This is a genomic window from Variovorax sp. OK212 (assembly GCF_900112425.1).
Lineage (GTDB): Bacteria > Pseudomonadota > Gammaproteobacteria > Burkholderiales > Burkholderiaceae_C > Variovorax.
The window spans coordinates 279,937-336,658 of record NZ_FOLP01000006.1; the positions used below are offsets into that span (position 1 = coordinate 279,937).

The window sequence follows — 56,722 nt, forward strand, 5'->3', positions numbered from 1 at the left end:
AGCGTTTTTTAATGGCGAAACCGTTCAATTTGGCAATGCGTTCGCAGCCGCCAGCCCGCTGAGCACGGCGCCTTCGAGCGTGGCGGGGTAGGGGCCTTCGGTGTAGTCGCCGCAGGCTTGCAGGCCGGGGGCGATGGTCGAGGACGGTCTGGCCAGCCCGGGCGTGCACGCGAAGGTGGCGCGCTTCTCGACCACGGTCTGCACGAGCTGCAAATTCTTCTGGCCTAGCTGGGCAGCGGCTTGCGCGATCACCTGTTCTTCCAGCACTTCGCGCGATGCCTCGTTGGCGCTGATGACCATCGCCAGCACGCCCTGCATGCCGCCGAGCTGGCCGCGGTCGAACGCGAACTGCGCGGGCGCCGTGGCCGGATGGCTGCGCAGCGCGAGCATCGGTTCGGCGAGCGGCGAGGCGCCGCGCACGTAGACGGTGGCAATGGCTTCGAAGCGCAAGGCTTCGGTGGTCTTGCACCAATCGTCTGCGGGCAGGCCCGACGCGCCGACCAGGCGCGCCGCGTCCCACGGGGCGCAGGCCAGCACCACCTGGTCGAAGACGTCCTCGTCGACCCGCCATTGCCCGGCCTCGGGCGAAATCGCACGCACGCGCGCGCCGATGCGCACGGCGGCGCGATGCGCCGTCAGCCATCGGATCGCCGCGTCGGGCAGCAGCGCGCCGAGGTCGGCGCGCGGCAGCAGCAGGTCGGCACCGCCGCTGCCGCTGAACAGCGCGTCGTTCAGCACGCGCAGGAAGACCCGGCCGCTCGATAGCCCGACGGGTGTGTTGAGCGCGGAGACGCACAGCGGCTCGATCAGCTCCTGCATCACGCGCGGCGAAAGGCCGGCGCACAGCTCGGCAACCGTGGTGGTGCCGGCGCAGCGAAAGCCCGCGAGCCGCCACCGGATGGCGGTGCGCAGCAGCGACGACTTGTCGCGCCAGGTCCAGCCGCGCGCCGTGAAGATGCCCGCGAGCAGGTCGAACGGCGCCGGCAGCCGCGGCAGCTTGAGCCCGCCGCCGTCGGCAAAGCGCAGCGAGAGCGGCAGCCGCAGCAGCGCGCTGTCGACATCCACGCCGACGTCGCGCATGAGCTTCAACGTGGCGGTGTACGCGCCGATCAGGATGTGCTGGCCGTTGTCCAGTGCCATGCCGTGCATGTTGTCGACGCGGCGCGCCCGGCCGCCCGGCATGGGAGCGGCTTCGAACAGGGTGACGGCATGGCCCAGGCGCGTGGCCTCGACCGCGCAGGCCAGGCCGGCCCAGCCGGCGCCGATGACGGCAATTCTTTTCATCGAAAGTCGCGCGGGACCCGGATCCGATCGCCGTACGGGTGCAGGTCGTCGTCCGGCTTCTCGCAGCGAACGAAACACCTGTGCGTGAGCAGCTCGATGCGCTCGGCGAGCGTCAGGTCATATTCGGAGGCGGGCAGTCCCGGCGCGGACAGGTCATGCTTGCCATCGGCATTGAAGATCAGCTCGTCGCCGAGGACGTGGTCGCACCGGAAGGTGGTTCTCCATTGCGAATTGGACCCCCAGCCGTCCGACAGGTCCGAAGTGCGGCGGTACCTGCGCTGGCATGCCCAATGGAGCGTCGAGGACGTCGCGATCTCGGGCTGCAGCGCGCCGAAGGCACAGCTGACCGCAACCCCCGCGCGCGAGAACATCATCGTTCCGAGCATCAGCGTGGGCCAGTCGACCCTTGTCAATTCGATGCGCTTGCGCCGGGAAGAGCGCACTCGTTCTTCGGTGACTTCGACGATTTCGTGGAAGAACGGTGAGTACTCGGTCTCGTCTGCGATGCGGCAACCCAGCCCGGTCATGAATGCCTGGTAATCCGGCAGCGTCAGGGCGGGACCTTCCCAGCCTTCGCCGCTCTGGAATGCCAGCAGCAGGAGCTGGTTGACGCGCGACAGCGCATAGAGTCGCCACGAGTCTTCGATGACGATGGGTTCCGCAAACGAACGGCTCCCAAATGCCTGGAGCCATTCACGCTCCTGCGCGTGGGTCTGGAGCCACGGCTGAAGCAGCGTCTGGAATACGTCTTCCGCGGGGCTGCTTTGGTTGAGCGCATCGAACAATTGCCGATACGGTAGTTGGCACGGATCCATGAGCGCGGAAGCTAGATCCGCCCGAGCGCCTGAACCTTCCAAGCCAGCCACAGCTTGCGAACGGGCGTGAGGCTCACGCGCTGGTTCAGCACCTGGAAGTCGTCGCGTTCGATCTCGCGCAGCAGCGTGCGGTAGATGCTGGCCATCATCAGGCCGGGCTTCTGCGTGCGGCGGTCGGCCAGCGGGAGCAGGGACAGGGCTTCGTCGTAGGCCGTATGGGCACGCGCGGCCTGGAACTTCATGAGCGCCACGAAGCGCTCGGAGTGCACGCGGTTCAGGATCTCGTGCGCCTTCACGTCGAACTTCTGCAGCTCGTTCACCGGCAGGTAGATGCGCCCGCGCAGCGCGTCTTCGCCCACGTCGCGCAGGATGTTGGTGAGCTGCAGCGCCAGGCCCAGCTTGTGGGCGTAGGCGGTGGTCTGCGGGTCGGTCTGGCCGAAGATGCGCGCCGCGACTTCGCCCACCACGCCGGCCACCAGGTGGCAGTAGCGCGCGAGGCCGGGAAAGTCGAGATAGCGGGTCTGGTCCAGGTCCATCTGGCAGCCGTCGATCACCTCGTGAAGCTGGCGCGCCTCGATGCCGTAGGCGGCGGCGTGCGGCATCAGCGCCTGCATCACGGGGTGGCGCGGGGTGCCGGCAAAGGCCTGGGCCACCTCGGTGCGCCACCAGGCGAGCTTGGTGGCGGCCACGCCGGGGTCGGTGACCTCGTCGACCACGTCGTCGACTTCACGGCAGAACGCGTAGAAGGCCGTGATCGCGGCGCGGCGCGGCTTGGGAAGAAACAGGAAGGCGTAATAGAAACTGCTGCCCGAGGCGGCGGCCTTGTCTTGCACGTATTGCTCGGGGGTCATCGGGGAGGCGCTGCTTTCATGGGCCGCCATTGTCTCCGCATCCGCATGGCCTTCCAGAGCAGCACGGGCGCGTCGAACTTGCCGACGGTGGGGCGTTGAGAGAAGGTGTCGAAGCCCAGGTCGTCGATCTTGTCGAGGATGCGCAGGCCGCCCTGCACGACCAGGCGCAGCTCCCAGCCCATGCGGCCCGGCAGCCGGTGCACCAGGGGCGCGCCCTCTGTCATGAGCTCGCGCGCCCAGTGCGACACGATTGCTATCAAATTGATAGCTTCCTGCGGAGGCGGGGCGTGCGAGAGCGGCTCGAATACCTTGAAATTCTCGGGACCGAGCCTGCGCCGGGCGCAGTCGGTCAGCGGAAAGTAGAAGCGCCCGCGCGGCAGGTCGACGCTCGGGTCCTGCCAGAAGTTGATGAGCTGCAGCGCGCTGCAGATGGCGTCGCTCTGCGCCAGCGCTTCGGCGTCGTGCACGTCGTAGAGATGCAGCAGCAGCCGGCCGATGGGGTTGGCGGAGCGGCGGCAGTAGTCGAGCAGCTCGGCCCGGTCGGCGTAGGTGCCGCGGTCGCGCGTTTTCTCGATGTCCTGCATGAAGGCGCTCAGCAGGTCGGCCAGAAGGTCTTCGGGCAGGCCGTGGCGGGCGATGCTGTATGCGAGCGGGCCGAACACGTGCGGCCAGCGCGAGCCGGGGAGGGCTTGGCCCTGCGCGGCGGCGGCGAGCTCCTCGCGGTAGGCGCGCAGCTCGGCCAGGCGCTCGCCGGGCGAGGCGCTGCCTTCGTCGGCGATGTCGTCGGCGGTGCGTGCGAAATGGTAGATCGCGGCGATGGGCGGGCGCAGGTGCGGCGGGCACAGCCACGAGGCGACCGGAAAGTTCTCGTAATGCGCCGGCGGGGCGGCAAGGTGGGGGGGAGTGGCGGACACGCGACGATTGTCAGCGACGAGGCGGTGCCCCGGCACTATGCTCGCAGCCTTGCCACTAAGAACTTCCGCTTCATGAAAGCATCCGCTGCGGCCTCCGGATCCCAGGTTTCATCGGCGTACGGCGAGGCGGCGCACCCGGCGGGGCCCACGCTCATGATCGCGGCGCTCGGCGTGGTGTTCGGCGACATCGGCACGTCGCCGCTCTATGCCTTCAAGGAGACGATGAATCCCGAGCACGGCATCGCGTTCTCGCCCGATTCGGTGCTGGGGCTGCTCTCGCTGATCTTCTGGGGGCTGATGTTCGTGGTGACGTTGAAGTACGTGGTGTTCGTGCTGCGCGCCGACCACGACGGCGAAGGCGGCATCCTGGCGCTGCAGGCGCTGGCCCGCAGCGCGGTGGCCGGGCCCAGGACGAAGCCGTGGGTCTGGAACGCGATCGGCCTGCTGGGCCTGGTGGGCGCGGCCATGTTCTACGGCGACAGCCTGATCACGCCGGCCATCTCGGTGCTGTCGGCGGTCGAGGGGCTGGAGGTGCAGGCGCCGGTGTTGCAGCGCGCGGTGCTGCCGATCACCGTGGTGATCTTGATCGCGCTGTTCGCGGTGCAGAAGAAGGGCACGGGCGTGGTCGGCAAGGTGTTCGGGCCCGTCATGCTGCTGTGGTTCCTGGTGCTGGCGGTGGCCGGGCTGTGGCAGGTGCTGCAGCAGCCGCAGGTGCTGGTGGCGCTCGACCCGCGCCGGGCGGTGGGCTTCCTGTTCGAGCACCGGGCGCAGTCGCTGGCGGTGCTGGGCGCGGTGTTCCTGGCGTTCACGGGCGGCGAGGCGCTGTATGCCGACATGGGGCACTTCGGCGCCAAGCCGATCCGCCTGGCGTGGCTCTTCATCGCGCTGCCGGGGCTGGTGCTGAATTACTTCGGGCAGGGCGCACTGGTGCTGGGCAACCCGGCGGCCATCGACAACCCGTTCTTCCGGCTCTTTCCGTCCTGGGGCGTGCTGCCGATGGTGGTGCTGGCCGCCATGGCGACGGTGATCGCCTCGCAGGCGGTGATTTCGGGTGCGTTCTCGCTCACGGCGCACGCCATGCGCATGGGCTACCTGCCGCGCATGCGGGTGATCCAGACCTCGGGCACGGCCATCGGGCAGATCTACGTGCCGACCGTGAACTGGCTGCTGATGGTGGGCGTGCTGCTGCTGGTGCTGGGCTTTCGCAGCTCGGGCGCGCTGTCGGCCGCGTACGGCATTGCGGTGTCGATCACGATGGTGACGACCACGCTGCTGGCCGGCATCGTGGCCTGGGGGCTGTGGCGCTGGAACAAGGTGGCGGTGGCGGTCGGCGTGGCCGCCTTCGCGGTGGTCGACCTGACCTTCGTGCTCGCCAACAGCCTGAAGATCGCCGAGGGCGGCTGGCTCACACTGGCCGTGGCGGCGGGGGTGATGGTGCTCTTCACCACCTGGGCCAAGGGGCGCCGGCTCGGGCTGGAGGCCGCCGCGGCCGAGAGCCTGCCGCTGCGGCCCTTCATCGAGTCGCTGGCGCAGCACATGCCGCACCGGGTGAGCGGCACGGCGGTGTTCCTGAACCCCGACGCCACCGCGGTGCCGCATGCGCTGCTGCACAACCTCAAGCACAACCAGGTGCTGCACGAGCAGGTGATCGTGCTGCGCGTGCTGGCCTGCGACACGCCGCGCGTGGACGCGCGCATCCGCATCGAGGCCGAGCAGCTGATGGAAGGCATCTGGGTGGTCACGGCGCGCCACGGCTTCATGGAGCGGCCCGACGTGCCGGAGTTCATCCGCATCCTGGCGTACCAGAAGACGCTGGCCATCGACTCGATGAAGACCTCGTACTTCGTCTCGCGCGCCTCGGTGGGCGAGGAAAACCTGCCGGGGCTGAACCCGATCCGGCGGGCGCTGTTCGGCTCGCTGCAGCGCAACGCGGGGCGGGCGTCGGACTACTTCGAACTGCCAGACAACCGGCTGGTGGAGATGGGCCAGCGCACCTGATCCAGGGGTGTTTCGGCGGGCCGGACCGGCCCTAGTGACCGGCGGGTCATTGACAGTGTTTAACGTTTACCCTAGATTACTAACCAGTGGGTCAGTAATGATCCGGTTCGTCCTTTTCAGGGTGTCTCATGACCGCCTCCGCCGTTCTCCGTTCCCGTGCCCGCAGCGCCGCATGGCTGCTTCTTCCAGCCGTATCCGCCATTTTCCTGGCCGGCTGCTCGCCTAAACCCGCGGCCGAGGACCCCGTTCGCGCGGTCAAGTTCGTGACCGTGGGCACCAGCGAATTCGACGCCCAGCCCGAGTTCTCGGCCGAGGTGCGCGCGCGTGTCGAGTCGCGCCTGGGCTTCCGCGTGGCGGGCAAGATCACGCGCCGCCAGGCCGAGCTCGGCCAGCGCGTGCAGGCCGGCCAGGTGCTGGCCCAGCTCGATCCGCAGGACTACAAGCTCGCCACCGAAGCCGCGCGCGCCCAGCAGGCCGCCGCGCTCACCAACCGTGACCTGGCTGCCGCCGACCTGAAGCGCTACGCCGAACTGCGCCAGCAGAACTTCATCAGCGGCGCCGAACTCGAGCGCCGCGAAACCACCTGGAAGGCCGCGCAGGCCCAGCTCGAACAGGCGCAGGCGCAGTTCGCCTCGCAGGGCAACCAGGCCAACTACACGACGCTGGTGGCCGACGTGGCCGGCGTCATCACCGCCATCGAGGCCGAGCCGGGCCAGGTGGTGCAGGCCGGCACGCCGGTCGTGCGCATCGCCCAGGACGGCGCGCGCGACGTGGTGTTCGCGGTGCCCGAAGACCGCGCCACGCTCATCAAGACCGGCACGCCCGTCACGGTGCGCGGCTGGTCGGGCGGCGACGAGCTGCAGGGCCAGGTGCGCGAAGTGGCGGCCAGTGCCGACGCGGTCACGCGCACGTACTCGGTCAAGGTCGCGATCGACGCGGCCACCTCGCCGCCGCTGGGCGCCACCGTCTATGCGCGTCCGCAGGCGCTGGCCCATGCCAGCACCGCGGTGATGAAGCTGCCGACCAGCGCACTGCGCCAGGAAGGCAAGGGCTCGGCCGTGTGGGTGCTCGACAAGGCGACCATGACGGTGCGCTCGCAGCCCGTGCAGGTGGCCACCGCCGACGGCAACGAGGCCGTGATCGCCTCGGGCATCGCGCCCGGCATGATGGTCGTGGCCGCGGGCGTGCATGTGCTGCAGCCGGGGCAGAAGGTCACCATCTACCAGTCGAAGGAGGCGGCCGCGGCCGCCGCCAATGCGAGCGCGAAGGACTCGGTCCAGCCGGTCACCGCCGTCGCCGCGACGAACAAGGAGATTGCAGCGGGTGCCGGCAAATGAGCGGCGGCGCGGCAGATCCCTCCGACAAGCCTTCGGGCTTCAACCTCTCCAAATGGGCGCTGGACCACGCGCCCCTCACGCGCTACCTGATGGTGGTGCTGATGGTGCTGGGTGCCTTCGCGTACTTCCAGCTCGGCCAGGACGAAGACCCGCCCTTCACCTTCCGTGCGATGGTGGTGCGCACCTACTGGCCCGGCGCCACCGCGCAGCAGGTGGCCGAGCAGGTCACCGACAAGCTCGAGCGCACGCTGCAGGAAGCACCGTACGCCGACAAGATCCGCAGCTACTCCAAGCCGGGCGAGTCGCAGATCATCTTCAACATCAAGGACTCGTCGAAGTCCACCGAGGTGGCCAACGTCTGGTACACGGTGCGCAAGAAGATCGGCGACATGCGCGCCACCTTGCCCGCCGGCGTGCAGGGCCCGTACTTCAATGACGACTTCGGCGACGTCTATGGCGTGATCTACGCGCTGGAAAGCGAAGGCTTCAGCTACGCCGAGCTGAAGACGCTGGCCGACGACGTGCGTCAGCAGCTGCTGCGCGTGAAGGACGTGGCCAAGGTCGACCAGTTCGGCGTGCAGGACGAGAAGGTCTACATCGAGATCTCGCAGAAGCGCCTGGCGCAGCTGGGGCTCGACTTCAACGCGGTGCTGTCGCAGCTCGGTTCGCAGAACGCGATCGAGAGCGCCGGCACCATCCAGTCGCCGCAGGACGTGGTGCAGGTGCGCGTGGCCGGCCAGTTCACCAGCGTCGACCAGCTGCGCGACATGCCCATCCGCGGCAGCTCCGGCAACCAGCTGAAGCTGGGCGACATCGCGGACATTCGCCGCGGCTATGTCGACCCGCCGGCGGTGAAGGTGCACCACCAGGGCAAGGAAGTGATCGCGCTGGGCGTGTCCATGGCCAAGGGCGGCGACATCATCGCGCTGGGCAAGGCGCTGAAGGCCACCACGACCACCATCGACCAGCGCCTGCCGGCCGGCGTGAAGCTGGCGCAGGTGCAGGACCAGCCGGTGTCGGTGGCCAGCTCGGTCAACGAGTTCGTGGGCGTGCTGATCGAGGCCGTGGCCATCGTGCTGGCGGTGAGCATCATCTCGCTGGGCCTGCACAAGGGCGGGCGCTTCGGCTGGTACATCGACATGCGCCCGGGGCTGGTGGTGGCCATCACCATTCCGCTGGTGCTGGCCGTGACCTTCCTGGCGATGAACTACTTCGGCATCGGGCTGCACAAGATATCGCTGGGGTCGCTCATCATCGCGCTGGGCCTGCTGGTGGACGACGCGATCATTGCGGTCGAGATGATGGTGCGCAAGATGGAAGAGGGCTACGACAAGGCCCGCGCCGCCACCTATGCCTACGACGTGACGGCCAAGCCGATGCTCACGGGCACGCTCATCACGGCGGCGGGCTTCCTGCCGATCGGGCTGGCCAAGTCGGTGACGGGCGAATACACCTTCGCGATCTTCGCGGTGACGGTGATTGCGCTGGTGCTGTCGTGGATCGTCTCGGTGTACTTCGTGCCTTACCTCGGCACGCTGCTGCTGAAGGTGAAGGCGCACGACCCCGATGCGCCCCCGCACGAGCTGTTCGACACGCCGTTCTACAACGCCTTTCGCCGCACCGTGAACTGGTGCGTGCAGCACCGCTGGATGACCATCGGCGCCACTGTGCTGATCTTCGCGCTGGGCATCGTGGGCATGGGCAAGGTGCAGCAGCAGTTCTTCCCGGACTCGAGCCGGCCCGAGATCCTGGTGGACATCTGGTTCCCCGAAGGCACCTCGTTCGCGGCCAATGAAGAAGTGGCCAAGCGCGTGGAGAAGCGCTTCATGGAAGAGACCGGCGTGAACACGGTCAGCACCTGGATCGGCTCGGGCGTGCCGCGCTTCTACCTGCCGCTGGACCAGGTGTTCCCGCAGACCAACGTGTCGCAGCTCATCGTGCTGGCCAAGGACCTGAAGGTGCGCGAGACGCTGCGCCTGAAGCTGCCGCAGGTGCTGGCGCAGGAATTCCCCGAGGTGCGCGGGCGCGTCAAGCTGCTGCCCAACGGGCCGCCGGTGCCGTACCCGGTGCAGTTCCGCGTGATCGGCACCGACCCGGCGCAGCTGCGCGGCCATGCCGACGAGGTGAAGGCCGTGCTGCGCGAGAACGCCAACATGCGCGGCGTGAACGACAACTGGAACGAGTCGGTGAAGGTGATCCGCCTGGAGATCGACCAGGCCAAGGCACGCGCGCTGGGCGTGACCAGCCAGGCGATCGCGCAGGCGTCCAAGACCATGTTCAGCGGCACCACCGTGGGCCAGTACCGCGAGAACGACCAGCTGATCGACATCGTGCTGCGCCAGGCGCCCGACGAGCGCCAGGCCATCTCGGACATCGGCAACGCCTACATCCCGACCAGTTCGGGCCGCTCGATTCCGCTCACGCAGATCGCCAAGCCGGTGTTCACCTGGGAGCCGGGCGTGATGTGGCGAGAGAACCGCGACTACGCCATCACCGTGCAGGGCGACGTCATCGAGGGCCTGCAGGGCGCGACCGTGACGGCGCAGCTGCTGCCCAGGCTGCGCGAGCTGGAGGCCGGCTGGGCCGCGGCCGGGCAGGGCGGCTACCGCATCGAGGTGGCCGGCGCGGTGGAGGAAAGCAGCAAGGGCTCGGCCTCGATCGTGGCGGGCGTGCCGATCATGCTGTTCCTGGTGTTCACGCTGCTGATGCTGCAGCTGCACAGCTTCAGCCGCTCGCTGCTGGTGTTCATCACTGGGCCGATGGGCATTGCCGGCGTGGCCGGTGCGCTGCTGCTGTTGAACCGGCCGTTCGGCTTCGTGGCGCTGCTGGGCGTGATCGCGCTGATGGGCATGATCCAGCGCAACGCGGTGATCCTGATCGACCAGATCGAGCTCGACCGCGCGGCGGGTGTGCCGGCGTGGGACGCGATCGTGGAGTCGGCGGTGCGCCGGCTGCGCCCGATCGTGCTGACGGCCGCGGCGGCGGTGCTGGCCATGATCCCGCTGTCGCGCAGCGTGTTCTGGGGGCCAATGGCCGTGGCCATCATGGGCGGGCTGATCGTGGCGACCGTGCTGACGCTGCTGGCCTTGCCGGCGATGTATGCGGCGGCGTTCCGCGTCAAACGTGAAACGGGCGAGCCAAGTCGACCGAAGGCGTTGCCCGGTCCGGAAGCGGCCCCGATTAGTGTTTAAAATTGAAAGCTGACCGATTTCAAGCGGATGGTCTTTGGCCCATGCAACTTCATGGCGCAAAGAGGCCGTCCGCTTTTGCATTCACCTGAAAGATTGGCATCGCGCGGGTGGCGAAATTGGTAGACGCACCAGGTTTAGGTCCTGACGTTCGCAAGAACGTGCCGGTTCGAGTCCGGCCCCGCGCACCAGCCCTGCTAAGTAGCCCGTTCTATCGAGCAGTGACGAAGCCCCCGTTTCGAAAGAGACGGGGGCTTTTTCTTTTTTTTTCCTTGGGCGGGGCTTTACCAGTCGCTGTTGTCGCCACCACCACCGCTGCTGCTGCCGTCGTCCCACGAACTCGTGTCGGTGATGCCGAAGTCGTTGTCGACGATGCGCTCGGGCGCTTGATCTGAGGCGGACGACGAGGAAGGCCAGAGGCTGCGGCCCATCTCGTTGTTGCCGCTGTTGCCGCTGTCGGCGACGTGGGAGGTGTCGTTGCGCTCCGTGGTGTCCGACCTGTTGTTCATCCAGTGACGCACGGCCTCCTGGGCCACGACCGCGCCGACACCCACGGCCGCGCCGGTGGCCAGCGCCGAGCCCAGGCCCATGCCGGGCGCCGCTGCGGGAGGGGCCGCGGGTGTCCAGTTGCCGCCCGGCGCGTAGCTGCCGTAGCCGCTGCCTGGTCCGCTGGGCCCACCTTGCGCGCCTGGTGCAGGGCCGTATGACGGAGCTTGCGCTGCGGGCGCAGCCACCTTGCGGCGGAAGGCCAGGTACCCCACGGCCAGCAGCCCCACCAACGCGATGGGCAGCCACGGTGTCGACCCGGTCCTGGTCTTGGACTCGGTCTGCAGCGGTGCGGGTGCGGGCGTGCTCGCGCGTGAAGGCTCGGTGCGGCTCGCAGCGGCCGCGGGCTTGTCGAGCTTGCGGGTCAGCCGCTCGACGGCTTCGGGTTTGGCGAAAGACAGGTCGGGTGCGAGTTTTCTGGCTTCTGCCAATGCGTTCCGAGCGCCGTCGAGCTTGCCTTGCGCCGCGAGCAGCTCAGCTTGCACGAAATGCGCTTTCGCGCTGTTGGGGTGGTCCTTCAGCACCTTCGCGATCATGGTGTCGGCGTCGGCCATCCGGCCGCCGTTCGCGGCCTCGTAGATCTGCTGGATGGTGGGCTCTTTCGAGGCCGGCGCGTCGGTGGCGGCTTGCGCCAACGAGGGCATGCCGAATGCGATGACAAGGGTGAAGGCGAGGGCGGTGAAGAGTCGCTGAAGCATGGTTTTTCCTGCGCGTTCCTGCGAAGAAGGAACGAATCGGAACCGACTTTACGGCTGGAATATTGGCCAAACCTGACCGTCGTTCGCCGCGAGACAGGGCCCCGTGAAAACCCGCTTTTCCGCCAGATTAGAATCGCGGGTTGCCCAGTTTTGCAGGCGGCACGTGTGTGCCTCCGCATAAATCCCGCTAGCGCGTGTAAGTCCTTGATCTGTATTGATAAAAACGATGCAGGCCCCGCGCACCCAGCCCCCTTACCAGGAAGACATCATGACCGTGACCGTTGAAACTCTCGAGAAGCTCGAACGCAAGATCACGCTGACCCTGCCGGTCGGCACCATCCAGTCCGAAGTCGATTCGCGCCTCAAGAAGCTCGCGCGCACCGTCAAGATGGACGGCTTCCGTCCCGGCAAGGTGCCGATGAACGTCGTGGCCCAGCGCTACGGCTACTCGGTGCACTACGAAGTCATGAACGACAAGGTCGGCGAAGCCTTCTCGCAAGCCGCCAACGAAGCCAAGCTGCGCGTGGCCGGCCAGCCCCGCATCACCGAGAAGGAAGAATCGCCCGAAGGCGAACTGGCCTTCGACGCGGTGTTCGAAGTGTTCCCAGAAGTCAAGATCAACGACCTGTCGACCGCCGAAGTCGAGAAGCTGTCGGCCGAAGTGGGCGACGACGCCATCGACAAGACGCTGGACATCCTGCGCAAGCAGCGCCGTACCTTCGCCCAACGCGCACAAGATGCCGTGGCACAGGACGACGACCGCGTGACCGTCGACTTCGAAGGCAAGATCGACGGCGAGCCCTTCCAGGGCGGCAAGGCCGAAGACTTCCAGTTCGTCGTCGGCGAAGGCCAGATGCTCAAGGAATTCGAAGACGCCGTGCGCGGCATGAAGTCCGGCGACAGCCGCACCTTCCCGCTGTCGTTCCCGGCCGACTACCACGGCAAGGACGTGGCTGGCAAGCAAGCCGACTTCCTCGTGACCGTGAAGAAGATCGAAGCCTCGCACCTGCCCGAAGTCAACGAACAGCTCGCCAAGTCGCTCGGCATCGCCGAAGCCACGGTGGAAGGCCTGCGCGCCGACATCAAGCGCAACCTCGAGCGCGAAGTGAAGTTCCGCCTGCTGGCGCGCAACAAGAACGCCGTGATGGACGCGCTGGTGGCCAACGCCGAGCTCGACCTGCCGAACGCCAGCGTGCAGAGCGAAGTGAGCCGCATGGTCGAAGGCGCCCGTGCCGAGCTGAAGCAGCGCGGCATCAAGGACGCCGACAAGGCGCCGATCCCCGACGAAGTGTTCCGTCCGCAAGCCGAGCGCCGCGTGCGCCTGGGCCTGGTGGTGGCCGAGCTGGTGCGTGCCAACAACCTGCAGGCCAAGCCCGAGCAGATCAAGGCCCACATCGACGAGCTGGCCGCCAGCTACGAAAAGCCGGCCGACGTGGTTCGCTGGTACTTCAGCGACAACAACCGCCTGGCGGAAGTCGAAGCCGTGGTCATCGAGAACAACGTGACCGACTTCGTCCTGGGCAAGGCCAAGGTCAACGAAAAGTCGGTGTCGTTCGACGAGCTGATGGCGCAACAGCAAGGCTGATTTCCGTCGCTGCCCGCAACGCCAATGGGGCTTGTGCTTTGCGGCACGAGCCCCATTTCACTCAGGCGTACAGTGCAAACAAGCAGCGAACGACCTCATCTTCCGGAAAGAAAATTCATGATCGCAAACGAAATTCAAGGCCTCGGCATGGTTCCGATGGTCATCGAGCAATCGGGCCGCGGCGAGCGGTCTTACGACATCTACTCGCGCCTCCTCAAGGAGCGCATCATTTTCCTGGTGGGCGAGGTCAACGACCAGACGGCCAATCTCGTGGTGGCACAGCTGCTGTTCCTCGAGAGCGAGAACCCGGACAAGGACATTTCGTTCTACATCAACTCGCCCGGCGGCAGCGTGAGCGCCGGCATGGCGATCTACGACACCATGCAGTTCATCAAGCCGGACGTGTCGACCATGTGCCTGGGCTTCGCGGCCAGCATGGGCGCCTTCCTGCTGGCGGCCGGTGAGAAGGGCAAGCGTTTCTCGCTGCCCAACTCCAAGATCATGATCCACCAGGTGCTTGGCGGCGCACGCGGCCAGGCCACCGACATCGAGATCCATGCGCGCGACATCCTGCGCACCAAGGACCAGATGAACCGCATCCTGGCCGAGCGCACGGGCCAGCCGCTGGAAAAGGTCAAGTCGGACACCGAACGCGACTACTTCCTGACCGCCGACGAAGCCAAGGACTACGGGCTGGTCGACCAGGTCGTGGCCAAGCGCGGTTAAAGCCATCCAGGCAGCCGGCACGGCCCAGGCCGCCTGGCGCTGAGGGCGCCAAATGGCAAAAAACGGCGTTTTCCACACGGGAAACGCCGTTTTTCTTTCGTTATCATTGTCCACACCCTGTCACGAGGCAAAAGTCCATGGCCGAAAAAAAAGGCTCTTCCAGCGAAAAAACGCTTTATTGCTCGTTCTGCGGCAAGAGCCAGCATGAGGTCAAGAAGCTGATCGCGGGCCCTTCGGTCTTCATCTGCGACGAGTGCATCGACCTCTGCAACGAGATCATCCGCGACGAGCTGCCCGCGGGCGAGGAAGCGCGCGATGCGCGCAGCGACCTGCCGACACCGCTGGAGATCAAGACCAACCTCGACAACTACGTGATCGGCCAGGAGCCGGCCAAGCGCATGTTGTCGGTGGCCGTCTACAACCACTACAAGCGCCTTCGCCACAAGGAAAAGGCCAAGGGCGAGGATGTGGAGCTCAGCAAGAGCAACATCCTGCTGATCGGCCCCACGGGCTCGGGCAAGACGCTGCTGGCGCAGACGCTGGCGCGCATGCTCGACGTGCCGTTCGTGATGGCCGACGCCACCACGCTGACCGAAGCCGGCTATGTGGGCGAAGACGTCGAGAACATCATCCAGAAGCTGCTGCAGAGCTGCAACTACGAGGTGGAACGGGCCCAGCGCGGCATCGTCTACATCGACGAAATCGACAAGATCTCGCGCAAGTCCGACAACCCCTCGATCACGCGCGACGTGTCGGGCGAGGGCGTGCAGCAGGCCCTGCTGAAGCTCATCGAAGGCACCATGGCCAGCGTGCCGCCCCAGGGCGGGCGCAAGCACCCGAACCAGGACTTCCTGCAGATCGACACGACCAACATCCTGTTCATCTGCGGCGGCGCGTTCGCCGGCCTGGAAAAGGTCATCGAAAACCGCACCGAGGCCTCGGGCATCGGCTTCGGCGCCGCGGTGAAGAGCAAGGCGCAACGCAGCATCACCGAGGTGTTCCGCGAGGTCGAACCCGAAGACCTGATCAAATTCGGCCTGATCCCCGAACTCGTGGGCCGCATGCCCGTGGTCGCTTCGCTCGCCGAACTCAGCGAGGACGCGCTGGTGCAGATCCTGACCGAGCCGAAGAACGCCGTGGTCAAGCAGTTCACCAAGCTGCTGCAGATGGAGGGCGTGGACCTCGAGATCCGCCCGGCGGCGCTCAAGGCGATCGCGCGCAAGGCGCTGGCCCGCAAGACCGGCGCACGCGGCCTGCGCTCCATCCTTGAACAGTCGCTGATCGACACCATGTTCGAATTGCCGAACGCGACCAATGTCGACAAGGTGGTGGTCGAGGAATCGACCATCGACGAAAACAAGCCCCCGCTGCTCGTGTACCGCGAAGCGGCGAAAAAGGCCTAAAGCCAAAGACGCGAAGGATCTGCATGTCTGGCCACACCCCATTGCCTCCCGAAGCACTCGACCTGCCGCTGCTGCCGCTGCGCGACGTCGTGGTGTTTCCCCACATGGTGATCCCGCTGTTCGTGGGTCGTCCCAAGAGCATCAAGGCGCTCGAACTGGCCATGGAAGCGGAACGCCGCATCATGCTGGTGGCCCAGAAGGCCGCCGCCAAGGACGAGCCCTCGGTCGAGGACATGTTCGAAGTCGGCTGCGTCTCGACCATCCTGCAGATGCTCAAGCTGCCCGACGGCACCGTGAAGGTGCTGGTCGAAGGCCAGCAGCGCGCGCGCGTCAACCGCATCGATGACGGCGAGACCCATTTCTCGGCCAACGTGACGCCCGTGGCGGTGTCCGAAGGCAGCGAGAAGGGCACCGAGGTCGAAGCACTGCGCCGCGCCGTGATGCAGCAGTTCGACCAGTACGTCAAGCTGAACAAGAAGATTCCGCCCGAGATCCTGACCTCGATCTCGAGCATCGACGACCCGGGCCGCCTGGCGGACACCATCGCCGCGCACCTGCCGCTCAAGCTCGACAACAAGCAGGCCGTGCTCGACCTCGACGACGTCAAGGCGCGTCTAGAAAACCTCTTCGGCCAGCTCGAGCGCGAAGTCGACATCCTGAACGTCGACAAGAAGATCCGCGGGCGCGTGAAGCGCCAGATGGAAAAGAACCAGCGCGACTTCTATCTCAACGAGCAGGTCAAGGCCATCCAGAAGGAGCTCGGCGAAGGCGAAGAGGGCGCGGACATCGAGGAGATCGAGAAGAAGATCAAGCTCGCCAAGATGTCCAAGGAAGGCCTGAAGAAGGCCGAGGGCGAGCTCAAGAAGCTCAAGCTCATGTCGCCCATGTCGGCCGAAGCCACCGTGGTGCGCAACTACATCGACGTGCTCATCGGCCTGCCGTGGAGCAAGAAGACCAAGATCAAGCACGACCTGGCGAATGCCGAAGCCGTGCTCAATGCCGACCACTACGGCCTCGAGAAGGTCAAGGACCGCATCCTTGAATATCTCGCGGTGCAGCAACGCGTCGACAAGGTGAAGGCACCCATCCTGTGCCTCGTGGGCCCACCGGGCGTCGGCAAGACCTCGCTGGGGCAGTCGATCGCCAAGGCGACCGGCCGCAAGTACACCCGCATGGCGCTGGGCGGCATGCGCGACGAAGCCGAGATCCGCGGCCATCGCCGCACCTACATCGGCGCGCTGCCGGGCAAGGTGCTGCAGGGGCTGAGCAAGATCGGCACGCGCAACCCGCTGTTCCTGCTCGACGAAATCGACAAGCTGGGCACCGACTTCCGTGGCGATCCGTCGAGCGCGCTGCTCGAAGTGCTCGACCCGGAACAGAACCACACCTTCGGCGACCACTACGTGGAAGTCGACTTCGACCTGAGCGACGTGATGTTCGTCGCCACTTCGAATTCGATGAACATTCCGCCGGCGCTGCTGGACCGCATGGAGGTCATCCGCCTCTCGGGTTACACCGAGGACGAGAAGACCAACATCGCGATCAAGTACCTGCTGCCCAAGCAGATGAAGAACAACGGCGTGAAGGACGAGGAACTCGCCGTCACCGAAGAAGCCGTGCGCGACATCGTGCGCTACTACACGCGTGAAGCGGGTGTGCGTTCGCTGGAACGCGAGCTGTCCAAGATCTGCCGCAAGGTGGTGAAGGGCCTGCTGCTGAAGCAACTCACGCCGAAGGTCACGGTCGACGGCAAGAACCTCAACGACTTCCTGGGCGTGCGCAAGTACAGCTTCGGCCTCGCCGAGAAGCAGAACCAGGTCGGCCAGGTGGTCGGTCTCGCGTGGACGGAAGTCGGCGGCGACCTGCTGACGATCGAGGCGGTGACCATGCCCGGCAAGGGGGTGATCAGCCGCACCGGTTCGCTGGGCGACGTGATGAAGGAATCGGTCGAGGCCGCGCGCACCGTGGTGCGCAGCCGCTCGCGCCGCCTGGGCATCAAGGACGAGGTGTTCGAGAAGCGCGACATCCACATCCACGTGCCCGACGGCGCCACGCCGAAGGACGGCCCGAGCGCGGGCGCGGCGATGACGACGGCTTTCGTGTCGGCGCTCACGGGTATCCCCGTACGCAGCGACGTCGCCATGACCGGCGAAATCACGCTGCGCGGCGAGGTGACGGCCATCGGCGGCCTGAAGGAAAAGCTGCTGGCCGCGCTGCGCGGCGGCATCAAGACCGTGCTGATTCCCGAAGAGAACGCCAAGGACCTGCAGGACATTCCCGAGAACGTGAAGAACGGCCTCGAGATCGTGCCCGTGAAGTGGATCGACAAGGTGCTCGAGATCGCTCTGGAGAAAATGCCCGAGCCGCTGTCCGACGAAGAGGTGGCCGCATCGGCTGCTGCCGTGGCCGAACTGGCCAAGCAGCGTGCCGGCGCACCGGCTGCGGGCGGTTCGGTCAAGCATTGATCGAATTCGAGTCGCAAGACTTGTGAAGCCTCGAAATATTGGTATATAATTCGAGGCTCGAAACGCGGGAATAGCTCAGTTGGTAGAGCGCAACCTTGCCAAGGTTGAGGTCGAGAGTTCGAGACTCTTTTCCCGCTCCAGTTTTGAAAAAGGGAAGCGTCAGCTTCCCTTTTTTTCGCTAGTTCGATTTCGTATTTGCGTGGCGCGATAGCAAAGCGGTTATGCAACGGATTGCAAATCCGTCTAGCCCGGTTCGACTCCGGGTCGCGCCTCCACCTTCTCGTTCAACTAGATTCGACCCGACTTCCAGGCCCCGCCAACCCATGTTGCCGGGGCTTGTTTTGTTTGGGTTATCGTCGATGTTCAACCTGACGCCCGGATGGTGAAATTGGTAGACACATCGGACTTAAAATCCGCCGCTTCCTTAATCGGGGCATACGGGTTCGACCCCCGTTCCGGGTACCAAACTTACAAGGGAGCATTCGATGCCTCGCTACAACGCTCCATTTGAAATTCATGTGCACGGCGATGTGCCGTTGCGGTCCGATGTGACCTTCGACCAGATCCAGGAGGCGCTCAGTCCCCTGTGGAAATATGCCGGCGCCAAGTCGCTGGCCGATGGCGCCACGAGCACCTACGAAGAAGAACCCGGCATCCGTTTCGAGCAGAAGGACCACACGCTGCAGATCTGCTGGACCGTGCCGGGCGACGAAGACTTCCGCCAGGCGCTCGACGAGATGTGCATGGGCCTGAACGAGCTCTCCGACCGCGGCGCGGCCATCGAGGTCACCTTCTACGACACCGACTTCGACGAGGAAGAGGGCGACCCTGAAGAAGAGTCGCGCGACGACTTCCTGATGCTGTTCGTCGGCCCCAACCCCGCCGCGATCATGCAGGTGCAGCGCGACCTGCTGGTGGAAGACGTCGTCAACCTCATGGAGCGCCACTTCGACGGCGCCGAGCTGGGTGGCGTGGTCGCCGAGATCGATCGCCTCTTCAGCGACCGTTTCGACGCGCTGGTGAACTCGCTGGAGATCGGCAAGCGCCCGCGCGGCACGGGTGGTTCCGGCGGCAGCGGTGGCGGCCATGGCGGCGGCCGCCGTCCGCGTCACCTGCACTGACCCTTTCACCCCCGCGAGAAAGAGGCCGCATGGCCCTGTTTCCCGCCTCCGCGCTGCGCCCCGGCGTGCGCAAGCGCGAAGTGTTCGGTTGGGCGATGTACGACTTCGCCAACTCGGGCTACACCACGGTCGTCATCACCGCGGTGTTCGCCGCCTACTTCGTGGGCGGTATCGCCAAGGGCGCGCCGTGGGCCGCCTTTGCGTGGACCGCCGCCCTCAGCACCTCCTACGCCATCGTGATGCTCACGATGCCCGCCATCGGGGCCTGGGCCGACCAGCATGCCGCCAAGAAGCGCGTGCTGGTCTTCGCAACCGTCGGCTGCGTGCTGGCCACCGCCGCGCTGGCCGTGACGCCGCGCTTCTCGGGCCCCTCCGGCGTGGCCCTGGCGATGGCGCTGATCATCGTCTCCAATGCTTTCTATTCCTACGGCGAGTCGCTCACGGGCGCCTTCCTGCCCGAGCTGGCCACGGCCGAAGGCATGGGCAAGGTGAGCGGCTGGGGCTGGAGCTTCGGCTATGTCGGCGGCATGCTGGCGCTGGGCATTTGCCTGGCCTACGTGCTGTGGTCGCAATCGAAGGGGCTGCCGGCGGCGCACTTCGTGCCGGTCACCATGCTGATCACGGCGGTCATCTACGGCGGTGCGGCCTGCGCCACGTTCGCGCTGTTGCCCGAGCGTGCGAAACCGCAGGCGGCGGGCACCGAAGCCGGCGCGTGGCAGCAGCTGCTCGCCACCTACCGGCAGGCACGCGCCTACCGCGACTTCATGTGGTTGCTTGTCTGCACAGTCTTCTACCAGGGCGGCGTGGCGGTCGCCATCACGCTCGCGGCCATCTATGCGGAGCAGGTGATCGGCTTCGTCGCGAGCGAGACGATGGTGCTGATCTTCGTGCTCAACATCGCCGCGGCGCTGGGCGCGTTCAGCTTCGGCTACGTGCAGGACCGCATCGGCCACAAGGTCTCGCTGGCCGGCACGCTGGTCGCCTGGATCGCGGTCTGCGTGATCGCCGCCATGGTGAGCACCAAGGGCGGCTTCTGGTGGGCCGCCGCCATCGCCGGGCTGGCGATGGGGTCGAGCCAGTCGGCGGGCCGCGCCATGACGGGCTACCTGGCGCCGCCGCAACAGCTGGCGGAGTTCTTCGGCCTCTGGACCTTCGCCACGCGGCTGGCCAGCATCATCGGCCCGCTGAGCTTCGGTGCCATCACCTGGATGACCGGCGGCAACCAGCGCATCGCGATCCTCTCGACCGCGGTGCTGTTCGTCGCGGGTCTCTTGCTGCTGCTGCCGATCGACATGCAGCGTGGCCGGCAAGCCGCGCTGCGTTCCTAGCCCCGCGCGATCAGGGCAGCCTGTCGCCGAACAGGCTGTCGTTGGTCAGCGGATAGCCGACCGCCGGCGCATAGCGCTGGACCCAGTTCGCCGGGTTCTTCACGCGGGCCGCGAAGGCTGCGAGGTCGGAGCGGTCGAGCGAGCCGGTGTAGATCGTGTTGGTCTGGTTGGCAGGCGAAACCACGAAGCTGAAGGCCGTGCCGGCCGCCGTGATGCTCGCGGGAATGGTGCCGGCGTTGCCGCCCAGCGTGATGCTCGCGAGGTAGTCGCCCACCGCCGTGATCTTGCCCGCCTTGCCTTCGCTCAGGCCGGCGATGGTGCCGCCCGCGATGGCATAGATGGTTTCAGACTTCCCGATGCCGCCGGGCGAGCCGAGCGTGAAGCCCTTGTCCGCGACCGGATTGCCGGTGACGTCGGTCTGGATCGTCACGATGGTGCCGGCCGGCAGGTTCTGGTCCGCGGTCCAGAAGAAGGCCGTTTCGTTGGTGATGTCCTTGAACTCGTCCGGGTCCGCCTTGCGGTCGCGGTCGGTGAAGAGCACCTGCGTGCCGCCGTTCAGGGCCTTCAGCAGCACGAAGGCGTAGGCGTCGGGCGCCTCGGCGTTGGCGGCCATGAAGAGCAGGTCGCCCGCGACCAGCGGGGTGGGCACGCCGGCGCTCGTGAAGCTCAGCGTCGTGGCATCAGCAATGCCCTGGAAGGCGTTGCCGCGCGCGTCGGTGACGGCGCTGGCGTCCACCGTGATGTAGTAGCCCGTGCTCATCGCGAGCTTGGCCGTGGGCACCAGCGTCAGCTTGTTGAAGGCCACCTGCAGGCGCGCAGCCGGGCTGTTGCCGTGGAAGGTCTCGACCACGCTGCCGTCGGCCTTGTGCAGCGCGATGCTGCCGGAGCCCAGGCGCACGGCCTCGTTGAACGACAGGGTGATCGAGGTGTCGAGGTTGACGCCCACGCGGCCCGCCGCGGGCAGGGCCTTCTTGAGCACCGGTCCGGTGGTGTCGACCCAGGGCGAGCCCAGGCGAACCACGAAGCCGTCGAACTTCTGGTCGGCGGCGGGCAGGTCCTTCGACGCGGTGGCACCGTCCCACTTGGTGTCGCCGTTGTCGAGCAGCAGCTGCACCTGCGTACCGGCCTTGACCGGGCCCGGCACCTCGACGGTCGACTCGAAGCTGCCGCCCGACGCCTTGCGCAGCAGGTCGAGGTCGTTCGACAGCTCGACCGGTGCGCTGTTGGCGTTGCCGTCCCAGGCGAACAGCGCGAAGTTGCGGTCCACGTCGGGGCTGCTGGCGCCCGCCGGGCCGGCCACGATCAGGTAGTTGCCGTCGGTGCCCTTGTCGATCGAGCGGATGCCGCGCCCGCCCAGCTCCAGCTCGATGGCCGCGCCGAAGGTGGCCTGCGTGGCGGTGCCCGCGATGAGCGCGGCGTAGTTCTGCACCGGCACGATCAGCGCCTTGGCGCGCACCGAGGTGCCCGTCTGCGGCGCGCGAAAGCCCAGCCACAGCGCGGTGTCGCCCGGCGAGCTGGTCATGCCCTCGATGGAGAAGCCGTCGACGCGCTCGGGCGCGATGCCGGCCGCGGCCGACACGGCAAAGCCGAAGCGGTTGGCGCCCAGGCCGTGCGCGTTGGTGCTGTCCCAGGCGACGAGCTGCGCCTCGAGCAGCGAGAACTTGCCCACGTAGTTGAAGGCCGTGGCCGCGCCGGTGCCGGTGACCTTCACCGCGAAGAGGTGCGAGCGCTCGGACGCCGCCTCGGCGCCGTCCTTCTTGTTGCTGTTGGAGCCCGTGAAGTACAGCGTGTCGCCGATGCGCGTGCCGGCCTCGAGGTCGAGTTCCTTGGTGAGCTTGGGGCCCTCGAGCTCGTAGCTCCATTCCTTCACGGCGGCACCGCCGCCGCGCGGGTACACGCGCAGCACGTTCGACTCGTCGTCCGCCACCAGCATGAAGTCGCCGGGCAGCGCGAGGGCGGTCGATGCGTCCGACGAGCCTTCGGTGGTGCCGGCGTTGGGCGTGAAGCGCGCCTTCGACACGAGCTGGTCGGGTTCCGCTTCAGGCTGCGCAACCACCACCGGCGGCGGTGCGGAGCTGGCCGGCGGAAAGAAGCCGAAGCCGCCCGAGCTGCCGCCGCCACCACCGCAGGCGGCCAACAGCAACGACAGGGTGCTGGCGAGCAGCATGGGCTTGAAGGGAATGCGGGCCGAAAAGTGCGAATTCATTGTGCGCGGTGGTTCTTTGTAAGAAACCGCGCATGCTGTTACTTTCGCATGACAGGTCCGTGAAAGTCCGGACCCGAGTCAGGTGTTCGTCAGGCCTCTATCGAGTGCTTATCGAGTGCTTGTCGGCTGTTGATCAGGGCGTTTGCTGGCGCAGCGACTTCGGCACCTTGTAGCGCTCGCCGTCGTAGCGCAGCGTCACGGTGTCGAACTTCGCGGGCAGCGTCTTCTCGAGGCAGCCCTGGTCTTCCTGCTCCTGCGCGCGGCTCTGCACCAGCGTGCGCGACAGCTGCAGGTCGGCCAGGCCGTTGCTGCTGCCCTTGCCGATCGACAGCATGCCGCGCAGCTTCTCGAAGTGGCCGGTGCAGGTGGAATCCCAGCCGCCGTTGTCGTGGTCGAGCTCGATCTCCTGCAGCACCTGGCGCAGCTGCTTGGCATGGTGCACGTAGAGCCGCACGGTCTCGCTCGCCAGCGGGCTGCCGGGCGCGCTGGTGCCGCGGTAGCGCACGCGCAGGCCGAAGGCGCGCGCCTCGGGCGAGAGCACGTAGCGCGAGGTGTCGATGCGGATGTCCTGGATCGAGGTGGTGGCGTCCTCGTCGAGGGCCTCGGCCTGCATGAGCCGGCCAATGACGGTGTCGCGGTCGGTGTTGCCGTTGTCGGGGCGCTGGATCAGCAGGATCTCGAGGTCGAAGACCTTGGCGCCGCGGTCGGTGGTCTCGCGCGGCAGGGGCAGCACGACGATGCTGCGGCCGGGGAACGCCGGCCAGATCTTGCAGGCCGCGAGCCGCTCGTCGAGCGGGCGGTTCGGGTGCAGCTTGGCGTGCATGCGCTCGGCCAGTCCGCTCTCGCAGGCCGCGTGGCTCAGGCCGGCGGCGCAGAGGCAAAGAAGGAAGAGGGCGGCGTGGCGCAGCAGGTGCATGGGGTCGGTGCGCGAGTTCAGGCGGGGGTGGCCACGGTGGCCGCGCCGGCCGTGGGAAGCCCGAGCCAGCGTGCCGCCGCGGCTTCGAGCACGGCGACATGGCCGCTGCTCTGCAGCGTCAAGGCGCCGGTGCCGCCGTCCGCGAGCAGGCCGGCCGACGCCAGCAGGCGCCGCGTCTGCTGCGCGACCGGCACGCCGGTGTCGATGAAGCGCAGCGTGGCCGGCGCGTGCCGGCTCAGTTCGTCTTTCACGAGCGGGTAGTGGGTGCAGCCCAGCACCACGGTGTCGACGTCCGTGGGGCCGTCGCCGAAAGGCCCGGCCTCTTTCATGTAGCGCTCGCACAGGGCCGCGATGCCCGCGGCGTCGAAGCCTTCGATGGCCTTCACGAGCCCGTCGCAGGGCACCGGGCGCACGTCGGCCGATCCGGCGAACGATGCGCGCAGGGCCGCGTATTTGGCACTGGCCAGCGTGCCGCGCGTGGCCATCACCGCGACGTGCCCGGTGCGGCTCGCCGCCACGGCGGGCTTGAGGCCCGGTTCCAGGCCCACGATCGGCAGGCCAGGGTGCTCGGCGCGCAGCAAATGAATGGCGGCCGTGGTGGCCGTGTTGCAGGCCACCACGAGCGCCTTGATGCCGTGCGCGCGCAGCAGGTGGTCGACCACCGCGCGCGAGCGCTCGATCACGTAGGCGTCTCCGCGTTCACCGTACGGCGCATAGGCCGTGTCGGCGAAGTACACGAAGTTCTCGTGCGGCAGCTCGGCCCTCAGCGCGGCCAGCACGCTGAGCCCGCCGACGCCGCTGTCGAAGACGCCTACCGGGTGCATCAGCAAGCCTTCGTGCCGCGCACCGCGGTGCGAGCGCCTGCGGGCGGCCGGGCGGCGGCGGCGGCGTTCAAGCTTGTTCCATCATGATGGTCTTGAACTCGCCGCTGGCAATGCGCTTTTGCCACTCGGCCGGGCCGGTGATGTGCGCGCTGGTGCCGCCGGCGTCCACCGCCACCGTCACGGGCATGTCGACCACGTCGAATTCATAGATGGCTTCCATGCCCAGGTCTTCGAAGCCCACCACCTTGGCGGTCTTGATGGCCTTGCTCACGAGGTAGGCGGCGCCGCCCACGGCCATGAGGTACGCGCTCTTGTGCTTCTTGATGGCCTCGATGGCCACCGGGCCGCGCTCGGCCTTGCCGATCATCGCGATCAGGCCGGTCTGGGCCAGCATCATCTCGGTGAAGCCGTCCATGCGCGTGGCGGTGGTCGGGCCGGCGGGGCCCACGGCCTCGTCGCCCACCGGATCGACCGGGCCGACGTAGTAGATGACGCGGTTGGTGAAGTCCACCGGCAGCTTCTCGCCCTTGGCCAGCATGTCCTGGATGCGCTTGTGCGCGGCGTCGCGGCCGGTGAGCATCTTGCCGTTCAGCAGGATCGTGTCGCCGGGCTTCCAGCTCGCCACTTCGGCGGGCGTGAGCTTGTCGAGGTTCACGCGCTTGCTCTTCTTCTCGTCGGGCGCCCAGTTCACGTCGGGCCACAGGTCCAGCGACGGCGGATCCAGGTACACCGGGCCGCTGCCGTCCATCGTGAAGTGCGCGTGGCGCGTGGCCGCGCAGTTGGGGATCATCGCCACCGGCTTGCTCGCGGCGTGCGTGGGGTACATCTGGATCTTCACGTCCAGCACGGTGGCCAGGCCACCCAGGCCCTGCGCGCCGATGCCCAGCGCGTTGACCTTCTCGTACAGCTCGATGCGCAGCGCCTCGACCTTGCTCAGCTCGGCGCCCGAGGCCTTCTTGGCCTGCAGCTCGTGCATGTCGAGGTCGTCCATCAGGCTTTCCTTGGCCATCAGCGCGGCCTTCTCGGCCGTGCCGCCGATGCCGATGCCCAGCATGCCGGGCGGGCACCAGCCGGCGCCCATGGTCGGCACGGTCTTCAGCACCCAGTCGACCACGCTGTCGCCGGGGTTCAGCATGGCCAGCTTGCTCTTGTTCTCGCTGCCGCCGCCCTTGGCCGCCACCGTCACTTCGACGGTGTTGCCCGGCACGATCTCGGTGAAGATCACCGCGGGCGTGTTGTCCTTGGTGTTCTTGCGGTCGAACTGCGGGTCGGCCACGACCGAGGCGCGCAGCGTGTTGTCGGGGTGGTTGTAGCCGCGGCGCACGCCTTCGTTGATGGCCTCATGAAGGCTGCCGGTGAAGCCGCCCCAGCGCACGTCCATGCCCACCTTGAGGAACACGTTGACGATGCCGGTGTCCTGGCAGATCGGGCGGTGGCCCGTGGCGCTCATCTTGCTGTTGGTCAGGATCTGCGCAATGGCGTCCTTGGCCGCGGGGCTCTGCTCGCGCTCGTAGGCGCGGGCCAGGTGGGCGATGTAGTCGGCGGGGTGGTAGTAGCTGATGTACTGCAGCGCGGCGCTGATCGATTCGATCAGGTCGGCCTGCTGGATCGTGGTCGTCATGGTGGGGGGCTTTTTTATGAATGTGAAAACGCCCCCCGATTATCTCCGCCCGGTGCCTACCGGGCGGCGGCCCGGGCTTGCGCGAGCCAGCCGTCGAACAGCTGCTGGTGCACCTTGATCCAGCCGTCGGTGTGGCGCTCCACGTCCTGCTGCGTGTTGGCGCCCTGGCTCATGCGCAGGTTCTGGGCGTTGATGTCCGAGATCGGCAGCTTCATCACCTCGAACAGCTTGGCCGCGGCAGGGTTCTTCTCGGCGAACGCCTTGTTGGCAACGATCTGTTCCTGGTTGGCCTGGAAACCGTAGTTCTTGCCGTTGGGCAGCTTGGTGTCGGCCTGGCCTTCCTGCGAGGAAGAGAAGGGCACCTGCAGCCACACCACGTCGGTGCCGGGGCGCAGCACGGCGCTCACCCAATAGGGCGTCCACGTGTAGTACAGCACCGGCTTGTCCTGCTTGAAGCGGGCGATGGTGTCGGCCATCAGCGCGGCGTAGCTGCCTTGCTTGTGCGTGACGGTGTCGCGCAGCTGGTAGGCCGTCAGGTGGTTCTCGATGGCCAGCTCGCAGCCCCAGCCGGGGTTGCAGCCGGTCAGGTCGGCCTTGCCGTCGCCGTCGGCGTCGAACAGCTTGGCGATGGCCGGGTCCTTCAGCTGCGCGATGTTCGTGATGTTGTACTGCTCGGCCGTCTTGCGGTCGATCAGGTAGCCCTGCACCGCGCCGTCGGAGTACACGCCCTTGCGCCACAGCTTGGCGTCGCCGCCGCTGTTCTTGTAGAAGTCGGCGTGCAGCAGGCTCCAGTGGTTGGCCATGAAGGTGGCGTCCCCGTTGGCAATGGCCAGGTGCTCGGTGGCGGGCTCCAGGTCTTTCATGGGCTCGACGGTGTAGCCGAGCTTCTCGAGCCCGCGCATCACCAGCAGCGTCTGGAAGGCTTCCTCGGCGAGCGAGCTTTTCAGCGGGCGCACCGTCACGCCCTTGCCGGGCAGGTCGTTGGCGGCCTGGGCCGCCACGCCCGAGGCGACGAAGGCGAGCGCCAGCAGGCCGCGCGCGATGAAACGGGTCTTGCGGGTCATGTTCTTCAGGCTCTTCATGCGTTCGGTTCCTCCGTTCATTGCGCTTGCGTCGACAGGGCGGGCGCCGGCTCGCCGGCCGAGCGGCCCGGGGCCACGGCGCGCTGCAGCGTGCGCAGCGCGAAGCCGACCGGGCCGGTGTGCCACCAGCGGCGACCGCCGCTGCGGCGCGACTTGCCCATGGCCTGCGTCAGGCGGTCCAGCGAGATGGCCAGCAGCACGATGCCCACGCCGCCCACGGTCGCCAGGCCCATGTCGAGGCGGCCGATGCCGCGCAGCACCATCTGGCCGAGGCCGCCCACCGCGATCATCGAGGCGATCACCACCATCGACAGCGAAAGCATCAGCGCCTGGTTGATGCCCGCCATGATCGACGGCATGGCCAGCGGCAGCTGCACCTTCACCAGCATCTGCCACGGCGAGGCGCCGTAGGCGCGCGCGGCCTCGATGAGGTCGGGGCGCACCTGGCGCAGGCCCAGGTTGGTCAGGCGCACCAGCGGGGCCAGCGCGAAGATGATCGTCACGATCACGCCCGGCACGTTGCCGATGCCGAACAGCATCACCACCGGCACCAGGTACACGAACGCGGGCGTGGTCTGCATCGCGTCGAGCACCGGCCGCATGATGCGCTGGGCCCGGTCGCTGCTGGCCAGCAGCACGCCCAGCGGCAGGCCGATGACCATGCAGAACACCAGCGAGGTCAGCACCAGCGACAGCGTCACCATGGCTTCGGGCCAGATGCCCAGCATCGCCACCAGCAGCAGCGCCACCGTGGTGCCGATGGCCAGCGCGCGGCCCGCGAACTGCCAGGCCAGCAGGCCGATGAGCGCGATCATCGCCAGCGTGGGCAGGCCGGTGAGCAGGCTCTGCACCGAGTTCAGCGTGCTGTCGATCGGCAGGCGCACGGTCTGGAAGAACGGGCGGAAATGCGTGACCACCCAGCCCAGGCCCTGGTTGATCCACGATTCGATGGGCAGCGAGCCGTCCCAGAGGCGGTGCAGCTGGAAGCCGCCGGTGGCGGCGTCGGCCTGGCCGGCCATCTGGTGGGCGGCATCGAGTGGCGCCGGGGCATCGAGCCAGGCGCTGGTGGCGGAGGTGTCGGGCGCGGCCGACATGGCCTCCCACGGGTCGAGCGGCATCGGCGCGGGGGCCGCGGCCTGGGTCGCCAGCGTCGCGGCGGCGTCGTTCAGGTTGGAGAGTTCGGAGGGCAGTGCGGTGTCGTTCATCAATGGCTCTTTCTCGACGTCGTTCAGGCGGCGGTTGCGGCGGCTGCGGTGGTTGCCGTGGAGGCAGCCGCGGTGGCCGCGGAAGGCTGGGCCGGGTGCTGCGGCTGGTGCGCGGGGTCGATCGGCGGCGTGTCGCGGTCGAGGAACTTCAGCAGCGTGGTCTTGCTGATCGCGCCGCAGAAGCGCCCGTCATTGGCCACCACGGGCACCGCGCACGGTGCCTGGCCCACCTGGCCGAACAGGCCGGCCACGGGCGCGTCGGCCTCGATCGAGCCCAGGTCGTTCAGGAACGCGTGGCGCAGGCCCAGCGGACCCGAATGCCCGTCCAGCGCGGCGCGCAGCGTGTCGGCCGACACGGTGCCCAGGTAGCGCTTGTTCGGGCTCGTCACGTAGGCGAAGTCGCGGTCCTGGTCCTCCAGCAGCTTGAGCGCCGCGCGCGCGCCGCGCTCGGGGTGCTCGCTGACCACGGTGAGCGACTTGCGCGCGATGTCGCCCGCCTTGAACACGGCCGCCGCGTCCACGCCGCGCACGAAGCTGCGCACGTAGTCGTTGGCGGGGCTGCGCAGGATCTCGTCGGGCGTGCCGACCTGGATCACCTGGCCGTCCTTCATGATCGCGATGCGGTCGCCGATGCGCATGGCCTCGTCCAGGTCGTGCGAGATGAAGACGATGGTGCGGCGCTGCTCCTGCTGCAGGCGCAGCAGCTCCGACTGCATCTCGGTGCGGATGATCGGGTCGAGCGCCGAGAAGGCTTCGTCCATCAGCAGGATCGACGGGTCGGAGGCCAGCGCCCGGGCCAGGCCCACGCGCTGCTGCATGCCGCCGGAAAGCTCGTCGGGGTAGCTGTTGCCCCAGCCGGCCAGGCCGACCTGCGCGAGCGCCAGGTCGGCCTGCGCCAGGCGCTCCTTCTTGCCCGTGCCCGACAGCTCGAGGCCGAAGGCGGTGTTCTCGCGCACCGTCATGTGCGGCATCAGCGCGAACGACTGGAACACCATGCTGATGTCCTTGCGGCGCAGCGCGCGCAGACGCACGTCGGAGTGTTCGTTGATGTCCGCCCCATCGATCACGATGCGGCCCGCGGTCGGCTCGATCAGCCGGTTCAGCAGGCGCACGAGCGTCGACTTGCCCGAACCCGAGAGACCCATGATGACGAAGATTTCTCCAGCCTGGATTTCGAAGGTGGCGTCGAACACGCCGATCGACTGGCCGGTGCGCGCCAGGATCTCTTTCTTGGAAAGTCCTTGGCGGACCAGTTCCAGGGCTTGTTGCGGCTCGTCGCCGAAAACCTTGAAAACGTGGTCGATGAGAATTCCTTTGGCCATACGTCGGGGCTCCTTTGGTGAAGGGTGGACAGATCGCCGCCCCACGCGGGACGACGGCGACCACGTCACCAGCCCAAGGGTTGCCGGGCGGCACGCGGGAAAAACGCGCGCGATGGCCCGGCAGGCCTCAAGGGCTGCCGACAGGCACTGAAGACGACATGGCGACGAAGCCAGTGCCCGCCGGATGCTTCATTCGCAGGGCAACGGGCCTGGTCGAGGGGCGCCGCCTGGATGAGCGTGACGTGGCAATGGGGACGGAAAAATCCGGCCGGTTTGCCGGGCTGGGCCCGGCGGGAGAACCTTGCACCGCGACGGGATGTGGAGATCCGCGAGTAGTGAAGGGGTGACCAACGGGTGTCATCATCATGACTTGTTGGTCGTCGGAAGCCTTTGATCATAACTTTTCGGCATGATGAAAGTCAAGGCGCAGGACGTATCGCCATGTCAGCGAACAGGCAATGGCCCCGTCAGATGCGAGCTACTCGTATTGGCCGATACTCGGCACCGCGCCTGTCCGGGCGCGATCCCGGTCTGTGTGTCTCGCCCGCCCGGGCGCGACCCAGGCCTCTCGCCCGAGCGGACGCAACCTTCCATGACCCCGGAGCTTTTTTCATGACGACTTCTCCCAAGACCCGCGCCGAGCGTGACACCTTCGGCCCGATCGACGTGCCGGCCGACAAGCTGTGGGGCGCGCAAACGCAGCGCTCGCTGCAGAACTTCGACATCTCCGGCGAACAGCAGCCGCGCGAGATCATCAAGGCCCTGGCCCAGGTCAAGCGTGCTTCGGCCGTGGTGAACCACGCGCTGGGCCTGCAGGATGAGAAGAAGACCCACGCCATCGTGGCGGCCGCCGACGAAGTCATTGCCGGCAAGCACCCGGGCGAGTTCCCGCTGGTGGTGTGGCAGACCGGCTCGGGCACGCAGACCAACATGAACGTCAACGAGGTGCTGGCCAACCGCGCGAGCGAAATCCTCGGCGGCGAGCGCGGCGAAGGCCGCCTGGTGCACCCGAACGACGACGTGAACCGCAGCCAGTCGAGCAACGACGTGTTCCCCACCGCCATGCACGTGGCCGCCGTGGAAGCCATCACGCACAAGCTGCTGCCCGCCATCGCCAAGCTGCGCGGCACGCTCGACCAGAAGGCCAAGGACTTCGCCGACATCGTGAAGATCGGCCGCACCCACCTGCAGGACGCCACGCCCCTCACGCTGGGCCAGGAGTTCTCGGGCTACGTGGCGCAGCTGGCGCATGGCGAGGCGCACGTGCGCGCCGCGCTGCCGCACCTGAGCGAACTGGCGCTGGGCGGCACGGCCGTCGGCACCGGCCTGAACGCACCCAAGGGCTACGCAGAACAAGTGGCCGCCGAACTGGCCAGGCTCACGGGCCTGCCGTTCGTGACCGCGCCGAGCAAGTTCGAAGCCATGGCCAGCGTCGACGCGCTGGTGCACGCCCACGGCGCGCTGAAGACGCTGGCCGCCAGCATGAACAAGATCGCCAATGACGTGCGCTGGCTGGCCAGCGGCCCGCGCAGCGGCATCGGCGAACTGAGCATTCCCGAGAACGAACCCGGCTCGTCGATCATGCCGGGCAAGGTCAACCCGACCCAGAGCGAGGCCGTCACGATGCTGGCCGCGCAGGTGTTCGGCAACGACGTGGCCATCAACATCGGCGGTGCGTCGGGCAACTTCGAGCTGAACGTGTTCCGCCCGATGGTGGCGCACAACTTCCTGCAGAGCGTGCGCCTGCTGGCCGACGGCATGGTGAGCTTCAACGACCACTGCGCCGTGGGCATCGAGCCGAACCGCGAACGCATCACCGAGCTGGTGCAGCGTTCGCTGATGCTGGTGACCGCGCTGAACACGCACATCGGCTACGACAAGTCGGCCTACATCGCCAAGAAGGCGCACAAGGAAGGCACGAGCCTGCGCGAAGCGGCCATCGCTTCGGGCCACCTGACGGCCGAGCAGTTCGATGCGTGGGTGATTCCCGAGAACATGACCGGCCGCTGATCCGGCACACCGGCCAGCCCCCATGAAAAAAGGACCCTCGCGGGTCCTTTTTCGTTGGTCGGCGATCGGTGCCGGATCAGTACCCGATGGTGTAGCGCTGGCGCGGGTGCGCCGGCTTTTCGAGCTCGTCGATGAACGCGATCGCGTAGTCCTCGAAGGTGATCCAGCTGCGGCCTTCGGCGCTCACCAGCAGGTCGTCCTTGCCCAGGCGGAACTTGCCCGTGCGCTCGCCGTTGACGAACTCGGCGGAAGGCGACAGGAAGGTCCAGTCGAGTTCCTTCTCGTTGCGCAGCGCGTCCAGGAACACGCCGCCGGCCGAGGCTTCGGCGCGGTAGGCATCGGGGAAGTTCGGCGTGTCGATCACCTTCAGGCCGGGCGCGGCGAACAGGCTGCCGGCGCCGCCGACCACCAGCAGGCGCTTCACGCCCGCGCGCCTGGCCGGCTCGACGATGGCCGCGGGCGGCACGGTGGCGAAGTGCGCGGCGCTGAACACGGCGTCGTGGCCGGCCAGGGCTTTCTCGAGCGCGGGGCCGTCGAGCACGTCGAGGTCGACGGCCTTCACGTTGGCGCGGTCCGCCAGCTTGGCGCTGGCCTTGCGGGCGATGGCCGTGACGGTGTGGCCGCGGCGCAGCGCCTCTTCGAGAAGCTGGCTGCCGGCGCGTCCGGTGGCACCGATGATGGCGATGTGGCTCATGAGGGACTCCTGTGAAAAAACGAAAGGACCGAAGAGATCGGATGCGATGAACCGCATCTTAGGTTTCTGATTTCGAAAGAAATACCTCGATTTGCGCGCTTGTTTATTTCTAAAATCGTTCGAATGGACCGATTGAATGCAATGCGCGTGTTCGTGAACGTGGTCGATGCGGGCAGCCTTTCGGCCGCGGCCGACAAGCTCGACCTGTCGCGCCCCGTGGTCACGCGCTACGTGGCCGAGCTGGAGCAATGGACCGGCGCGCGCCTGCTGCACCGCACGACGCGCCGCCTGAGCCTCACAGCCGCCGGCGAGGAACTGTTGCCGCGCTGCCGCCAGGTGCTGGAACTCACGGGCGACATGCAGGCCGCGGTGCGGCACCCGGCCGAGGCGCCGCGCGGGCAGTTGCGCATCACGGCCAGCACCTCGTTCGCGCAGGCGCAACTGGCCGATGCGGTGGCCGACTATGTGCGGCTGTATCCGGGCGTGGCGGTCGACCTGGTGCTGCTCGACCGCGCGGTGAACCTGGTGGACGAGCGCATCGACCTGGCCATTCGCGTGGCCGCCGAGATCGACCCCAACCTGATCGCGCGGCGGCTCACCGACTGCCGTTCGGTCGTGTGCGCCTCACCGGGCTACCTGAAGGAGCACGGCCAGCCGCTGCGGGTGGAAGAACTGGCGCAGCGCAACTGCCTCACGCATTCGTACTTCGGGCGCAGCCTGTGGAACTTCACGCGCAAGGGCACGGGGGAGCCGGCCTCGGTGGCCGTGGGCGGCAACGTCTCGGCCAACGATGCTGCGAGCCTCATGTACCTGGCCCGCGCGGGAGCCGGCGTTGCGATGCTGCCGACCTACCTGGCGGCACCGCTGCTGCAGGCGGGGGGGCTGGTGCGGCTGTTCGGTGATTTCGAGCCGCAGGTGGTGGGCATGTACGCGGTGTATGCCTCGCGCAAGCACATGCCGGCCACGCTGCGCACGATGCTCGACTTTCTGGCTGGGCGCTTCACCGAAGTGCCGGCCTGGGATATGACGGGCGTGCCGGGCGTGCCGGGCGTGCCGCGCGCCGTGGGGTAGGGCGCGCGGGCTTTTTCCGTCAGTGAGGCGCGCCGCCGTGCGAAGCGTTCGCGGTCATCAGCTTGTCGGTGTACGCAATGGCGATGGCCGAGAACAGGAAGGTGATGTGGATCACCGTCTGCGCAATCAGCACGCGGTCGGTGTAGTTGTCCGCGTTGATGAAGGTCTTGAGCAGGTGGATCGAGCTGATGCCGATGATGGCGGTGGCCAGCTTCACCTTGAGCACCGACGCGTTCACGTGGCTCAGCCACTCGGGCTGGTCGCGGTGGCCTTCCAGGTTCATGCGGCTCACGAAAGTCTCGTAGCCGCCCACGATCACCATGATGAGCAGGTTGGAGATCATCACCACGTCGATCAGCGCCAGCACCACCAGCATGATGACCGTCTCGTTCAGCGCGCCGACCGGGGCGGTGGTCTTGTAGCCGATGCTGGTGATGAGCGCCTGCAGGGCGGTCTGGCTGCCGAACGCGGCCTCCACCAGGTGCAGCAGTTCGACCAAAAAGTGAACCACATACACCGCTTGCGCCACGATCAGGCCCAGGTACAAGGGCAGTTGCAGCCAGCGGCTCGCAAAGATCAGCTTGGGCAACGGTCCCATGGGCACGGTCCGGCGGATGGGCGGGTTCAGAGGATCGAAAGGATCTGGAGCGGACATCGGTAGGGTGGTCGTGGAGGACGGAGGATTTTAGGGGTGGCCCCGTGTCGCACTCGTGATAACCCTGCGAACTAACATCGGACCTTCGACCCTCGTCAGTGACCCGTAAGTGCGGCCGCCGACATTACGGCCGCATCCATCCAGGAGACAAAGAGCATGAGCAGCGCATCCAAGAACATTGAATCCGTCCTGGTCGAGAACCGCGTGTTCCCGCCCGACGCCCGCGCCACCGAAGGCGCCCGCATTTCCGGCATGGCCGCCTACGAGGCCCTGTGCAAGGAAGCCGAGCAGGACGTCGAAGGGTTCTGGACCCGCCTGGCCAAGGGCAACCTGCAGTGGACCAAGCCCTTCACCAAGACGCTCGACGAGTCGAAGGCCCCGTTCTACGAATGGTTCGGCGACGGCGAACTCAACGCCAGCGCCAACTGCCTCGACAGGCACATCGGCACCCCGGTCGAGAACAAGACCGCGATCGTCTTCGAGGCCGACGACGGCAGCGTCACCCAGGTCACCTACAAGGAACTGCTCGCCCGCGTGAGCCAGTTCGCCAACGCGCTCAAGGCCGACGGCATCAAGAAGGGCGACCGCGTCATCATCTACATGCCGATGACGGTCGAGGGCGTCATCGCCATGCAGGCCTGCGCGCGCATCGGCGCCACGCACAGCGTGGTGTTCGGCGGCTTCTCCGCCAAGGCGCTGCAGGAGCGCATCATCGACGCGGGCGCGGTGGCGGTCATCACGGCCAACTACCAGCTGCGCGGCGGCAAGGAGCTGCCGCTGAAGGCCATCGTGGACGACGGCATCGCGCTGGGCGGCTGCGAGTCGATCAAGACCGTGTTCGTCTACGAGCGCACGCCCACCGCGTGGACGCGCGTGGAAGGCCGCGACAAGACTTTTACGGAAGCGCTGAAGGGCCAGAGCACAGACTGCCCGCCCGTGCCCGTGAACGCCGAGCACCCGCTGTTCATCCTCTACACCTCGGGCTCCACCGGCAAGCCCAAGGGCGTGCAGCACGCCACCGGCGGCTACCTGCTGTGGGCCAAGCTCACGATGGACTGGACCTTCGACATCAAGCCCGAAGACGTGTTCTGGTGCACCGCCGACATCGGCTGGATCACCGGCCACACCTACGTCGCCTATGGCCCGCTCGCGGCCGGTGCCACGCAGGTGGTGTTCGAGGGCATCCCGACCTTCCCGCACGCGGGCCGCTTCTGGCAGATGATCGAGAAGCACAAGGTCAGCGTGTTCTACACGGCGCCCACCGCCATTCGCTCGCTCATCAAGGCGGCCGAGGGCGACGAGAAGGTGCACCCGAAGAACTGGGACCTTACGAGCCTGCGCATCCTGGGTTCGGTCGGCGAGCCGATCAACCCCGAGGCCTGGATGTGGTACCACCGCAATATCGGCGGTGAGCGCTGCCCCATCGTCGACACCTTCTGGCAGACCGAAACGGGCGGCCACGTCATCACGCCGCTGCCGGGCGCCACGCCGCTGGTGCCGGGTTCGTGCACGCTGCCGCTGCCGGGCATCATGGCCGCCATCGTCGACGAGACCGGCAAGGACCTGCCCAACGGCGCGGGCGGCATGCTGGTCATCAAGCGGCCCTGGCCCTCGATGATCCGCACGATCTGGAACGACCCCGAGCGCTTCAAGAAGAGCTACTTCCCCGAGGAAATGGGCGGCACGATCTACCTGGCCGGCGACGGCGCCGTGCGCAGCGAAGACCGCGGCTACTTCCGCATCACGGGCCGCATCGACGACGTGCTGAACGTGTCGGGCCACCGGCTGGGCACGATGGAGATCGAGTCGGCGCTGGTGTCCAAGACCGACCTCGTGGCCGAAGCCGCGGTGGTGGGCCGGCCCGACGACGTGACGGGCGAGGCGGTGTGCGCCTTCGTCGTGCTCAAGCGCGCCCGCCCGACCGGCGAGGAAGCCAAGCAGATCGCCAACGAGCTGCGCAACTGGGTCGCCAAGGAAATCGGCCCGATCGCCAAGCCCAAGGACATCCGCTTCGGCGACAACCTGCCCAAGACGCGCAGCGGCAAGATCATGCGGCGCCTGCTGCGCAGTATCGCCAAGGGCGAGGCCATCACGCAGGACACCTCGACGCTGGAGAACCCGGCCATCCTGGAGCAGCTTTCCGAAAAGCTCTGAGCCCGCAGCCGCTGTAGGACGTGGCCGTTAATGCGGCCATCTGCGCCGAACCGGCCGCTTCGCTGAGGTAAAACCATCGCATTCACCGTGCGCGGCCATGCGCACGGTCGATTGCGTTTGCGATGTGTTCGATCTTTCCGAAGGAGGCCTCCATGGGCGTGAGATCCGCTTTTCTTTTCGTCATCGTGCTGCTCATCGCGGCGCTGGCCGCGCTGAACTGGGGCGCGCTGTCGGCGCCGTCCGAGGTGTGGCTGGGCTTCATGACGGTCACGGCCCCGCTGGGGCTGATGATGCTGGGCCTCACCGTGGTGCTGGCCGCGTTCTTCCTGGTGTACGTGCTGTACCTGCACAGCTCGGTGCTGATGGACACCAAGCGCCACACGAAGGAAATGCAGGTGCAGCGCGACCTGGCCGACAAGGCCGAGGCCTCGCGCTTCACGGAGTTGCGCAACTTCCTCGAAGCGCAGGAGAACAAGCACATGGCGCAGAACGCCGATGGCCAGGCGGTGCTGCTGGCGCGGCTCGACCAGCTCGAGACCGCGGTCCGCCTGCGCTCCGACCAGACCGACAACACCGTGGCCGCGCACATCGGCCAGCTCGAGGACCGCATCGAGCGCCGGCCGCTGCCGGTGGACATCAACCCGCAGGCGTGAGGCCCGTACCGGTGGCGCGCGCAAGGCGCACGGCGCCTGGGTTGGTTACTTCGTCGACAGCACCCAGGCCGCCAGCTTCTTCGCGTCGGCTTCGCTGACCTGGTTGTTCGCCGGCATCGGCACCGGTCCCCACACGCCGGAGCCGCCCTTCATGATCTTGCTGGCGAGCTTGTCGGCCGCGCCCTTGTCGTCCTTGTACTTCGCGGCCACGTCCTTGAACGACGGCCCGAGCACCTTGCGCTCGACCGCGTGACAGCTCATGCAGTTCTTCGACGTCGCCAGCGCCAGGTCGGCGAAGGCGGGCGCGGCGAGTGCCGCAAGGCCGAGGCCCAGGGCTGCCGTCAACAGGACTCTTTTCATGGGGATGTATTTCGTAAGGGCTGAGTTACATTCGACTCAACGCGATTGTAGGTAGCGCCGTGCACGGCGTACGCATGCGTGCCTTTACAACCCGAAGGGATTCGCAATGTGGTTTCTGGCGTTGGGCCTGCTTGGACTGGGCCTCAAGTATTTCGAAATAGGCATGGTCGCCGGCTGGAGCTGGTGGATCGTGCTGACCCCGTTCGCCATGGCCGTGGCCTGGTGGGCCTGGGCCGACTCGTCGGGCTACACCAAGCGCCGGGTCATGGAGCGGGAAGAGCGGCGCAAGCAGGACCGCATCGACCGCCAGAAGACCAACATGGGCATGAAGACCAGCAACGGCCAGCGCCCGCGCCGCTGAACCGCCTGTTCTTCACCCGCATGGCGCGCCGGTTCCGCAAGGTCCCGGGCGCCTGGCCTGATGCCTCCGCCGATCAGAACTTGTCGAGCACGGCGCCCGAGCTGGCGCTCGATGCGTTGAACGCGAACTTGGCCTGCACGCCGCGCGTGTAGCGCGGTGCCGGCGCCTTCCAGCCTTCGCGGCGCTTGGCGATCTCGGCCTCCGGCACGTTCAGCTCCAGCTTCAGGTCGTGCGCGTCGATGGTGATCGAGTCGCCTTCGTTCACGAAGGCGATCGTGCCGCCGGCCGCAGCTTCTGGCGCCACGTGGCCCACCACCATGCCCCAGGTGCCGCCCGAGAAGCGGCCGTCGGTGATCAGGCCCACGCTTTCTCCCAGGCCCGCGCCGATCAGCGCACCCGTGGGCGCCAGCATTTCCGGCATGCCCGGGCCGCCCTTGGGGCCCAGGTAGCGCAGCACCATCACGTCGCCGGCCACGATCTTGCCGGCCAGGATGGCGGCCAGCGCCGACTGCTCGTCGTCGAACACGCGCGCCGGGCCGGTGATGACCGGATTCTTCAGGCCGGTGATCTTGGCCACGGCGCCTTCGGGCGACAGGTTGCCCTTCAGGATGGCCAAGTGGCCTTCGGCGTACATGGGCTTGTCGATCGGGCGGATCACGTCCTGGTCGGCACGCGGCACGTCCGGCACGTCGGCCAGCACTTCGGCGATGGTCTGGCCGCTGATGGTGATGCAGTCGCCGTGCAGCAGGCCGGCCTTCAGCAGCACCTTCATCACTTGCGGAATGCCGCCGGCCTGGTGCAGGTCGACCGCCAGGTACTTGCCCGAGGGCTTCAGGTCGCACAGCACCGGCACCTTCTTGCGCATGCGCTCGAAGTCGTCGATGGTCCATTCGACCTCGGCCGCGTGGGCGATGGCCAGGAAGTGCAGCACCGCGTTGGTCGAGCCGCCCGTGGCCATGATCACGGCCACGGCGTTCTCGATGGCCTTCTTGGTCACGATGTCGCGCGGCTTCAGGTCCTTCTTGATGGCCTCGATCAGCACCTTGGCCGATTCCTTGGCCGAGTTGGCCTTCTCGTCGTGCGGGTTGGCCATGGTCGAGGAGTAGGGCAGCGAGATGCCCAGCGCCTCGAACGCGCTGGACATGGTGTTGGCCGTGTACATGCCGCCGCACGAGCCGGTGCCGGGAATGGCGCGCTTCTCGATCTCGTGCAGGTCCTCGTCGCTCATGTTGCCGGCGGCGTTCTGGCCCACGGCCTCGAACACGCTCACGATGTTCAGGTCCTGGCCCTTGTAGCGGCCCGGCAGGATGGTGCCGCCGTACACGTAGATGGCTGGCACGTTGGCGCGCAGCATGCCCATCAGGCCGCCGGGCATGTTCTTGTCGCAGCCGCCGACCACCAGCACGCCGTCCATCCACTGGCCGCCCACGCAGGTCTCGATGCAGTCGGAGATCACCTCGCGGCTCACCAGCGAGTACTTCATGCCTTCGGTGCCCATGGCCATGCCGTCGGAGATGGTGGGGGTGCCGAACACCTGCGCGTTGCCGCCGGCTTCCTCGATGCCCGCGATGGCCGCGTCGGCCAGCTTCTGCAGGCCCGAGTTGCAGGGCGTGATGGTGCTGTGGCCGTTGGCGACGCCGACCATCGGCTTCTTGAAGTCGCTTTCCTCGTAGCCCATGGCGTAGAACATGGAGCGGTTGGGCGCGCGGCTCTTGCCTTCGACGATGTTGGCGCTGCGGCGATTGATCTGGATCGGTTTGGTGTCCATGGTGCTTCTTCTGTCGTGGGGTGTGGGGAATCGCGGGAGATCGCGGGCGAACGTGGGCGAACGCGACGGAGGTCAAGTATCGGACTTCTGATTGATTGGTTCCAATCCGATTTTCGATACGCATTGATATGCTCGGCATATGAAAGAAAGCCTGATCGACCTGCGGGCCTGGCGCCAGTTCGTGGCCGTGGCCGAGGAACTGCACTTCGGCCGCGCCGCGCTGCGCCTGCACATGACGCAGCCGCCCGTCACGCAGGCCATTGCGCAACTGGAGAAGACGCTGGGCGTGGTGCTGTTCGACCGCACGCGGCGGCGCGTGGCGCTCACGCCGGCCGGCGAGGCCTTGCTGCCCGACGTGCGCGAACTGCTGGCCCGCGCGCAGGCGCTGCCGGCCAGGGCGCGCGCGGCGGCGGCGGGGCAGGTGGGGCGCGTGCGCATCGGCTTCGTGTCGACCGTCGGCTTCGAGCAGTTGCCGGCCTGGGTGCGCGAGTTTCGCGTGCTGTGCCCGGAGGTGGCGCTCGAACTGGTAGAGGCCACGGGCGACGTGCAGCTCGAAGCCTTCGCGCGCGGCGAGATCGACGCCGGCCTGATGCTGCATTCGCCCGGCGCCGCGCCGCCGGGGCTCGCGCGGCTCGCGGTCTCGCAAGAGCCGCTGGTGCTCGCGCTGCCGGCGCAGCATGCGCTGGCCCGTGCACCCGCGCTGCTGCTGGCCGACGTGCTGGCCGAGCCGCTGGTGATCTTTCCGCGCCGCATCGTGCCCTCGCTGCACGACGCCATCTTCGACCTGTACCACGCGGCCGGGCGCACGCCGCAGCTCGGGCAGGAGGCGATCCAGATGCAGACCATCGTCAACCTCGTCTCGGGCGGCATCGGCGTGGCCTGGGTGCCAGAGAGCGTCACGCAGTTCCGGCGCGCAGGCGTGGTGTACCGCCGCGCCGCGGAGTTCGCGCCGGCCTCGCGGCGCCGCAGTGCGCCGGTGCTGCCGTCCTGCGAGACCAGCCTGGTGTGGCCCGAGGAGGCGGCCAACCCGGCGCTGGCGCGCTTCGTGGCCTTCGTGCGCGAGCGCGGACAGGAGGGCGGACAGGGGCGCGGACGTGGGGACGTCAGCGAAGGCAAGACGCCCGCGCATTGATCCGGCAAGATGCCTCCCCTGGAGGAAAGCGCGTATGCACACGATCATGGTGATGGGCGGCGGCTTCGTGCTGCTGGCGGTGTTCCTTCTGGCCGCGCGCCTCAGGGGCGACGGCTCGGCGCTCGCGCTGGCTTCGGCGGCCAAGTGGTTCATTCCGGCGTGGTTCATCGGCGCGGCCATCAACATGGCGGTGGGCGTGCTCACGGCCGGGTATTCGGTGGCCGACGAGTTGCCGATCTTCCTGCTGATCTTCGCGGTGCCCGCGGTGGTGGCCAGGCTGCTGTGGTGGAAGTGGGGACGCTAGCTTTCGGCCGAATATCCCCGACCCTGCCTCGACATCCGGGGCGGGCACAATCTGCGCCATGCTCATGTATCCGCAGATCAATCCCATCGCCCTGCAGCTCGGGCCGGTGGCCATTCACTGGTACGGCCTGACCTACCTGGCCGCGTTTGCGCTGTTCTATTTCCTCGGCACGCGGCGCCTGCGGCACGAGCCGTACCGCTCGCTGGTAGGCGCGGGCGCCTGGCAGCGCAAGGACATCGAGGACATTCTTTTTCTCGGCGTGATGGGCGTCATCGTCGGCGGGCGGCTCGGCTACTGCCTGTTCTACAAGCCCGAGTTCTACCTGACGCATCCGCTCGAAATCCTCTATGTGTGGCAGGGCGGCATGAGCTTCCATGGCGGGCTGCTCGGGGTGATCGGCGCGATGGTGTGGTTCTCGCATTCGCGCGCACGCCCGTTCTGGCAGGTGATGGACTTCGTCTCGCCCTGCGTGCCGACCGGCCTGGCCGCCGGCCGCGTGGGCAACTTCATCAACGGCGAACTCTGGGGCCGCTTCAGCAGCCCCGACCTGCCTTGGGGCATGGTGTTTCCGCAGAGCGGCTCGATGCTGCCGCGCCACCCCTCGCAGGTCTACCAGTTCCTGCTCGAAGGCCTGCTGCTGTTCGCGGTGATGTGGCTCTACGCGCGCAAGGAGCGCAAGCAGGGGCAGGTGGCCTCGGTGTTCCTGATCGGCTACGGCGTGCTGCGCTTCGTGGCCGAGTACTTCCGCGAGCCCGACGATTTCCTCGGCCTGCGCGCGCTCAGCCTGAGCCAGGGCCAGTGGCTCAGCGTGCCGATGGTCATCGCCGGCATCGCGCTGTGGTTCTGGTTCGGCCGCAACGGCACCAGGACGACCACCGCACGCGCTTGATTCCTTAGTTCGCAGGGTAAGTCCCAGCCGCGCACGGGGTGCGCGGCCCTTGCGCCGCATCGCGGGCAGGCTCAGAATTACGCGTAATTACAGGAAATTACGCGGTTCTCGCTCTGACGATCCCCATGCGCCTGGTCCCCAACTCCCTGCACGACGAAGTCGCCGCCACCCTGCGCGAGCAGATCTTCGACGGCACCCTGGCGCCCGGCAGCTTCGTGGACGAGGCCGCGCTGTGCGAGCGCCTGTCCATCTCCCGCACGCCGCTGCGCGAAGCGCTCAAGGTGCTCACCGCCGAAGGCCTGCTGCGGCACGAGCCGCGCCGCGGCTGCTTCGTCAACGAGGTCACCGAGCGCGACCTCGACGAGATCTTTCCCGTCATCGCCTTGCTCGAAGGCCGCTGCGCCTACGAGGCCGCGCGCAACGCGAGCGACGCCGAACTGCACGAGCTCGACGCGCTGCACGAGCGGCTGGTGCGCCATGCCAAGGCGCGGCGCATCAACGACTACTACGCCACCAACCACATCATTCACGAGGCGATCATCCAGCTCGCCGACAACAGGTGGCTGGCCCAGGTGATCGGTGACCTGCGCAAGATACTGAAGCTCGCGCGGCTGCAGCAGCTGCATGCGCCGGGGCGGCTCGAGCAGAGCCTGTCGGAGCACCTGGCCGTGTTCGCGGCGCTCAAGGCCCGCGACAGCGAAGGCGCCGACGCCGCCATGCGCACGCACATGACGCGCCAGCGCGAGGCGCTGCGCGAAGTCATGCGCCAGCAGAAATCCAGGGTGATGTCGTGACGACCGTGCGCCGCGACATGCCCGTTCTCCCCAGCATTGGAGTGTCCCGATGAGTGCGACCGAATGGTTCCAGGCGCGGCTGCGTTCTGGCGAAAAGTCCAAGGTGCCGGTGGCGCCCGAAGCGGCCGCCAAGGGCGTGCCGAAGAACGCGCCCAAGCCCAGCGTGCGCACGACCGCCGAGCGCCTGCAGGTCACGCTGCGCAAGGCCGACGAGGCGCTGTCGCCGCGCGCGCTGCGCCGCGTGCTGGCCGACCTTCAGGCCGTGATCGATCCGCGCGTGAGCGAGGTCGAGGGCGGGCGCCGCGCGCACGCCATCGCCGATGCCTACCGCGCCGCGCCGGCCGAGGAGCGCCGCGACTACTGGGCGCTCATGAGCGAGCATTTCGCGGCCGACGGGCAAAAGCTCAAGGCGGCCCGCGACCAGCACCAGAGCGCCGTCGGCACGCCCGACGAAGGGCAGGCCGAGTCGCGCCTGCGCCGCGCGCTGGTGTCGCCGCGCATGCGGCTGCTGCAACGCTTCGCGGTGGAGCCCGAAGGCATGCGCTTCCTGGTCGACCTGCGCGCCGACCTGCTGCCCAACCTGAAGGCCGACAAGCGCCTGCTCGCGCTCGACGCCGAGCTCGAGCACCTGTTCTCCACCTGGTTCGACGTGGCCTTCCTCGAGCTGCGCCGCATCGACTGGGATTCGCCGGCCTCGCTGATCGAGAAGCTCATCCGCTACGAGGCGGTGCACGACATCAAGAGCTGGTCCGACGTGAAGAACCGTCTCGACGACAGCGACCGCCGCTGCTACGGCTTCTTCCATCCGCGGCTGCCCAACGAGCCGCTCATCTTCGTCGAGGTGGCGCTGGTCGACCGCATCAGCGACGGCATCACGCCGCTGCTCGACGAGGCCGCCGTGCCCGTGCTGCCCGCCAAGGCCACCACCGCCATCTTCTATTCGATCAGCAACACGCAGAACGGCCTGCGCGGCGTGAGCTTCGGCGACTCGCTCATCAAGCGCGTGGTCGAGACGCTGCAGGACGAACTGCCGCGCCTGAAGACCTTCGCCACGCTGTCGCCCATTCCGGGCTTTCGCACCTGGCTCGCCAAGAACGCGGCCGACCTGCTGCCGCGCCTGGACGAGAAGCGCGAGGCCGAACTCGGCCGGCTCGTCGGCTCGCTGCCGCCCACCGCCGAGCGCCTGCTCGCGGCGCTCGATGCGGCCACCGCCTTCGACGCCAGGTCGCCGCTGCGGCAATGGCTCATGCAGGCCGCCGCCGAGTACCTCGGCCGCGCGCTGGTCGACGGCACGCCGGCCGACCCGGTCGCGCGCTTCCACCTGGGCAACGGCGCCCGCGTGGAGCGGCTGAACTGGGCGGGCGATCCGTCGCCCAAGGGGCACAAGCAGTCTTACGGGCTGATGGTCAACTACCTCTACGACCTCAAGCGCCTGGACAAACACCGCACCTGGCTGGCCGACGGCAAGGTGGCTGTATCGGGAGACATCGAAAGCCTGTACTTCAAAAAAGGCTGAGGGGCGTTCGCAGGCCGGCAGCAGCGCGAGCGCATGCCGGCGGCCGCATCGGGCGGCAAAATCCACAACGACAGGAGATGAGACAGATGAACCCAGGTTTTCAACGCCGTGACGTCCTGCGCGCGGCCGCCGCCGGCGCGGCCGTTCTGTGCGGCGGCGCGCAAGCCCAGCAGGGCTGGCCCGCCAAGCCCGTGACCATGATCGTGCCGTTCCCGGCGGGCGGCGGCACCGACGCCTTCGCACGGCCGCTGTCGGGGCAGTTCTCGCGGCTGACGAACCAGTCGCTCATCATCGACAACCGCGGCGGCGCCGGCGGCACGCTGGGCGCCAGCGTGGCCTCCAAGGCCTCGGCCGACGGCTACTCGCTGTTCATGGGCGCGGTGCACCACGCCATCGCGCCGTCGGTCTACCCCAAGCTCGACTACGACATCGAGAAAGACTTCGCTCCCCTCATGCTGCTGGCCAACGTGCCGCAGGTGGTGGTGGTCAACCCGAAGCGCGTGCAGGCCACCAGCATCAAGGAACTCATCGCGCTGGCCAAGCGCAGCCCGGGGCAGCTCAATTACGGCTCGGCCGGCGCGGGCACCTCGCACCACCTGGCGGGCGAGCTGTTCAAGCTGCAGACCGGCACCTTCATCACCCACATTCCGTACCGCGGCGCGGGTCCGGCGCTGGCCGACCTGATCGCCGGCAACGTCGACCTGATGTTCGACGGCCTCGGCTCCTCGGCCCAGTACATCAAGAGCGGCCGCATCAAGGCGCTGATGGTGGCCGGCAGCAAGCGCAACCCCGCGTTCCCCGACGTGCCGTGCGCCGCCGAGGTGGGCCTGCCCGAGTACACCGTGACCACCTGGTACGGCCTGTGGGCGCCGCGGCGCACGCCGGCCGACGTGCAGCCGCACATCATCGACGAGATGAAGAAGGTGCTGGCGGCCGACGACATCAAGAACATCTGGGCCCAGAACGGCTCCGAAATCCCGACCCTCACGGGCGCCGCCTACGGCAGCTTCGTGAGCGCGGAGATCAAGCGCTGGGCCACGGTGGTGAAGGCCTCGGGCGCGAAGATCGAATGAGCGCAAGCCAGGTTTCGCTGCGCTGCAAGGGCGAGGGCCGCGCCGCCGTCGCCTTCGTCACGCTGTCGAACGCGGGCCGTCTCAACGCCATGACGCGCGCCATGTGGCGCGAGCTGCGCGCCGTGTTCGACGGGCTGCGCAACGCCAGCGCGGCCGACGGCCCGCGCTGCGTGGTCGTGCGCGGGGAGGGCGGTGCCTTCTGCGCGGGCGGCGACATCTCCGAGTACCCGTCGTTCCGCTTCGAAGAGCCCAGCCTGCGCGAGTTCCACGAGAACGAAGTGTGGGCCGCGCTGCAGGCGATGCTCGACTGCCCGCTGCCGCTGGTCGCGCAGATCGAGGGCGCGTGCATGGGCGCGGGCATCGAGATTGCGAGCTGCTGCGACATCCGCCTGGCCGGTGCCTCCGCGAAGTTCGGCGCGCCCATTGCCAAGCTGGGCTTTCCGATGGCGCCGCGCGAAGCCGCGCTGGTGCATGGCGCCATCGGCGACGTGCTCGCGCGCGACATGCTGCTGGCCGCCGGCGTGCACGGCGCGCAGCGCCTGTACGACGCGGGCTTCCTGCTCACGGTGCTGCCCGACGACGAAGTGGCGCCTGCCGCGCAGGCGCATGCCACGCGCATCTCGGCGCTTTCGCCGCAGGCCGCGCGGCTGCACAAGCAGACCTTTGCGGCGTTGCGCGCCGGCGCGCCCTCGGCCCACGGCCTGCTGCCCACGGCCTACGACTACGCCGACTCCGACGAACACCGCGAGGGCATCCACGCCTTCCTGGCCAAGCGCACCCCGAATTTCTGAACGAAGAAGAACCCGTCCGAACACAAGCGATGACGAAGACCGCCAACTCCAACCTGTTCGCCGCCCTGCGCGCGGCTTTCCCCGCCGACCTCGACAGCATTGCCGTCGAGACCGACAACGGCCTGTTCTATTCGTGGCGCGACATCGAACGCGCCAGCGCCATGATCGCCAACCTGCTCGACGCCCTGAAGCTGGAGAAGGGCGCGCGCATCGCGGTGCAGGTCGAGAAGTCGGTCGAGGCCATGCTGCTGTACCTTGCCACGCTGCGCGCGGGCTATGTGTTCCTGCCGCTGAACACGGCCTACCAGAGCGCCGAGATCGAATACTTCATCGGCAACGCCGAGCCGGCCGTGGTGGTGTGCACCAGCCGCAATGCGGCGTGGGTCGCACCGATTGCCACGGCGGCCGGCACCAGGCACGTCTTCACGCTGGACGACGACCGCACCGGCACGCTGCTCGAAGTGGCCGCGCTGTGCAGCGACCAGCACAAGGTGGCGCAGCGCAAGGCGGGCGACATGGCCGCCATCCTCTACACCAGCGGCACCACCGGCCGCAGCAAGGGCGCGATGCTTTCGCACGGCAACCTGCTGTCGAACGCCGAGGTGCTGAAGGACTACTGGGGCTGGACCGAAGGCGACGTGCTGATCCACGCGCTGCCCATCTTCCACGTGCACGGCCTGTTCGTGGCGCTGCACGGCGCGCTGCTCAACGGCAGCAAGATGCTGTGGTTCTCGAAGTTCGACCCCAAGCGCATCGTGCAGAAGCTGCCCGAGGCCACGGTGTTCATGGGCGTGCCCACGCTCTACGTGCGCCTGCTGGCCGAGGCCGGCCTCACGCGCAAGGCGGTGCGCAACATGCGCCTGTTCGTCGCGGGCTCGGCGCCGCTGCTCATCGAGACCTTCGACGAATGGCGCGAGCGCACCGGCCACACCATCCTGGAGCGCTACGGCATGAGCGAGACGGCCATGCTCACGTCCAACCCTTACAGGCCCGAGCAGGGCGAGCGCCGCGGCGGCACCGTCGGCTTTGCGCTGCCGGGCGTGCAACTGCGCGTGCGCGACGACAGCGGGCGCGACTGCACCACCGACGAGATCGGCAACATCGAGGTCAGCGGGCCCAACGTGTTCGCCGGGTACTGGCGCATGCCAGAGAAGACCAGGGAAGAGTTCACCGCCGACGGCTTCTTCAAGACCGGCGACGTGGGCAAGATCGATGGCATGGGCTACATCACCATCGTCGGGCGCAGCAAGGACCTGATCATCAGCGGCGGCTACAACGTGTACCCGGCCGAGATCGAGGGCTACATCAACGAGATGACCGGCGTGGCCGAAAGCGCCGTGGTCGGCGTGCCGCACCCCGACTTCGGCGAGGTGGGCGTGGCCATCGTCATCGCCAAGTCGGGCGCTTCGCTCGATGCGGACGCCATCGTGGCCGACCTGAAGTCGAAGCTCGCGAACTTCAAGATTCCCAAGCGTTGCTTCGTGGTGCCGGAGCTGCCGCGCAACACCATGGGCAAGGTGCAGAAGGCGCTGCTGCGCGCCGAGCACAAGGGGCTCTTTGCCGCCTAGCGAGGCCTAGGTTCTTGTTCCAGGCGTGCCCTCGACACGCTGGAACACGATGTCCGCCACCGCGGGCTCGAACGGCGCCGCGATGCGGTCGATGCGGCCTTCGCGGTCGTAGAGGAAGCTCAGCGCCAGCTCGTCGGGGTGGAACTCCACCGGGCGGTAAGGCGTGGTGAACACGTCGTAGTGCCAGTGCGCGAGGGGGCCCGAGAAGGTGCGCCAGCGCCAGGCGAGACCCTCGGCTTCGCGCGTGATCTCGATGGGGCCGTAGGCCGGATGCGCGTACACGCCCGCGTATTCGTCGAGTGCATGGCTGGGCTGCGTGCCGCTGCGGCGCTTGTCTTCGCGGGCGTCGCGCTCCTTCTTCTGCTGCCCGATGAATTCGCGGCGCTTCGGCATCAGGCGGGCTAACCAGTCGACAGGCTCGCGCCCGCTGACTTGGTCGAACACCGCATAGGTCAGCATCGACGTGACGACGCTGGGCGCGCGGTTGGTCAGCACCACCACGCCGGTGTGGCGCTCGGGCATCACCGTCATGAGCGTGCCCCAGCCCAGCCATGAGCCCGAATGCGAGAAGGTGCGGTCGCCGCGGTAGTTCTCGCAGAACAGGCCGAAGCCGTAGTGCGAGTCGCCGATTTCCGCGTGCTCGGAGCGGCCCACGTGCACGTGCGGCGTGCACATCTCGCGCAGCGACTTGGCGGACAGCAACTGCCGCCCGTTCACCTTGCCGTCGTCCAGCAGGAAGCGCGCCCATTTCGCGACGTCGGCCACCGACACGTTCATGCCGCCGCCGGCCGTGGTGCGTATCGGCCACAGCGGGGAGGGCGTGCATTCGTCGCTGACGATCACATGCGGGCGGGCCGCATTGCCGGCGGCGGCCAGCGCCTCGATGGTGAAGCCGAAGTCATTGAAGCCCAGCGGCGCGAGCAGGCGTTCGGTGGTGAAGTCTTCCCAGCTTCGGCCGCTGATGCGCTCCGTGACCATGCCCGCCACCATGTAGCCCAGGTTCGAATACTGGAAGGTGTCGCGCAACTCGCGGCTCGGCGCAAGGTGGCGCAGCAGCGGCAGCATCTGCGCGCCGCCAAGGTCGCCGGGCATGTGCACCCAGTCGTGGCGCGGCAGGCCGCTGCGGTGGCACAGCAGGTCGCGCACGGTGAGGCGCTCGGTCGCCAGCGCATCGTGCAGGCGGAACTCGGGAATCACCTCGCGCACCGGGCGGTTCCACTCGAGCTTGCCTTCGTCGACCAGCAGGCCCAGGCCGGCCGCGGTGAAAGACTTGGTGATGGAGCACAGCAGGAACTGCGTGTCGGGCGTCACCGGCTCCATGCCACTCATGCCGCTCATGTCGCGCACGCCGTAGCCCTGCTGCAGCACCACCTCGCCGTCGCGAATCACCGCCAACGCCAGGCCGGGAATCTTCCACTCCTGCATCGAGGCTTCGACCAGCCTCTCGAGATCGCTCCACATGTCGGGTCCTTGCCGTTCGGATAGGGCCCGAGATGCTAAGCCATCCCCGCCGCACGCGAGGCGTTCAGGCCATGCCGTTCATCAGCCCGCTGCGCGCGTGGCAGTTGATGTACTCGTAGCTCTGCTCGTCGGCCTTCAGCACCGACACCTCGTGGTACACGCGCAGCTGCAGCTGGAAGTTCAGCGCCTGCACGTAGCGCATGAAGCTGCCGAAGATGGCCACGTGCGTGGGGTGCGACTCGGCCCAGCGCTCCATGTCGGCCAGCGAGCGCCAGTAGCTCAGGCCGAAGGATTTCTGCAGCGGTGCGCCCTGCGCGTCGAGGTGGTGCATGTAGCGGTTGCTGTAACAGCCGATGCCCAGGCCCTGGTCGCGCAGGAAGTCCATGCCTTCGCGCAGCACGGGTTCCATGTCGTCGAGGTAGAGCGCGCGTTCCTGGCCGGTGGTGTCGGTCCACTCCTGGCCCGAGCGGATCATCGCGATGTTCTCGTGGCCCGCCACGCGCACGCGCTGGCCCGGAGCCGGCGCGCCCGCGATCACCGCGCGCGTGCCCGAAGGCGCCATCGCATCGGTCTGCGAGAGCGGGATGCGGTCGCGCATCGATCCCCAGTAGCCGTGCTCCTGCAGCTCGCCGCTGACCTCGCCCATCACCACGCCCACGCCCTCGAAGCGGTCGGGCGTGTTGAACATGGTCTCGAAGTGTTCGACGCGCGGCGACGCCACTTCGCGGAAGTAGCCCAGGCCTTCGGAGAGCCGCTCGCCGGAGCGCCACCAGGCATCGACGGCCGGCGTGGCGCACCAGCGTGCGTAGGCCGCGGCGTCGCGCCAGTACGCGATGGCGATCATGTTGTCGAAGCCGTCGGCATCGACGTGGTGCGTCAGGTCGTGGTGGCCGGGACCGTCGGGCAGGGCGAAGTCGCGGGCGATCTTCATCAGCGCGGCGCAGGCGCGGCCCTGCATGGACGCGCCGCGCGACTGCACGCCGAAGTAGCCCATCACCACCTGCTTCAGTTCGGCGGGCGCGCGGGCCGACCACACGGGGTAGGGCGGCGTGTAGTCGTCTTCCACGCGGCGGTGGCGTGTGCGCGGGCACTTCAGGTGGTCGGCAATGGCGGATTCCATGGCGAAGCTCCTTTCATGTGCCCGGGACTCAGGCCACGACCGGCTCGGCCGCGCTGCCCTCGGGCTCCGGCGTGAGCTGCACCACCACCGGCTCGCGGCGCGTCTTGTTCAGCAGCAGCTGCGTGACGTCGGGGCGCGAGTAGTGGCCGCTCGGGTCGGCCGCCGCCTTGGCGAGCGAGATCATGCCGAGGTCGATGTCGGCGATGAGCAGGCCTTCCTCGTCTTGCGCAAGCGGCGTGCCCAGCGGCGAGCCGTCGGGCGCGTAGATGCGCGCATGGCCGCCGCCGGTGCCCAGCATCTGCTGCTTGCCGGCGTCGGTGCACATCAGCTCGCTCATGGCCTTCGACACCGTGGCGCAGGGCGCGATGACGAAGCAGCCGCCCTCGACCGCGTACACCTGGCTCGCGGCGTTGTTGACCTCGTGGCCCAGCGCATAGGCCGCGCCGCGGTAGAGCGAGAAGCTCGGCCACGCGCCGCAGTGGATCTGCTCGTTCTGCGAGTACATGGCGTACTTGCTGAGCGGCTGCAGGTGCTCCCAGCAGCACAGCGAGCCGATGTTGCCGATGGGCGTTTCCACCACGTGCAGGTCGGAGCCGTCGCCCTCGCCGAACACGGTGCGCTCCACGTGCGTGGGCTTGAGCTTGCGGCGCGTCTGCACCGTGTGGCCCTGGTCGTCGATGAGCGCCTGCGCAATGTAGAGGCTGCCCGCGGCCTTTTCGCTGAAGCCGAACGACAGCCAGATCTTGTGCTTGCGCGCCGCCGCCTTCAGCCGGTCGAACTCGGCCGAGCCGATGACCAGCGAGTTGTCGTGGTAGCGCTGCACGAACTGCATGCCCCAGGCCGGCGAGTCGAGCCAGATCCACCAGGGGTAGCCCGGGATCCACGTTTCGGGGAACGCGATGAGCTGCACGCCTTGCTTCGCGGCCTGCGCCATCAGGTCGATGGTCTTGTCGATGGTGCCGTCGAGGTCGAGGAACACGGGGGCGGCCTGCACGGCGGCAACGCGCAGCTTGGGGTGGACGGTCGTGGGCATGTCGGTTCTCCTGGTGCGAATGAAAGTGCAATGAAAAAGCAAGGAACGTAAGGGTCCGCGTGGCTGGCGCACCGGGTTTGCGCTGTGGCATGCGGGTTGCTTGAAGCGTAGATTCGCGCCGCCGGAATGCCTTGACCCGGATTGGCGGCGTTCTTGTTCCAGCGTTGCATGCCGCCTTGCCGAGGCGTTTCACGGCCCTTGAAGCGCTTCCAGTGCTTGCCGTTGCTTTCAGGCTTTCCGAGGAACCACGATGACCCAACTGCTCAGCACCGATGCCGTCTCCCGCGACCAGCGGCTCGCCTACTGGACCGACATGATCTGCAACGTCTACGTGCAGCTCGAGTGCGATGCGGTGCACGAGGACGGCAACGGCGATTTCGCGGGCAGCATCCGACAGCACACGCTGCCCAGCCTCGACATGTCGGTGGTCACCTCGGGGCCGCAGAAGGTGATGCGCACGCCGGGCCACATCGCGAAGTCGAGCGACGATTACTTTCTGGTGAGCATCCAGGCGCGCGGCCAGGGCGTGGTGCGCCAGGACGGGCGCGACGCCGTGCTGGCGGCCGGCGACTTCGCGCTGTACGACAGCACGCGGCCCTACGAGCTGCTGTTCGAGGAGGCCTTCGAGCAGATCGTGCTCAAGCTGCCCGGCGAGCGCCTGCGCAGCGAGTTGCGCGACACCGAGGCGCTGACGGCCACCACGGTGTCAGGGCGCGAAGGCGCGGGGCACCTGCTGCTGGGCATGATCCGCACGCTGCGCGAGGACATCGACACGCTGCAGCCCGCCTCGGCATTGGCGGTGGCCAACGGCGTGCAGAACATCCTGGTGGCGGGCCTGCAGACGCTGCCCGCGGCACGCGCGCCGGCGCTGAGCAACCTCACGGCGTACCACCTGGCGCGCGTGAAGCGGCGCATCGACGAGCAACTGGCCGATCCTTTGCTGTCGGTGGGCACGCTGGCAACCGGGCTGGGCGTGTCGGTGAGCCACATCCACCGCGTGTTCAAGAGCGAGCCGCTGACGCCCGCGCAGTACATCTGGGAGCGCCGGCTCGAGGCATGCAGCCGCGACCTGCTGGAGCCGCGGCTGGCGGGGCGCCCGGTGGCGGAAATTGCGTACGGCCGGGGCTTCAACGACGCGGCGCATTTCAGCCGCGCGTTCCGCGAGCGCTTCGGCTGCTCGCCGCGCGAGTGGCGGCAGCAGCGCGTGCAGTAACGACCGGTCTTTTTACCGGACCAGCAGCACCGTGGTGTTGGTCTCTGCGATCACCTGGGTGGCGACCGAACCCATCGGCGCGCGGCCGAAGCGTCGACGGTGCAGTTGCCCATGCCCTGTTCGGCCAGCTCGGATCAGCTCGGCTCAGCCGTGCAGGCCCTTCCAGAGCATGTACGTCGCCAGCAGGTACAGGATGGTCGCGAACACGCGCTTGAGCTTCTTCACCGGCAGGCTGTGCGCCGCCTTCGCGCCCAGCGGCGCGGTGAACACGCTGCACGCGGCAATCACCGCCAGCGCGGGCAGCCAGATGTAGCCGAACGAGCCGGCCGGCAGGCCCTGGGCCGACTGGCCGCTGATGACGTAGCCCAGCACGTTGGCCACCGCGATCGGAAAGCCCAGCGCCGCGCTGGTCGCCACCGCGTTGTGGATGGCCACGTTGCACCACGTCATGAACGGCACGCTGATGAAACCGCCGCCCGCGCCCACCAGGCCCGAGATGAAGCCGATGGCGCCGCCCGCCGCAAGCTGCCCGCCGGTGCCGGGCATCTGCCGCGTGGGCTTGGGTTTCTTGTCGATGAACATCTGCGTGGCCGAGAAGCCGACGAACAGCGCGAAGAAGATCGCCAGCGCCGTGCCCTTGAGCAGCGCGAACACGCCCAGGCTGCCCACGAGGCTGCCGATGACGATGCCGGGCGACAGGCGCTGCACGATGTCCCAGCGGACCGCGCCGCGCTTGTGGTGCGCGCGCACGCTCGACACCGAGGTGAAGATGATCGTGGCCATCGAGGTCGCGATGGCCATCTTCACCGCGAGGTCGGCCGGCACGCCGCGCTGGCCCATGATGATCGTGATGAACGGCACCATCAGCATGCCGCCGCCGATGCCCAGCAGGCCCGCGAGGAAACCGGTGCCCAGGCCGAGGGCGGCGAGTTCGGCGATCAGCAGGGGGTCGAGCAGTTCAGCGATGTTCACGGTGGCGTCGAAAAAAAGTGCTTCTGGAAAAAGCAACGGCCCCGTGCAACTGGTGCAAGGGGCCGTGGCCGGAATAGGTGTCTGCAGATGGTGTGCCGGACCCGCATCCTGAACCAGGGTTCAGGTGGGCGAGGGCAGCAAGACTTCGGGTTCATCTGACGCGAGATGATCACGCCCGTCTAGCGATGTACCAAGCCCGGCTCCGGAGAGCATTGGAACAAGGAAATATTAAGCCCGACACGTCTGCAGACAAGGCGGATTTTACGCCCCGTATGCGTCCGCCGCGCTCATTCAGAGCAAATGTCCATCGCCGGCCAGTGCCTGATCGAGTCTTTGAATGAGCTGCCCGGCCTTGGGGTCTGTTTCGGTGGTATCTGCAGCGGCGGCAACCGGTGCGGGCGCCGCGGCGGCAGCGGCGATAGCGGCCTGTTGCGCGGCGAGGTCGAACGCGAGGTTCAGCGACGCGAGCACCGCGATGCGGTCGCGGGCCTTGACTTTTCCTGCATCACGGATCTTGCACATGGCCGCGTCCACGCGGTCGACGGCTTCGCGCAGCTGCGCCTCGCCGCCATCGGGACAGCCGAGCAAATAGCTCTGGCCCATGATCTGTACTTCAATCTGCTTCATGCGGGGGAGTCTTGGGAAGGTGGTTCAGCCGGCAACCGTTCCAGCAGTGCGTCCAGGCGCGTGCGGGCGGCGGCGAGGCGCGACTTCAGGGCGTCGCGTTCGCGCGTGAGCGCATCGACCTGTTCCTGCAACAGCGCATTGGTGCGCTGCACCTCTTCGTGACGCACGAGCAGGCGTTCGACACGCTCGGCGATCTGGTCGATAGGGCTGGAGGCGGGCATGGTTGGCGATTGTAGTTTCCCGGGAAATCGGTCCCGCCGAGGCTGGGCGCGGCGCCCGGCGTGCTCGGGATTCTGCGGCTTCGCAGCCCGCCGATCAAACCTTTCATGGCTCGCTCAGCCGCACGTAGGTGGCCAGCAGCGCGCTCTTGGCAACGACACCGAGCAGCACGGGGTCTTGCGCGCTCTCGATCACCGGCAGCCGCTCGCCCAGGTGGTCGAGGAAGCGCTGCAGCGCCTCGCCCAGCCCGGTGTCGGCGGCAATCGGCAGGATGGCCTGCGAGAGCAGGGCGCCCGCCGTGGTTTCCTCTGGCGCGGTGCCCAGCGCCGACAGCGGCACCACGCCCAGGTAGCGGTTGCTCGCGTCGACCACGTACAGGTACTTCACCGGGTGCTGCAGGAAGAGCCTGCTCATCGCCTCGCGGTCGGCCCCGGGGCCGACCACCGTCTCGGCCGGCTGCACCAGGTCGCGCATGTGCAGCCCGCGCAGGCGCAGCTGCGTGTCGCGCTGCTCGTTGCGCCGCAGCGTGATCTCGTACATCGAGCCCGCGTTGGCCGAGCGCGCCACGAAGTACGCGATGACGCTGGCCGCCATCAGCGGCAGCATGACCTGGTAGCTCAGCGTCATCTCGAAGATCATCAGGATCGCCATCAGCGGTGCCTGCGTGGCACCCGCCAGGAATGCGCCCATGCCGACGATGGCATAGGCGAACGGCGCTGAAGTAGCGGCCGGCCACAGCGCCTGCACGCCCTGGCCGAACAGCGCCCCCACCATGCAGCCGAAGAACAGCGCCGGCGTGAACACGCCGCCCACCGCGCCCGAGCCCGCCGTGGCCAGCGTGGCCGCGGTCTTGGCGACCAGCACCATCGCAATGAGCGCCCACGGCCATGGCGTGTGCAGCACCGCGTTGACCACGCTGTAGCCGTTGCCCCAGACCTCCGGCATGGGCACCGAGATCGCGCCCATCAGCAGCCCGCCCAGCGCCAGCCGCAAGGGCAGCGCCAGCGGCAGCCGCGAGAACAGCGCGCGGCTGCCCTGCAGCGCGCGCAGGAAGCCGACGGCCGCAAAGCCCAGCAGCACGCCCAGCACGCAGAACAGCACCACCTCGGTGCCGTGGATCTCGGGGAAGGCCGGCATCTTGTACGGCGGCTGGTAGCCGGGCAGCGCGCGCATCGCCACGTTGGCGACCACCGAGGCGATGATGATCGGCCCCACGCTTTCCATCGCGATGGAACCCAGCACGATTTCCGCGACGAAGAAGGCGCCCGCAATGGGCGCGTTGTAGGCCGCGGTCAGGCCCGCCGCCGCGCCGCAGGCCACCAGCAGCCGCAGCCGCTCGACCGGAAAGCGGCACACGCGCCCCAGCAGCGAGGCCGCGAGCGCCGCCAGCTGCACCATCGAGCCTTCGCGCCCGATCGAGCCGCCGGTGCCGATGCTGACCAGCGACGACGCACTGCGCACCAGCGTCTGCGCCACCGGAATGCGCCCGTCGCCGAGCACGATGGCTTCCATGTAGTCGGAGGTGGCGCTGCGCACGGCCACGCGTCTGGCGAGCACCAGCAGTCCGCCGGCCACCAGCCCGCCGAGCGCGGGGCAGGCGACGCGCGCCCACCACGGCAGGCTCTTGGCCATGGCCACCAGCCCGTCGCCGGGTCCGAGGAACAGGTGCTCGAAGTGATAGAGCGCCGCGCGAAAGAGTTCGGTGGCCAGCGTGCCCAGCAGCCCCGCCACGATCGACCACAGCAGCATCGATTGCCAGCCGGAAACACCAAAGAGGCGCTGCAGCGCCGAACGAAGATTCAGGAAAACCGTGGCGGGCCGCATCATGGGCATCGATGTTAGCGGCGAGCGCAACTTTCGACTTAAAACGCGATCGCCAGGGCCTAAAATGCCGCCCGTTGGTGCTCGCGGCGTGGTTCACACGGCGCAGTTCAACGGGAAGCAGGAGTGGACGCCCCCCGAATTCGCATCGGGACCCGGCCGAAGCCGCCTGCGCTGCCCCCGCAACGGTCAAGCAGACGGCGCCGCAAGGCGCCAACCCCTTTCCATCCAAGCCACTGGGCGCCCTGAAACAGGTGCCTGGGAAGGCGGTGGGGGTCGTTCTGCCAGCCCGGATACCGGCCAACAAGGCGGCTGCCGCATGCATCGACGAATGAAGGTCGTGCACCAGGCAGCCATGGCGCCCCGTGGCGCCGGCGGGGAGGCCGGCGAGGGGCATTGACGTTCGTTCGGTTCATTCATGATTTCCCACGTTTGCTTTTCACGCGGTAGCGCTCCTGCGCGCCGTCTCCGTGTCGCCTGCCTGCCGCTGGCGCTGGTGTCCGCCTTCGGCGCTTTCGGTGGCGTGGCCCATGCGCAGGAAACCCCCGCGCTGGTCGAAACGGTGGTCACGGCCAACCGCACGCCGCAGCCGCTGTCGGAGCTGGTGGGCGATGTGTCCATCGTCGACCGCCAGGCCATCGAACGCAGCGGCGCGACCGGCGTGGCCGACGTGCTCTCGCGCCTGCCCGGCATCGAGATCTCGCGCACCGGCGGCGTGGGCAACACCACCAGTCTGTTCATCCGCGGCGCGGAAACGCGCTTCACCGCCGTCTACCTGGACGGCGTGCGCATCGACTCGCAATCCACCGGCGGTGCCGGCTGGGAAGGCATTCCGCTGTCGCAGATCGACCGCATCGAAGTGCTGCGCGGCCCGGCCGCCGCGGTGTACGGCTCCGACGCCGTGGGCGGCGTGATCCAGCTGTTCACCCGGCGCGGCGAAGAGGGCGTGCGCCCCTACGCCGGCATCGGCTTCGGCAGCAACGGCCTGCGCAAGATCGAAGGCGGCGTGAGCGGCAAGTCGGGCCTGT

At 67.7% G+C, this 56,722-nt stretch carries 47 protein-coding genes, 4 tRNA genes and 1 riboswitch (1 of these 52 cut by a window edge); of the genes, 28 read left to right on the plus strand and 23 right to left on the minus strand.

The annotated features are described in order from the left end of the window. Positions 1-24 precede the first annotated feature (24 nt). From hpnE to hpnC, 4 genes are read right to left on the minus strand one after another with little or no spacing between them, the layout of a single operon-like run. Entirely contained in the window at positions 25-1,284 is a 1,260-nt protein-coding gene (gene hpnE, locus BM004_RS20200; protein WP_093216138.1) for a hydroxysqualene dehydroxylase HpnE, read from the minus strand. Beyond that, positions 1,281-2,069, minus strand: coding sequence for a hypothetical protein (locus tag BM004_RS20205; protein ID WP_143072458.1), 789 nt, complete (start codon positions 2,067-2,069; stop codon positions 1,281-1,283). The genes hpnE and BM004_RS20205 overlap by 4 nt, the downstream gene beginning before the upstream one ends. A gap of 41 nt (positions 2,070-2,110) precedes the next feature. Then, positions 2,111-2,950, minus strand: coding sequence for a presqualene diphosphate synthase HpnD (hpnD, locus tag BM004_RS20210; protein ID WP_093216143.1), 840 nt, complete (start codon positions 2,948-2,950; stop codon positions 2,111-2,113). Beyond that, positions 2,947-3,864 (minus strand): squalene synthase HpnC, encoded by a 918-nt coding sequence (hpnC, locus tag BM004_RS20215; protein WP_093216146.1) that lies wholly within the window; start codon positions 3,862-3,864, stop codon positions 2,947-2,949. The genes hpnD and hpnC overlap by 4 nt, the downstream gene beginning before the upstream one ends. A gap of 153 nt (positions 3,865-4,017) precedes the next feature. Here hpnC and BM004_RS20220 point away from each other — a divergent pair, with 153 nt between their 5' ends. From BM004_RS20220 to BM004_RS20235, 4 genes are all read left to right on the plus strand, one after another. Next, complete coding sequence (locus BM004_RS20220) at positions 4,018-5,862, plus strand: potassium transporter Kup (RefSeq protein WP_093129801.1); 1,845 nt, start codon at positions 4,018-4,020, stop codon at positions 5,860-5,862. A gap of 128 nt (positions 5,863-5,990) precedes the next feature. Next, positions 5,991-7,199: an efflux RND transporter periplasmic adaptor subunit gene (locus BM004_RS20225; RefSeq protein WP_093216148.1), complete on the plus strand. Its 1,209-nt coding sequence runs from the start codon at positions 5,991-5,993 to the stop codon at positions 7,197-7,199. After that, positions 7,196-10,390, plus strand: coding sequence for an efflux RND transporter permease subunit (locus tag BM004_RS20230; RefSeq protein ID WP_093216151.1), 3,195 nt, complete (start codon positions 7,196-7,198; stop codon positions 10,388-10,390). The genes BM004_RS20225 and BM004_RS20230 overlap by 4 nt, the downstream gene beginning before the upstream one ends. 101 nt (positions 10,391-10,491) lie before the next feature. Further along, positions 10,492-10,578, plus strand: a tRNA-Leu gene (locus BM004_RS20235). A gap of 93 nt (positions 10,579-10,671) precedes the next feature. Here BM004_RS20235 and BM004_RS20240 read toward each other — a convergent pair. Then, positions 10,672-11,631, minus strand: a complete 960-nt coding sequence (locus BM004_RS20240) for a hypothetical protein (protein WP_093216153.1) — start codon at positions 11,629-11,631, stop codon at positions 10,672-10,674. 268 nt (positions 11,632-11,899) lie between these two features. Here BM004_RS20240 and tig point away from each other — a divergent pair, with 268 nt between their 5' ends. The 9 genes from tig (at position 11,900) to BM004_RS20285 (ending at position 20,259) form a co-directional block, all read left to right on the plus strand. After that, complete coding sequence (gene tig, locus BM004_RS20245; RefSeq protein WP_093129805.1) at positions 11,900-13,216, plus strand: trigger factor; 1,317 nt, start codon at positions 11,900-11,902, stop codon at positions 13,214-13,216. A 117-nt stretch (positions 13,217-13,333) separates the two neighbouring features. After that, on the plus strand, positions 13,334-13,942 hold the full coding sequence (gene clpP / locus BM004_RS20250) for an ATP-dependent Clp endopeptidase proteolytic subunit ClpP (protein WP_093129806.1): 609 nt from the start codon (positions 13,334-13,336) through the stop codon (positions 13,940-13,942). A 137-nt stretch (positions 13,943-14,079) separates the two neighbouring features. Then, entirely contained in the window at positions 14,080-15,345 is a 1,266-nt protein-coding gene (clpX, locus tag BM004_RS20255; RefSeq protein ID WP_093129807.1) for an ATP-dependent Clp protease ATP-binding subunit ClpX, read from the plus strand. Between the two features lie 23 nt (positions 15,346-15,368). Further along, positions 15,369-17,810, plus strand: coding sequence for an endopeptidase La (gene lon / locus BM004_RS20260; RefSeq protein ID WP_093129808.1), 2,442 nt, complete (start codon positions 15,369-15,371; stop codon positions 17,808-17,810). A 64-nt stretch (positions 17,811-17,874) separates the two neighbouring features. Further along, positions 17,875-17,950, plus strand: a tRNA-Gly gene (locus BM004_RS20265). Positions 17,951-18,011: 61 nt separating this feature from the next. Beyond that, positions 18,012-18,085: transfer RNA gene (locus BM004_RS20270), tRNA-Cys, on the plus strand. A 98-nt stretch (positions 18,086-18,183) separates the two neighbouring features. After that, a tRNA-Leu gene (locus tag BM004_RS20275) sits at positions 18,184-18,275 on the plus strand. A gap of 20 nt (positions 18,276-18,295) precedes the next feature. After that, positions 18,296-18,931, plus strand: coding sequence for a DUF6806 family protein (locus tag BM004_RS20280; RefSeq protein WP_093129809.1), 636 nt, complete (start codon positions 18,296-18,298; stop codon positions 18,929-18,931). A 29-nt stretch (positions 18,932-18,960) separates the two neighbouring features. Further along, positions 18,961-20,259 carry an MFS transporter gene (locus BM004_RS20285; RefSeq protein ID WP_093216155.1) on the plus strand — a complete coding sequence of 433 codons (1,299 nt, stop codon included), beginning with the start codon at positions 18,961-18,963 and terminating at the stop codon, positions 20,257-20,259. Positions 20,260-20,269: 10 nt separating this feature from the next. On the opposite strand, the gene BM004_RS20290 is transcribed toward BM004_RS20285, so the two are convergent. From BM004_RS20290 to proV, 7 genes are all read right to left on the minus strand, one after another. After that, on the minus strand, positions 20,270-22,465 hold the full coding sequence (locus BM004_RS20290; protein WP_093216158.1) for an Ig-like domain-containing domain: 2,196 nt from the start codon (positions 22,463-22,465) through the stop codon (positions 20,270-20,272). 133 nt (positions 22,466-22,598) lie between these two features. Continuing rightward, positions 22,599-23,381, minus strand: a complete 783-nt coding sequence (locus tag BM004_RS20295; RefSeq protein WP_093129812.1) for a PA3715 family protein — start codon at positions 23,379-23,381, stop codon at positions 22,599-22,601. Positions 23,382-23,398: 17 nt separating this feature from the next. Continuing rightward, positions 23,399-24,205, minus strand: coding sequence for a glutamate racemase (gene murI, locus BM004_RS20300; RefSeq protein WP_093216160.1), 807 nt, complete (start codon positions 24,203-24,205; stop codon positions 23,399-23,401). Positions 24,206-24,272: 67 nt separating this feature from the next. Beyond that, the gene (locus BM004_RS20305; RefSeq protein ID WP_093129814.1) at positions 24,273-25,826 is read right to left on the minus strand and encodes a fumarate hydratase; all 1,554 of its coding nucleotides are present in this window, start codon (positions 25,824-25,826) and stop codon (positions 24,273-24,275) included. A 56-nt stretch (positions 25,827-25,882) separates the two neighbouring features. Then, the gene (proX, locus tag BM004_RS20310) at positions 25,883-26,908 is read right to left on the minus strand and encodes a glycine betaine/L-proline ABC transporter substrate-binding protein ProX (RefSeq protein WP_371270042.1); all 1,026 of its coding nucleotides are present in this window, start codon (positions 26,906-26,908) and stop codon (positions 25,883-25,885) included. Positions 26,909-26,925: 17 nt separating this feature from the next. After that, positions 26,926-28,113, minus strand: coding sequence for a glycine betaine/L-proline ABC transporter permease ProW (gene proW / locus BM004_RS20315; RefSeq protein WP_093216163.1), 1,188 nt, complete (start codon positions 28,111-28,113; stop codon positions 26,926-26,928). Between the two features lie 23 nt (positions 28,114-28,136). After that, complete coding sequence (gene proV / locus BM004_RS20320) at positions 28,137-29,435, minus strand: glycine betaine/L-proline ABC transporter ATP-binding protein ProV (RefSeq protein WP_093129816.1); 1,299 nt, start codon at positions 29,433-29,435, stop codon at positions 28,137-28,139. 612 nt (positions 29,436-30,047) lie between these two features. Here proV and fumC point away from each other — a divergent pair. Beyond that, complete coding sequence (fumC, locus tag BM004_RS20325; RefSeq protein WP_093216165.1) at positions 30,048-31,445, plus strand: class II fumarate hydratase; 1,398 nt, start codon at positions 30,048-30,050, stop codon at positions 31,443-31,445. A gap of 76 nt (positions 31,446-31,521) precedes the next feature. On the opposite strand, the gene BM004_RS20330 is transcribed toward fumC, so the two are convergent. After that, positions 31,522-32,139, minus strand: a complete 618-nt coding sequence (locus tag BM004_RS20330; RefSeq protein ID WP_093216168.1) for an NAD(P)-dependent oxidoreductase — start codon at positions 32,137-32,139, stop codon at positions 31,522-31,524. 123 nt (positions 32,140-32,262) lie between these two features. Here BM004_RS20330 and BM004_RS20335 point away from each other — a divergent pair, with 123 nt between their 5' ends. Continuing rightward, the gene (locus BM004_RS20335; protein ID WP_093216170.1) at positions 32,263-33,210 is read left to right on the plus strand and encodes a LysR family transcriptional regulator; all 948 of its coding nucleotides are present in this window, start codon (positions 32,263-32,265) and stop codon (positions 33,208-33,210) included. A gap of 19 nt (positions 33,211-33,229) precedes the next feature. Here BM004_RS20335 and BM004_RS20340 read toward each other — a convergent pair whose 3' ends face one another. Beyond that, on the minus strand, positions 33,230-33,865 hold the full coding sequence (locus tag BM004_RS20340) for a YqhA family protein (protein WP_093129820.1): 636 nt from the start codon (positions 33,863-33,865) through the stop codon (positions 33,230-33,232). A gap of 156 nt (positions 33,866-34,021) precedes the next feature. Here BM004_RS20340 and acs point away from each other — a divergent pair, with 156 nt between their 5' ends. Both acs and BM004_RS20350 read left to right on the plus strand, forming a co-directional pair. Next, positions 34,022-36,019, plus strand: coding sequence for an acetate--CoA ligase (gene acs, locus BM004_RS20345; RefSeq protein ID WP_093216173.1), 1,998 nt, complete (start codon positions 34,022-34,024; stop codon positions 36,017-36,019). A 152-nt stretch (positions 36,020-36,171) separates the two neighbouring features. Continuing rightward, on the plus strand, positions 36,172-36,672 hold the full coding sequence (locus tag BM004_RS20350; protein ID WP_093216175.1) for a Signal transduction histidine kinase: 501 nt from the start codon (positions 36,172-36,174) through the stop codon (positions 36,670-36,672). Between the two features lie 45 nt (positions 36,673-36,717). Here the strand turns inward: BM004_RS20350 and BM004_RS20355 are convergent, their stop codons facing one another. Further along, positions 36,718-37,032: a c-type cytochrome gene (locus tag BM004_RS20355; RefSeq protein ID WP_093129822.1), complete on the minus strand. Its 315-nt coding sequence runs from the start codon at positions 37,030-37,032 to the stop codon at positions 36,718-36,720. A 106-nt stretch (positions 37,033-37,138) separates the two neighbouring features. Between BM004_RS20355 and BM004_RS20360 the strand changes: the two genes are divergently transcribed. Continuing rightward, positions 37,139-37,393 carry a TIGR04438 family Trp-rich protein gene (locus BM004_RS20360; protein ID WP_093129823.1) on the plus strand — a complete coding sequence of 85 codons (255 nt, stop codon included), beginning with the start codon at positions 37,139-37,141 and terminating at the stop codon, positions 37,391-37,393. Between the two features lie 73 nt (positions 37,394-37,466). Here the strand turns inward: BM004_RS20360 and ilvD are convergent, their stop codons facing one another. Then, positions 37,467-39,161 (minus strand): dihydroxy-acid dehydratase, encoded by a 1,695-nt coding sequence (ilvD, locus tag BM004_RS20365; protein ID WP_093129824.1) that lies wholly within the window; start codon positions 39,159-39,161, stop codon positions 37,467-37,469. Between the two features lie 139 nt (positions 39,162-39,300). On the opposite strand from ilvD, the gene BM004_RS20370 reads away from it, so the two are divergent. The 8 genes from BM004_RS20370 to BM004_RS20405 all read left to right on the plus strand — a co-directional run bounded on the left by BM004_RS20370 (position 39,301) and on the right by BM004_RS20405 (position 47,228). Then, positions 39,301-40,293: a LysR family transcriptional regulator gene (locus BM004_RS20370; protein WP_093216178.1), complete on the plus strand. Its 993-nt coding sequence runs from the start codon at positions 39,301-39,303 to the stop codon at positions 40,291-40,293. A 34-nt stretch (positions 40,294-40,327) separates the two neighbouring features. Beyond that, positions 40,328-40,597, plus strand: a complete 270-nt coding sequence (locus tag BM004_RS20375; RefSeq protein WP_093216180.1) for a hypothetical protein — start codon at positions 40,328-40,330, stop codon at positions 40,595-40,597. Positions 40,598-40,655: 58 nt separating this feature from the next. After that, entirely contained in the window at positions 40,656-41,486 is an 831-nt protein-coding gene (gene lgt / locus BM004_RS20380; protein WP_093216183.1) for a prolipoprotein diacylglyceryl transferase, read from the plus strand. 125 nt (positions 41,487-41,611) lie between these two features. Next, positions 41,612-42,280, plus strand: a complete 669-nt coding sequence (locus tag BM004_RS20385) for a GntR family transcriptional regulator (RefSeq protein WP_093129828.1) — start codon at positions 41,612-41,614, stop codon at positions 42,278-42,280. A gap of 49 nt (positions 42,281-42,329) precedes the next feature. Further along, positions 42,330-43,796: a malonyl-CoA decarboxylase gene (locus BM004_RS20390; RefSeq protein ID WP_093216185.1), complete on the plus strand. Its 1,467-nt coding sequence runs from the start codon at positions 42,330-42,332 to the stop codon at positions 43,794-43,796. An 86-nt stretch (positions 43,797-43,882) separates the two neighbouring features. Next, entirely contained in the window at positions 43,883-44,869 is a 987-nt protein-coding gene (locus BM004_RS20395) for a Bug family tripartite tricarboxylate transporter substrate binding protein (protein WP_093129830.1), read from the plus strand. Next, positions 44,866-45,660 carry an enoyl-CoA hydratase/isomerase family protein gene (locus tag BM004_RS20400; protein ID WP_093129831.1) on the plus strand — a complete coding sequence of 265 codons (795 nt, stop codon included), beginning with the start codon at positions 44,866-44,868 and terminating at the stop codon, positions 45,658-45,660. The genes BM004_RS20395 and BM004_RS20400 overlap by 4 nt, the downstream gene beginning before the upstream one ends. A 29-nt stretch (positions 45,661-45,689) precedes the next feature. Further along, the gene (locus BM004_RS20405) at positions 45,690-47,228 is read left to right on the plus strand and encodes a malonate--CoA ligase (RefSeq protein ID WP_093216188.1); all 1,539 of its coding nucleotides are present in this window, start codon (positions 45,690-45,692) and stop codon (positions 47,226-47,228) included. A gap of 6 nt (positions 47,229-47,234) precedes the next feature. Here BM004_RS20405 and BM004_RS20410 read toward each other — a convergent pair whose 3' ends face one another. The 3 genes from BM004_RS20410 to BM004_RS20420 all read right to left on the minus strand — a co-directional run bounded on the left by BM004_RS20410 (position 47,235) and on the right by BM004_RS20420 (position 50,842). Further along, positions 47,235-48,689 (minus strand): serine hydrolase, encoded by a 1,455-nt coding sequence (locus tag BM004_RS20410; RefSeq protein WP_093216190.1) that lies wholly within the window; start codon positions 48,687-48,689, stop codon positions 47,235-47,237. Between the two features lie 64 nt (positions 48,690-48,753). Then, a complete protein-coding gene (locus tag BM004_RS20415) occupies positions 48,754-49,809 on the minus strand; it encodes a phenylacetaldoxime dehydratase family protein (RefSeq protein ID WP_093216193.1) in 1,056 nt (351 codons plus the stop codon). Between the two features lie 28 nt (positions 49,810-49,837). Then, entirely contained in the window at positions 49,838-50,842 is a 1,005-nt protein-coding gene (locus BM004_RS20420) for a carbon-nitrogen hydrolase family protein (RefSeq protein WP_093129835.1), read from the minus strand. A 250-nt stretch (positions 50,843-51,092) separates the two neighbouring features. Here BM004_RS20420 and BM004_RS20425 point away from each other — a divergent pair, with 250 nt between their 5' ends. Continuing rightward, positions 51,093-52,055 (plus strand): AraC-like ligand-binding domain-containing protein, encoded by a 963-nt coding sequence (locus BM004_RS20425; RefSeq protein ID WP_093129836.1) that lies wholly within the window; start codon positions 51,093-51,095, stop codon positions 52,053-52,055. 144 nt (positions 52,056-52,199) lie between these two features. Here BM004_RS20425 and BM004_RS20430 read toward each other — a convergent pair whose 3' ends face one another. The 4 genes from BM004_RS20430 to BM004_RS20445 form a co-directional block, all read right to left on the minus strand. Continuing rightward, positions 52,200-53,021: a sulfite exporter TauE/SafE family protein gene (locus tag BM004_RS20430; protein ID WP_093216367.1), complete on the minus strand. Its 822-nt coding sequence runs from the start codon at positions 53,019-53,021 to the stop codon at positions 52,200-52,202. 297 nt (positions 53,022-53,318) lie between these two features. Beyond that, positions 53,319-53,654, minus strand: coding sequence for a cell division protein ZapA (locus BM004_RS20435; RefSeq protein ID WP_093129837.1), 336 nt, complete (start codon positions 53,652-53,654; stop codon positions 53,319-53,321). Then, positions 53,651-53,875: a DUF904 domain-containing protein gene (locus BM004_RS20440; protein ID WP_093129838.1), complete on the minus strand. Its 225-nt coding sequence runs from the start codon at positions 53,873-53,875 to the stop codon at positions 53,651-53,653. Before BM004_RS20440 ends, BM004_RS20435 begins: the two co-directional genes overlap by 4 nt. A 103-nt stretch (positions 53,876-53,978) precedes the next feature. Further along, positions 53,979-55,700 carry a ClcB-like voltage-gated chloride channel protein gene (locus BM004_RS20445; RefSeq protein WP_093129962.1) on the minus strand — a complete coding sequence of 574 codons (1,722 nt, stop codon included), beginning with the start codon at positions 55,698-55,700 and terminating at the stop codon, positions 53,979-53,981. Positions 55,701-55,755: 55 nt separating this feature from the next. Beyond that, a riboswitch (cobalamin riboswitch) is annotated at positions 55,756-56,014 on the plus strand. A gap of 98 nt (positions 56,015-56,112) precedes the next feature. On the opposite strand from BM004_RS20445, the gene BM004_RS20450 reads away from it, so the two are divergent. Then, on the plus strand, positions 56,113-56,722 hold the start of the coding sequence (locus tag BM004_RS20450; protein WP_093216195.1) for a TonB-dependent receptor domain-containing protein. The gene runs 1,316 nt beyond the window's last position; the window shows 610 of its 1,926 coding nt (coding positions 1-610); its start codon is at positions 56,113-56,115; its stop codon lies beyond the right edge, outside the window.

Coding starts and splice junctions, on each gene's coding strand:
- hpnD (WP_093216143.1), bottom strand. CDS start 2,950: ATGACCCCCGAGCAATACGTGCAAGACAAGGCCGCCGCCTCGGGCAGC.
- lgt (WP_093216183.1), top strand. CDS start 40,656: ATGCTCATGTATCCGCAGATCAATCCCATCGCCCTGCAGCTCGGGCCG.
- proX (WP_371270042.1), bottom strand. CDS start 26,908: ATGAAGAGCCTGAAGAACATGACCCGCAAGACCCGTTTCATCGCGCGC.
- BM004_RS20435 (WP_093129837.1), bottom strand. CDS start 53,654: ATGAAGCAGATTGAAGTACAGATCATGGGCCAGAGCTATTTGCTCGGC.
- BM004_RS20445 (WP_093129962.1), bottom strand. CDS start 55,700: ATGATGCGGCCCGCCACGGTTTTCCTGAATCTTCGTTCGGCGCTGCAG.
- BM004_RS20230 (WP_093216151.1), top strand. CDS start 7,196: ATGAGCGGCGGCGCGGCAGATCCCTCCGACAAGCCTTCGGGCTTCAAC.
- BM004_RS20295 (WP_093129812.1), bottom strand. CDS start 23,381: ATGCACCTGCTGCGCCACGCCGCCCTCTTCCTTCTTTGCCTCTGCGCC.
- BM004_RS20220 (WP_093129801.1), top strand. CDS start 4,018: ATGATCGCGGCGCTCGGCGTGGTGTTCGGCGACATCGGCACGTCGCCG.
- BM004_RS20330 (WP_093216168.1), bottom strand. CDS start 32,139: ATGAGCCACATCGCCATCATCGGTGCCACCGGACGCGCCGGCAGCCAG.
- BM004_RS20280 (WP_093129809.1), top strand. CDS start 18,296: ATGCCTCGCTACAACGCTCCATTTGAAATTCATGTGCACGGCGATGTG.
- BM004_RS20390 (WP_093216185.1), top strand. CDS start 42,330: ATGAGTGCGACCGAATGGTTCCAGGCGCGGCTGCGTTCTGGCGAAAAG.
- BM004_RS20410 (WP_093216190.1), bottom strand. CDS start 48,689: ATGTGGAGCGATCTCGAGAGGCTGGTCGAAGCCTCGATGCAGGAGTGG.
- ilvD (WP_093129824.1), bottom strand. CDS start 39,161: ATGGACACCAAACCGATCCAGATCAATCGCCGCAGCGCCAACATCGTC.
- BM004_RS20370 (WP_093216178.1), top strand. CDS start 39,301: ATGAAAGAAAGCCTGATCGACCTGCGGGCCTGGCGCCAGTTCGTGGCC.
- BM004_RS20225 (WP_093216148.1), top strand. CDS start 5,991: ATGACCGCCTCCGCCGTTCTCCGTTCCCGTGCCCGCAGCGCCGCATGG.
- BM004_RS20420 (WP_093129835.1), bottom strand. CDS start 50,842: ATGCCCACGACCGTCCACCCCAAGCTGCGCGTTGCCGCCGTGCAGGCC.
- BM004_RS20335 (WP_093216170.1), top strand. CDS start 32,263: ATGGACCGATTGAATGCAATGCGCGTGTTCGTGAACGTGGTCGATGCG.
- BM004_RS20285 (WP_093216155.1), top strand. CDS start 18,961: ATGGCCCTGTTTCCCGCCTCCGCGCTGCGCCCCGGCGTGCGCAAGCGC.
- BM004_RS20360 (WP_093129823.1), top strand. CDS start 37,139: ATGTGGTTTCTGGCGTTGGGCCTGCTTGGACTGGGCCTCAAGTATTTC.
- BM004_RS20375 (WP_093216180.1), top strand. CDS start 40,328: ATGCACACGATCATGGTGATGGGCGGCGGCTTCGTGCTGCTGGCGGTG.
- fumC (WP_093216165.1), top strand. CDS start 30,048: ATGACGACTTCTCCCAAGACCCGCGCCGAGCGTGACACCTTCGGCCCG.
- clpX (WP_093129807.1), top strand. CDS start 14,080: ATGGCCGAAAAAAAAGGCTCTTCCAGCGAAAAAACGCTTTATTGCTCG.
- proW (WP_093216163.1), bottom strand. CDS start 28,113: ATGAACGACACCGCACTGCCCTCCGAACTCTCCAACCTGAACGACGCC.
- murI (WP_093216160.1), bottom strand. CDS start 24,205: ATGCACCCGGTAGGCGTCTTCGACAGCGGCGTCGGCGGGCTCAGCGTG.
- BM004_RS20405 (WP_093216188.1), top strand. CDS start 45,690: ATGACGAAGACCGCCAACTCCAACCTGTTCGCCGCCCTGCGCGCGGCT.
- lon (WP_093129808.1), top strand. CDS start 15,369: ATGTCTGGCCACACCCCATTGCCTCCCGAAGCACTCGACCTGCCGCTG.
- acs (WP_093216173.1), top strand. CDS start 34,022: ATGAGCAGCGCATCCAAGAACATTGAATCCGTCCTGGTCGAGAACCGC.
- BM004_RS20425 (WP_093129836.1), top strand. CDS start 51,093: ATGACCCAACTGCTCAGCACCGATGCCGTCTCCCGCGACCAGCGGCTC.
- tig (WP_093129805.1), top strand. CDS start 11,900: ATGACCGTGACCGTTGAAACTCTCGAGAAGCTCGAACGCAAGATCACG.
- BM004_RS20395 (WP_093129830.1), top strand. CDS start 43,883: ATGAACCCAGGTTTTCAACGCCGTGACGTCCTGCGCGCGGCCGCCGCC.
- BM004_RS20305 (WP_093129814.1), bottom strand. CDS start 25,826: ATGACGACCACGATCCAGCAGGCCGACCTGATCGAATCGATCAGCGCC.
- clpP (WP_093129806.1), top strand. CDS start 13,334: ATGATCGCAAACGAAATTCAAGGCCTCGGCATGGTTCCGATGGTCATC.
- BM004_RS20400 (WP_093129831.1), top strand. CDS start 44,866: ATGAGCGCAAGCCAGGTTTCGCTGCGCTGCAAGGGCGAGGGCCGCGCC.
- BM004_RS20290 (WP_093216158.1), bottom strand. CDS start 22,465: ATGAATTCGCACTTTTCGGCCCGCATTCCCTTCAAGCCCATGCTGCTC.
- BM004_RS20415 (WP_093216193.1), bottom strand. CDS start 49,809: ATGGAATCCGCCATTGCCGACCACCTGAAGTGCCCGCGCACACGCCAC.
- proV (WP_093129816.1), bottom strand. CDS start 29,435: ATGGCCAAAGGAATTCTCATCGACCACGTTTTCAAGGTTTTCGGCGAC.
- BM004_RS20340 (WP_093129820.1), bottom strand. CDS start 33,865: ATGTCCGCTCCAGATCCTTTCGATCCTCTGAACCCGCCCATCCGCCGG.
- hpnE (WP_093216138.1), bottom strand. CDS start 1,284: ATGAAAAGAATTGCCGTCATCGGCGCCGGCTGGGCCGGCCTGGCCTGC.
- BM004_RS20240 (WP_093216153.1), bottom strand. CDS start 11,631: ATGCTTCAGCGACTCTTCACCGCCCTCGCCTTCACCCTTGTCATCGCA.
- BM004_RS20440 (WP_093129838.1), bottom strand. CDS start 53,875: ATGCCCGCCTCCAGCCCTATCGACCAGATCGCCGAGCGTGTCGAACGC.
- BM004_RS20350 (WP_093216175.1), top strand. CDS start 36,172: ATGGGCGTGAGATCCGCTTTTCTTTTCGTCATCGTGCTGCTCATCGCG.
- BM004_RS20385 (WP_093129828.1), top strand. CDS start 41,612: ATGCGCCTGGTCCCCAACTCCCTGCACGACGAAGTCGCCGCCACCCTG.
- BM004_RS20355 (WP_093129822.1), bottom strand. CDS start 37,032: ATGAAAAGAGTCCTGTTGACGGCAGCCCTGGGCCTCGGCCTTGCGGCA.